This is a genomic window from Arenibacter arenosicollis, assembly GCF_014397245.1.
GTDB lineage: Bacteria > Bacteroidota > Bacteroidia > Flavobacteriales > Flavobacteriaceae > Arenibacter > Arenibacter arenosicollis.
Window position 1 is genome coordinate 57,672 of sequence record NZ_JACLHY010000011.1, and the last position, 57,671, is coordinate 115,342.

52 protein-coding genes (2 of these 52 cut by a window edge) are annotated in these 57,671 nt (G+C 38.5%); 26 read left to right on the plus strand and 26 right to left on the minus strand.

The window, feature by feature from the left end; translation table 11 throughout:
• A protein-coding gene (pyrR, locus tag H4O18_RS12075) for a bifunctional pyr operon transcriptional regulator/uracil phosphoribosyltransferase PyrR (protein WP_187584900.1) crosses the window boundary here: on the minus strand, positions 1 to 184 show its 5' portion. The gene continues 356 nt to the left of window position 1, outside the view; the window shows 184 of its 540 coding nt (coding positions 1–184); the start codon lies at positions 182 to 184; its stop codon lies off the left edge, out of view.
• Between the two features lie 283 nt (positions 185 to 467).
• A complete protein-coding gene (gene rpsA / locus H4O18_RS12080; protein ID WP_187584902.1) occupies positions 468 to 2,309 on the minus strand; it encodes a 30S ribosomal protein S1 in 1,842 nt (613 codons plus the stop codon).
• Between the two features lie 263 nt (positions 2,310 to 2,572).
• On the opposite strand from rpsA, the gene H4O18_RS12085 reads away from it, so the two are divergent.
• Positions 2,573 to 2,950, plus strand: a complete 378-nt coding sequence (locus tag H4O18_RS12085; protein WP_187584904.1) for a LysM peptidoglycan-binding domain-containing protein — start codon at positions 2,573 to 2,575, stop codon at positions 2,948 to 2,950.
• A 98-nt stretch (positions 2,951 to 3,048) separates the two neighbouring features.
• Here H4O18_RS12085 and cmk read toward each other — a convergent pair whose 3' ends face one another.
• Entirely contained in the window at positions 3,049 to 3,741 is a 693-nt protein-coding gene (gene cmk, locus H4O18_RS12090; RefSeq protein WP_187584906.1) for a (d)CMP kinase, read from the minus strand.
• A 212-nt stretch (positions 3,742 to 3,953) separates the two neighbouring features.
• Complete coding sequence (lon, locus tag H4O18_RS12095; RefSeq protein ID WP_187584908.1) at positions 3,954 to 6,371, minus strand: endopeptidase La; 2,418 nt, start codon at positions 6,369 to 6,371, stop codon at positions 3,954 to 3,956.
• Positions 6,372 to 6,621: 250 nt separating this feature from the next.
• Between lon and H4O18_RS12100 the strand changes: the two genes are divergently transcribed.
• Genes H4O18_RS12100 through H4O18_RS12115 form a run of 5 tightly spaced genes read left to right on the plus strand, consistent with a single transcriptional unit; the run spans position 6,622 to position 9,547 of the window.
• On the plus strand, positions 6,622 to 7,185 hold the full coding sequence (locus H4O18_RS12100) for an RNA polymerase sigma factor (protein WP_187584910.1): 564 nt from the start codon (positions 6,622 to 6,624) through the stop codon (positions 7,183 to 7,185).
• Entirely contained in the window at positions 7,175 to 7,735 is a 561-nt protein-coding gene (locus H4O18_RS12105; RefSeq protein ID WP_187584912.1) for a hypothetical protein, read from the plus strand. Before H4O18_RS12100 ends, H4O18_RS12105 begins: the two co-directional genes overlap by 11 nt.
• Positions 7,716 to 8,807, plus strand: a complete 1,092-nt coding sequence (locus tag H4O18_RS12110) for a hypothetical protein (RefSeq protein ID WP_187584914.1) — start codon at positions 7,716 to 7,718, stop codon at positions 8,805 to 8,807. Before H4O18_RS12105 ends, H4O18_RS12110 begins: the two co-directional genes overlap by 20 nt.
• A gap of 15 nt (positions 8,808 to 8,822) precedes the next feature.
• Entirely contained in the window at positions 8,823 to 9,008 is a 186-nt protein-coding gene (locus H4O18_RS22485; RefSeq protein WP_343065460.1) for a hypothetical protein, read from the plus strand.
• Positions 9,009 to 9,031: 23 nt separating this feature from the next.
• Entirely contained in the window at positions 9,032 to 9,547 is a 516-nt protein-coding gene (locus H4O18_RS12115) for a head GIN domain-containing protein (RefSeq protein ID WP_343065461.1), read from the plus strand.
• A 93-nt stretch (positions 9,548 to 9,640) separates the two neighbouring features.
• On the opposite strand, the gene H4O18_RS12120 is transcribed toward H4O18_RS12115, so the two are convergent.
• The 4 genes from H4O18_RS12120 to glgB form a co-directional block, all read right to left on the minus strand.
• Entirely contained in the window at positions 9,641 to 10,969 is a 1,329-nt protein-coding gene (locus H4O18_RS12120; protein WP_187584916.1) for an MFS transporter, read from the minus strand.
• A 75-nt stretch (positions 10,970 to 11,044) separates the two neighbouring features.
• Complete coding sequence (locus H4O18_RS12125) at positions 11,045 to 11,854, minus strand: M48 family metallopeptidase (RefSeq protein ID WP_187584918.1); 810 nt, start codon at positions 11,852 to 11,854, stop codon at positions 11,045 to 11,047.
• A 40-nt stretch (positions 11,855 to 11,894) separates the two neighbouring features.
• A complete protein-coding gene (locus tag H4O18_RS12130) occupies positions 11,895 to 14,294 on the minus strand; it encodes a glycoside hydrolase family 31 protein (RefSeq protein ID WP_187584920.1) in 2,400 nt (799 codons plus the stop codon).
• A gap of 99 nt (positions 14,295 to 14,393) precedes the next feature.
• A complete protein-coding gene (gene glgB, locus H4O18_RS12135; RefSeq protein ID WP_187584922.1) occupies positions 14,394 to 16,289 on the minus strand; it encodes a 1,4-alpha-glucan branching protein GlgB in 1,896 nt (631 codons plus the stop codon).
• A gap of 162 nt (positions 16,290 to 16,451) precedes the next feature.
• On the opposite strand from glgB, the gene H4O18_RS12140 reads away from it, so the two are divergent.
• The 4 genes from H4O18_RS12140 to H4O18_RS12155 all read left to right on the plus strand — a co-directional run bounded on the left by H4O18_RS12140 (position 16,452) and on the right by H4O18_RS12155 (position 19,598).
• On the plus strand, positions 16,452 to 17,015 hold the full coding sequence (locus H4O18_RS12140) for a collagen-like triple helix repeat-containing protein (protein WP_187584924.1): 564 nt from the start codon (positions 16,452 to 16,454) through the stop codon (positions 17,013 to 17,015).
• 151 nt (positions 17,016 to 17,166) lie between these two features.
• Positions 17,167 to 17,661 (plus strand): peptide-methionine (R)-S-oxide reductase MsrB, encoded by a 495-nt coding sequence (gene msrB / locus H4O18_RS12145; RefSeq protein ID WP_187584926.1) that lies wholly within the window; start codon positions 17,167 to 17,169, stop codon positions 17,659 to 17,661.
• 165 nt (positions 17,662 to 17,826) lie between these two features.
• Positions 17,827 to 19,218, plus strand: a complete 1,392-nt coding sequence (gene lpdA / locus H4O18_RS12150) for a dihydrolipoyl dehydrogenase (protein WP_187584928.1) — start codon at positions 17,827 to 17,829, stop codon at positions 19,216 to 19,218.
• Between the two features lie 95 nt (positions 19,219 to 19,313).
• Positions 19,314 to 19,598, plus strand: coding sequence for a DUF3817 domain-containing protein (locus H4O18_RS12155; RefSeq protein ID WP_187584930.1), 285 nt, complete (start codon positions 19,314 to 19,316; stop codon positions 19,596 to 19,598).
• A 152-nt stretch (positions 19,599 to 19,750) separates the two neighbouring features.
• Here H4O18_RS12155 and aroQ read toward each other — a convergent pair whose 3' ends face one another.
• Positions 19,751 to 20,176, minus strand: coding sequence for a type II 3-dehydroquinate dehydratase (aroQ, locus tag H4O18_RS12160; RefSeq protein ID WP_187584932.1), 426 nt, complete (start codon positions 20,174 to 20,176; stop codon positions 19,751 to 19,753).
• A 267-nt stretch (positions 20,177 to 20,443) separates the two neighbouring features.
• On the opposite strand from aroQ, the gene xerD reads away from it, so the two are divergent.
• Complete coding sequence (gene xerD, locus H4O18_RS12165; protein ID WP_187584934.1) at positions 20,444 to 21,346, plus strand: site-specific tyrosine recombinase XerD; 903 nt, start codon at positions 20,444 to 20,446, stop codon at positions 21,344 to 21,346.
• Positions 21,347 to 21,381: 35 nt separating this feature from the next.
• Here the strand turns inward: xerD and H4O18_RS12170 are convergent, their stop codons facing one another.
• A complete protein-coding gene (locus tag H4O18_RS12170; protein ID WP_187584936.1) occupies positions 21,382 to 22,674 on the minus strand; it encodes an NAD(P)/FAD-dependent oxidoreductase in 1,293 nt (430 codons plus the stop codon).
• A 275-nt stretch (positions 22,675 to 22,949) separates the two neighbouring features.
• Here H4O18_RS12170 and H4O18_RS12175 point away from each other — a divergent pair, with 275 nt between their 5' ends.
• Positions 22,950 to 23,444, plus strand: coding sequence for a sigma-70 family RNA polymerase sigma factor (locus tag H4O18_RS12175; protein WP_187584938.1), 495 nt, complete (start codon positions 22,950 to 22,952; stop codon positions 23,442 to 23,444).
• A 5-nt stretch (positions 23,445 to 23,449) separates the two neighbouring features.
• A complete protein-coding gene (locus H4O18_RS12180) occupies positions 23,450 to 24,094 on the plus strand; it encodes a hypothetical protein (RefSeq protein ID WP_187584940.1) in 645 nt (214 codons plus the stop codon).
• On the opposite strand, the gene H4O18_RS12185 is transcribed toward H4O18_RS12180, so the two are convergent.
• A complete protein-coding gene (locus H4O18_RS12185) occupies positions 24,091 to 24,894 on the minus strand; it encodes a lysophospholipid acyltransferase family protein (protein WP_187585064.1) in 804 nt (267 codons plus the stop codon). The genes H4O18_RS12180 and H4O18_RS12185 overlap by 4 nt on opposite strands.
• Before the next feature lie 40 nt (positions 24,895 to 24,934).
• On the minus strand, positions 24,935 to 25,576 hold the full coding sequence (locus H4O18_RS12190) for an NUDIX domain-containing protein (RefSeq protein ID WP_187584941.1): 642 nt from the start codon (positions 25,574 to 25,576) through the stop codon (positions 24,935 to 24,937).
• A 101-nt stretch (positions 25,577 to 25,677) separates the two neighbouring features.
• Between H4O18_RS12190 and H4O18_RS12195 the strand changes: the two genes are divergently transcribed.
• Positions 25,678 to 26,394, plus strand: a complete 717-nt coding sequence (locus H4O18_RS12195; protein ID WP_187584943.1) for a peptidylprolyl isomerase — start codon at positions 25,678 to 25,680, stop codon at positions 26,392 to 26,394.
• 100 nt (positions 26,395 to 26,494) lie between these two features.
• On the opposite strand, the gene H4O18_RS12200 is transcribed toward H4O18_RS12195, so the two are convergent.
• Positions 26,495 to 27,106, minus strand: a complete 612-nt coding sequence (locus H4O18_RS12200; protein WP_187584945.1) for a trimeric intracellular cation channel family protein — start codon at positions 27,104 to 27,106, stop codon at positions 26,495 to 26,497.
• A 3-nt stretch (positions 27,107 to 27,109) separates the two neighbouring features.
• The gene (locus H4O18_RS12205) at positions 27,110 to 27,835 is read right to left on the minus strand and encodes an RDD family protein (RefSeq protein ID WP_187584947.1); all 726 of its coding nucleotides are present in this window, start codon (positions 27,833 to 27,835) and stop codon (positions 27,110 to 27,112) included.
• A 38-nt stretch (positions 27,836 to 27,873) separates the two neighbouring features.
• On the opposite strand from H4O18_RS12205, the gene H4O18_RS12210 reads away from it, so the two are divergent.
• From H4O18_RS12210 to H4O18_RS12235, 6 genes are all read left to right on the plus strand, one after another.
• Positions 27,874 to 28,854, plus strand: coding sequence for a stage II sporulation protein M (locus tag H4O18_RS12210; RefSeq protein ID WP_187584949.1), 981 nt, complete (start codon positions 27,874 to 27,876; stop codon positions 28,852 to 28,854).
• Positions 28,823 to 29,773, plus strand: coding sequence for a hypothetical protein (locus tag H4O18_RS12215; RefSeq protein ID WP_187584951.1), 951 nt, complete (start codon positions 28,823 to 28,825; stop codon positions 29,771 to 29,773). The genes H4O18_RS12210 and H4O18_RS12215 overlap by 32 nt, the downstream gene beginning before the upstream one ends.
• Complete coding sequence (locus H4O18_RS12220; RefSeq protein ID WP_187584953.1) at positions 29,770 to 30,498, plus strand: hypothetical protein; 729 nt, start codon at positions 29,770 to 29,772, stop codon at positions 30,496 to 30,498. Before H4O18_RS12215 ends, H4O18_RS12220 begins: the two co-directional genes overlap by 4 nt.
• Entirely contained in the window at positions 30,491 to 31,702 is a 1,212-nt protein-coding gene (locus tag H4O18_RS12225; RefSeq protein ID WP_187584955.1) for a DUF4350 domain-containing protein, read from the plus strand. Before H4O18_RS12220 ends, H4O18_RS12225 begins: the two co-directional genes overlap by 8 nt.
• A 3-nt stretch (positions 31,703 to 31,705) precedes the next feature.
• Positions 31,706 to 32,710, plus strand: coding sequence for an AAA family ATPase (locus tag H4O18_RS12230; RefSeq protein WP_187584957.1), 1,005 nt, complete (start codon positions 31,706 to 31,708; stop codon positions 32,708 to 32,710).
• Between the two features lie 81 nt (positions 32,711 to 32,791).
• Entirely contained in the window at positions 32,792 to 34,126 is a 1,335-nt protein-coding gene (locus H4O18_RS12235) for a DUF58 domain-containing protein (RefSeq protein ID WP_187584959.1), read from the plus strand.
• A gap of 46 nt (positions 34,127 to 34,172) precedes the next feature.
• Here the strand turns inward: H4O18_RS12235 and H4O18_RS12240 are convergent, their stop codons facing one another.
• Positions 34,173 to 34,556 carry a YfiM family lipoprotein gene (locus H4O18_RS12240; RefSeq protein WP_187584961.1) on the minus strand — a complete coding sequence of 128 codons (384 nt, stop codon included), beginning with the start codon at positions 34,554 to 34,556 and terminating at the stop codon, positions 34,173 to 34,175.
• A 96-nt stretch (positions 34,557 to 34,652) separates the two neighbouring features.
• On the opposite strand from H4O18_RS12240, the gene H4O18_RS12245 reads away from it, so the two are divergent.
• Complete coding sequence (locus H4O18_RS12245) at positions 34,653 to 34,877, plus strand: putative signal transducing protein (RefSeq protein WP_187584964.1); 225 nt, start codon at positions 34,653 to 34,655, stop codon at positions 34,875 to 34,877.
• Positions 34,878 to 35,199: 322 nt separating this feature from the next.
• Positions 35,200 to 36,930, plus strand: coding sequence for a tetratricopeptide repeat protein (locus H4O18_RS12250; protein WP_187584966.1), 1,731 nt, complete (start codon positions 35,200 to 35,202; stop codon positions 36,928 to 36,930).
• A gap of 104 nt (positions 36,931 to 37,034) precedes the next feature.
• Here H4O18_RS12250 and H4O18_RS12255 read toward each other — a convergent pair whose 3' ends face one another.
• The 6 genes from H4O18_RS12255 to H4O18_RS12280 form a co-directional block, all read right to left on the minus strand.
• A complete protein-coding gene (locus tag H4O18_RS12255; protein ID WP_187584968.1) occupies positions 37,035 to 37,976 on the minus strand; it encodes an NAD(P)H-dependent flavin oxidoreductase in 942 nt (313 codons plus the stop codon).
• Positions 37,977 to 38,102: 126 nt separating this feature from the next.
• Positions 38,103 to 39,293: a tRNA 2-thiouridine(34) synthase MnmA gene (gene mnmA / locus H4O18_RS12260; protein ID WP_187584970.1), complete on the minus strand. Its 1,191-nt coding sequence runs from the start codon at positions 39,291 to 39,293 to the stop codon at positions 38,103 to 38,105.
• A 457-nt stretch (positions 39,294 to 39,750) separates the two neighbouring features.
• Complete coding sequence (locus H4O18_RS12265) at positions 39,751 to 40,305, minus strand: DUF6515 family protein (RefSeq protein WP_187584972.1); 555 nt, start codon at positions 40,303 to 40,305, stop codon at positions 39,751 to 39,753.
• Between the two features lie 200 nt (positions 40,306 to 40,505).
• Positions 40,506 to 42,362, minus strand: coding sequence for a membrane protein insertase YidC (gene yidC / locus H4O18_RS12270; RefSeq protein ID WP_187584973.1), 1,857 nt, complete (start codon positions 42,360 to 42,362; stop codon positions 40,506 to 40,508).
• A gap of 120 nt (positions 42,363 to 42,482) precedes the next feature.
• A complete protein-coding gene (gene pyrG / locus H4O18_RS12275) occupies positions 42,483 to 44,108 on the minus strand; it encodes a CTP synthase (RefSeq protein ID WP_187584975.1) in 1,626 nt (541 codons plus the stop codon).
• Positions 44,109 to 44,168: 60 nt separating this feature from the next.
• Positions 44,169 to 44,405, minus strand: coding sequence for a DUF3820 family protein (locus tag H4O18_RS12280; protein ID WP_187585066.1), 237 nt, complete (start codon positions 44,403 to 44,405; stop codon positions 44,169 to 44,171).
• A 308-nt stretch (positions 44,406 to 44,713) separates the two neighbouring features.
• Here H4O18_RS12280 and H4O18_RS12285 point away from each other — a divergent pair, with 308 nt between their 5' ends.
• Positions 44,714 to 45,583, plus strand: coding sequence for a hydroxypyruvate isomerase family protein (locus H4O18_RS12285; RefSeq protein ID WP_187584977.1), 870 nt, complete (start codon positions 44,714 to 44,716; stop codon positions 45,581 to 45,583).
• Positions 45,584 to 45,648: 65 nt separating this feature from the next.
• Here the strand turns inward: H4O18_RS12285 and H4O18_RS12290 are convergent, their stop codons facing one another.
• From H4O18_RS12290 to guaA, 3 genes are all read right to left on the minus strand, one after another.
• On the minus strand, positions 45,649 to 46,179 hold the full coding sequence (locus H4O18_RS12290) for a DUF922 domain-containing protein (protein WP_343065462.1): 531 nt from the start codon (positions 46,177 to 46,179) through the stop codon (positions 45,649 to 45,651).
• Positions 46,180 to 46,575: 396 nt separating this feature from the next.
• The gene (locus tag H4O18_RS12295; RefSeq protein ID WP_343065463.1) at positions 46,576 to 48,741 is read right to left on the minus strand and encodes a PBP1 and LysM peptidoglycan-binding domain-containing protein; all 2,166 of its coding nucleotides are present in this window, start codon (positions 48,739 to 48,741) and stop codon (positions 46,576 to 46,578) included.
• A gap of 140 nt (positions 48,742 to 48,881) precedes the next feature.
• A complete protein-coding gene (gene guaA / locus H4O18_RS12300) occupies positions 48,882 to 50,414 on the minus strand; it encodes a glutamine-hydrolyzing GMP synthase (RefSeq protein WP_187584979.1) in 1,533 nt (510 codons plus the stop codon).
• Positions 50,415 to 50,840: 426 nt separating this feature from the next.
• Between guaA and H4O18_RS12305 the strand changes: the two genes are divergently transcribed.
• Positions 50,841 to 51,386 carry a pyridoxamine 5'-phosphate oxidase family protein gene (locus tag H4O18_RS12305; RefSeq protein WP_187584981.1) on the plus strand — a complete coding sequence of 182 codons (546 nt, stop codon included), beginning with the start codon at positions 50,841 to 50,843 and terminating at the stop codon, positions 51,384 to 51,386.
• A 30-nt stretch (positions 51,387 to 51,416) separates the two neighbouring features.
• Here the strand turns inward: H4O18_RS12305 and H4O18_RS12310 are convergent, their stop codons facing one another.
• Together H4O18_RS12310 and bshC are read right to left on the minus strand one after the other, a co-directional pair.
• Positions 51,417 to 52,787 (minus strand): pyridoxal phosphate-dependent decarboxylase family protein, encoded by a 1,371-nt coding sequence (locus tag H4O18_RS12310; RefSeq protein WP_187585072.1) that lies wholly within the window; start codon positions 52,785 to 52,787, stop codon positions 51,417 to 51,419.
• An 80-nt stretch (positions 52,788 to 52,867) separates the two neighbouring features.
• Complete coding sequence (gene bshC / locus H4O18_RS12315; RefSeq protein ID WP_187584983.1) at positions 52,868 to 54,469, minus strand: bacillithiol biosynthesis cysteine-adding enzyme BshC; 1,602 nt, start codon at positions 54,467 to 54,469, stop codon at positions 52,868 to 52,870.
• 201 nt (positions 54,470 to 54,670) lie between these two features.
• Between bshC and H4O18_RS12320 the strand changes: the two genes are divergently transcribed.
• Together H4O18_RS12320 and H4O18_RS12325 are read left to right on the plus strand one after the other, a co-directional pair.
• On the plus strand, positions 54,671 to 57,127 hold the full coding sequence (locus H4O18_RS12320) for a M14 family zinc carboxypeptidase (protein ID WP_187584985.1): 2,457 nt from the start codon (positions 54,671 to 54,673) through the stop codon (positions 57,125 to 57,127).
• A 54-nt stretch (positions 57,128 to 57,181) separates the two neighbouring features.
• Positions 57,182 to 57,671 carry the start of an aldehyde dehydrogenase gene (locus tag H4O18_RS12325; protein WP_187584987.1) on the plus strand. Its footprint extends 869 nt past the window's final position, so the window shows 490 of its 1,359 coding nt (coding positions 1–490); it begins with the start codon at positions 57,182 to 57,184; its stop codon lies off the right edge, out of view.

A 57,671-nucleotide genomic window follows, 5' to 3' on the forward strand; every position in this document is an offset into this window, starting at 1 on the left:
TTTTCTTTACTCCATAATCTTCTTGAAGAATCTTAGCTAGGCGCGATGCCACAAATATGCCCCTAGGTTGTATACCTATTAGAACCGTATTTTTAAAATCCAGATGATTTTCTAATAATTGACAAGCCAAGCGATGCAGGATAATATTTATTTCTTTGGAAGAAAGTAATACTTTTTGACTCATAGATGATTTGGCCAATGCTTTTGAATTACAAAAGTAGCGATTTCTATTTAATATTGGCGCTATAAAGACAAAAGACCTCTTCAATACCGGACCAAGGAATTTGCACTTCCATACAATCCATTGAGTACCTATGGGTTGTAGCCAAACTTGATACTGTAATTACTGATCCTAAAATGGGATGTGCAAGTAGCGAGGTAGCAGGGATATGTATTTTAATTCAATTAATCCCAAAAAAAAAGCCCTGACAAATGCCAGGGCTTTAATATATCAATAATCCAAAAGCTTACTTTTTCTTCTTATCGTTAGCTTCCATTTTATCTTTCAACGCTTGCAAAGCTTCGTTTGCGTCACCTAAAGTAGGCTTAGCTTCATCTGCAGATGCTGCAGCTTTCTTAACAGCCGCTTTTACATTACGTTGTTCCTCTTCTCTAAAGATAGCAGTGTGACTGGCTACAACTCTTTTGAATTCTTTGTTGAATTCAATGATTTTAAACTCAGCTTCTTCACCTTTTACCAATTTCTTGCCATCTTCTTTTTCCAAATGACGAGATGGTACAAAGGCAACGATATCTTCGTTAAAATCTATAGTGGCTCCTTTATCTACTATTTCAGCTATACTTCCTTTGTGAACTGTGTCCAAAGCAAATTCAGTTTCGTACTTATCCCAAGGATTTTCAGTAGTTTGCTTATGTCCTAAACTTAATTTACGACCGTCAACATCCAATTCCAATACCTCTACTTCCAAAGTATCACCTACGGTTACAAACTCGGATGGATGCTTAATTTTCTTGGTCCAAGAAAGATCGGAGATATAGATCAATCCGTCAATTCCTTCTTCCAATTCAACAAACACACCAAAATTAGTGAAGTTACGTACAATACCTTTATGCTTAGATCCAACAGGATATTTGGTAGTAATATCAGTCCATGGGTCTGGAGTTAATTGCTTAATTCCAAGAGACATTTTACGGTCTTCCCTATCCAAGGTCAATACTACAGCTTCAACCTGATCACCAACTTTTACGAAATCCTGAGCGGAACGTAAATGTGTAGACCAAGACATTTCAGAAACGTGGATCAATCCTTCAACACCTTCTGCAACTTCGATAAATGCACCGTAGTCAGCAATAACAACTACCTTACCTTTAACTTTGTCTCCAATTTTAATGTCTTCGCTAAGAGCATCCCAAGGATGTTTCTCCAATTGCTTAAGACCTAATTGAATTCTAGACTTGTTCTCATCAAAGTCAAGGATAACAACATTCAATTTCTGATCCAATTCCACCACTTCATTTGGATGGTTGATTCTGCTCCAAGAAAGATCGGTAATATGCACCAATCCATCTACACCACCAAGATCAATAAAGACACCGTAAGAAGTAATGTTTTTAACAACACCTTCCAATACCTGTCCTTTTTCCAATTGACCGATGATTTCTTTTTTCTGCTCTTCAATATCAGCCTCGATCAACGCTTTATGGGAAACTACTACGTTTTTGAATTCGTGGTTTATTTTCACCACTTTGAATTCCATAGTTTTGTTTACATACTGGTCGTAATCACGGATTGGCTTAACATCTATTTGTGAACCTGGCAAGAATGCCTCAATTCCAAATACGTCCACAATCATACCACCTTTAGTTCTGCACTTAACAAAACCACTAACAATTTCTTCTTTGTCATGAGCAGCATTTACGCGATCCCAAGCCATGATAGTCCTTGCTTTTCTATGGGATAGTACCAACTGTCCACTTTTATCCTCACGGATATCGATCAACACTTCTACCTTATCACCAACTTTTAGGTCAGGATTGTAACGGAATTCGTTCAGAGAAATAACACCTTCAGATTTAGCGTTTATATCAATAATCGCCTCACGCTCTGTTAGGTAAACTACTGTTCCCTGTACTACTTCTGCGTCTGCAGTATCTACAAAGTTCTCAGCTACTAATTCTTCAAATTCCTTTAATTTGGTGTCATCAACGCGCTCAATTCCTTGCTCATACTTGTCCCAATCAAAATTAGCCAAAAACTCTTTTGGATCTTGTGCTGGGGCCTCTACTTTTGTTTCTTGTGTAGCTGCGGTAGTTTCCTCTACCTCAACTGTTGTTTTTTCTTCAGCCATTTGCTGATTATAAATTTGTATTCCATGGAGTTACAAGAGTTAACAATTACCACAGAAGAAGTTATATTGATTTTCTTTTCGTCCCTTTTTTCTCTTGATGCTTTGCTAAAAAAGGAGTGCAAAAATACAACTAAAAAATGGTTTTACAAACCTAAAAATGAGATGAGTGTCAATTACTTAACTATTTTGCGCAAATTGACGAAAAACATGCCAAGATTCCCTATATTGGATAGTTAAATATTAACCGTTAAATAAATACTATTATGAGTGTTAAAGCAAAGTATCAAGCTGTATTGAACCTTGGTGAGGAACTAAAAATAAAAGGTGGGGATGTAACCGAGGAAGCCGGAATTCTAAAAATAAAAGGGCAGGCTGCAACCCAGTATGAAAAGAACCTTTTGTGGGATAAAATCAAAGAATTGGGTGGAGAAAATCCTTCTGACATCAAAGCCAATATTACCGTTGCCGATGAAAGTGTTTACCACCGGCATACTGTAAAAAGTGGAGAATCTCTAAGCAAGATTGCCAAAAAATACTATGGTGACCCTATGAAGTACAAGAAAATTTTTGAGGCCAACACCAATATCCTAAAAAATCCGGATCTTATTCATCCAGATCAAGTTTTGGTCATACCTAACTAAAGGCTGAATCAATTCATTTTGGGCGGAGTCTGGAGATAGGCCGAATCGGCAATTAACTTCCTTACTGCGCCCAAATGTTAACAGGATTAATAAAAAAACTAGTGTCCCTCAATTTTACGGAGCGCAAAATTGTAAATTCGTTCCAATTGTTCCTTTAGACCCATATCGCTATTATCAAATTCTATGGCGTCCTCTGCTTTTCTCAAAGGCGAAAATTCACGATGTGAATCTATATAATCCCGGGTTTGAACATTCTTAAGCACATCTTCGTATGCCACCTTCTCCCCTCTATCCAAAAGTTCCTTATACCTTCTAGAAGCTCTGGTTTCGGGAGATGCGGTCATAAAAATTTTAAATTCGGCATCCGGAAAGACTACAGTGCCAATATCCCTGCCGTCCATTACAACACCTTTTTTCTTCCCCATATCTTGCTGCATCGCCACCAACTTCACACGCACTTTTTCAATGGTAGCAATCTTACTCACTTGCTGTGAAACAGGCAAGGTCCTAATTTCCTTTTCCACATTTTCCCCATTCAAATACATTTCTGAAAACCCAAGGGATTTATTGTAGACAAACTTAAGATCTAGCCCAGAGAGCGCATTTCCCAATCCTTCCAGATCCTCTGTTTCACCACCAATAAAACCTTGGCGCATGGCAAAAAGAGTTACCGCCCTATACATGGCGCCAGTATCTACATAAACATAATCCAGTGCTTTTGCCAGCTGTTTTGCTATAGTACTCTTTCCTGTTGATGAAAATCCATCAATTGCAATAGTAATCTTTCCCATGGGTCTAAAAATAACAAGAATTGCTTAATTCCTTAGTATGCATAAGGCTAATGTTGACAAGACAACACCTCAAAGTTAACAAATTCAACTTACACCGAATCCCCAACCACCTGTTAAGGCTGGCCTTTACGCAAAAATCCTTATCAAAATAAAAAAGTACCTACCGAGTAAGCCGGTAGGTACTTTTATTAAATTAATTTTACATAAAATACTTAAAGTTGCTTAGGATTTTTAACAGAATCATTTGTGATGGCAATATCTATCACCTCCTGCATATCGGTCACATAATGGAAAGTAAGACCCTTTAAATAGTCTTCCTTAATTTCCAAAATATCCTTCCTATTATCCTCACAAAGAATTATCTCCTTTATTTTTGCACGCTTAGCAGCCAAAATCTTCTCCTTTATTCCCCCTACAGGAAGCACCTTGCCCCTTAAGGTTATTTCTCCTGTCATGGCCAAACTCTTTTTAATCTTTTTCTGCGTAAACAAAGACACCAAAGAGGTTAGCATCGTAATACCTGCACTAGGTCCATCCTTTGGGGTAGCCCCTTCCGGAACGTGTATATGGACATTGTATTTATCGAAAACCTCTGGATCTAAACCATACCTGTCCGAATTGGATTTAATATACTCCATAGCTATAGTCGCAGATTCCTTCATTACCGTACCCAGGTTACCGGTAATAGTTAAATTACCTTTCCCCTTGGACAAAATGGATTCAATAAAAAGAATATCACCACCAACACTGGTCCATGCCAATCCTGTAACCACTCCAGCAACATCATTATTCTCATATTTATCCCTTTCCATACGCGCTGGTCCCAAAACCTTTTCAACGTCATCAAAGGAAACCTTAAGATTGTACTCTTCTTCCATGGCAATGGATTTGGCGGCGTGTCGCACCATTTTGGCAATTTGTTTTTCCAAGGACCTAACGCCAGATTCCCTGGTATAGCCTTCAACAATTTTTTCCAATTGTGGCTTGCCAATTTTTAAATCTTTTGGAGTCAGACCATGTTCCTTCAATTGCTTTGGCAACAAATGCTTTCTCGCAATTTCTACCTTTTCCTCAATGGTATATCCCGTTACATGGATTATTTCCATTCTGTCCCTAAGGGCAGGCTGAATTTCACCCAAACTATTGGCGGTGGCTATGAACATTACCTTGGAAAGGTCGTAGCCCATTTCCAAGAAATTGTCATGAAACTCATAGTTCTGTTCCGGATCCAAAACCTCCAACATAGCCGAAGAAGGATCTCCTTGATGGCTATTGGACAGCTTGTCTATTTCATCCAGAATAAAAACAGGGTTGGATTTGCCCGCCTTTTTTAAACTTTGAACAATTCGGCCAGGCATTGCTCCTATATATGTTTTGCGATGACCACGTATCTCTGCCTCATCCCTTAGACCACCAAGTGAAATCCGCACATATTCCCTTCCCAAAGCTTCCGCAACAGATTTCCCCAAAGAAGTTTTACCAACTCCAGGAGGTCCGTACAAACAAAGGATAGGCGATTTCATATCGTTACGCAGTTTTAAGACCGCTAAATATTCAATGATTCTCCTCTTTACATCTTCCAATCCATAATGATCCCTATCCAATATTTTTTGAGCCCTTTTCAAGTCAAATTTATCCTTGGAATATTCGTTCCAAGGCAATTCTATAAACAAATCCAAATAATTGCGCTGAATGGAATACTCGGCAACTTGGGGGTTCATCCGTTGCAATTTTGCCAATTCCTTTTCAAAATGTTCGCCAACATCCTTGCTCCACTTCTTCTTTTTGGCCTTTGTCCGCATTTCATCAACCTCTTCCTCATAAGAAATACCACCCAATTCTTCCTGGATAGTCTTCATTTGTTGATGAAGATAGTATTCCCTTTGTTGCTGATCCATATCGGTTCTCACCTTGGACTGAATGTCATTTTTCAGTTCCAGCTTCTGAAGTTCAATGTTCATATACCTAAGTGTCGCCAACGCCCTATCCTGCAAACTTCCGATCTCCAAAAGCTCCTGTTTATCCTTTACACTCAAATTAAGATTGGAGGAAACAAAATTGATCAAAAATGAATCGCTCTGAATATTCTTTATCGCAAACGAGGCCTCACTTGGGATATTGGGATTGTCCCTAATAATCTGAAGGGACAGTTCTTTTATCGAATCTATGATCGCCCTGAATTCCTTATTGTTCCGTTCCGGTCTATCTTCTTTTGTCTCCCTAACAGTAGCGGTGATATACGGTTTTTCCGTAAGCACTTCTGCCACTTCAAAACGTTTCTTACCCTGAATGATCACCGTAGTGTTTCCATCGGGCATTTGTAATACCCTCAGAATTCTGGCTACGGTACCAAGGGTGTTTATATCCTTTACCCCAGGATTCTCCGTTTCCTCATCTTTTTGGGAAACAACACCAATTACCTTTGACCCATTATTGGCATCCTTAATTAGTTTAATGGATTTATCCCTTCCGGCCGTAATTGGAATAACCACGCCAGGAAACAATACAGTATTGCGCAACGGCAATATAGGCAAGGTTTCAGGCAATTTTTCATTATTAATTTCCTCCTCATCCTCCGGTGTCATCAGGGGTATTAATTCAGATTCCTCATCAATCCCATGCAATGACATAGTGTCAAATTTTATGTTTTTTGTTTTAGCCATATTCTTATATCGGTCATTCTGTCATTTATAGACAGAAAAATAATTTATATTCAATCCTTTATACACCGCCATTCCTTTAAAAATAAGGCGATTATGGATCTTGCTATTTCCTTTTAATTCTAATTGGGCAATTCTTATGCCAACAAGTCAAATCTTTTTATAAATAAACTGTAACATTCCCTAAATTACTTCATCTATTAAGCAAACCAATTCCTTTTTGAGCCTAGAAAAGAAACATATTGATGAACTAATACCATTGTGTTTAAGTCGTGACCGAAATGCACAAATGGAAATTTACAATCGCTATTACAAGGGAATGTACAATCTTTCTTTTAGGATTGTAAAAGATAGTGCCATTGCCGAGGATGTTATGCAGGAATCACTTTTAAGCGCATTGACCAAACTGGATACCTTTAAAGGAGAAGTATCTTTTGGGGCGTGGTTAAAGCGCATAGTGGTAAACAACAGTATTCATCAATACAGAAAACGATTAAAGCGCCAAGAAATTGATCTTGGCAATGTAATGTACAAGGTCGAAGACAATGATGCATATGTCCCAGATTATGGTATGATTGAACTAAAGGCTCAAAAAGTGATTGAAACCATGAAACTGCTAAAAGACAATTACAGAGTTTCTTTGACCTTACATTTAATTGAAGGATATGATTACGAAGAAATAAGCGAAATAATGAATTTGAGTTATGCCAATTGCAGAACAATGATTTCAAGGGCCAAAGAAAGCCTAAGACAAAAATTATATACGGTATACGATGGAAAATGACCACATTGAAAATCTGTTCAGGGAATTAAAAGGTTCCTTCGATATTGAAGAGCCCATAGATGGACATAGGCAACGGTTTTTATCAAAATTGGAGGCATCATCAGCTGCTGCCACAGGAACAAAAAAGACCGGTATATGGTGGAAATCCCTATCCATAGCCGCCACCTTGCTTTTACTTTGCTCTATTGGTTTTAATTTCTTTAACCCATCCCCGAGTTTGCGGCAAAAGGTTTCGAATATTTCACCAGAAATCACCAACACCGAATACTACTTTGCAAGCTTAATTGAGGAACAAGTGAAAATAATGCAAAGTAAAAGCACCCCTGAAACACAGAAGTTGATCGCCGATACCATGATGCAACTTAGGACACTGGATAGCGATTACAAAAAAATGGAACAGGATTTATTAAATGGCGGAAATAGCAAACTAATATTAAGCGCCATGATTACAAATTTCCAGACTAGAATAGGCCTATTAAATGAAGTATTGGAGCAAATAGAAGAAATAAAGATTTTAAAAAACTACAAAGATGAAAATATTACAGCTTAGATATATAATCGTCATATTATTGATTATTCCTTTTATATCATTTTCCAACAACGATACACCAAGGGGCAAGTATACCAAGGAAAAAATCATTAAAAAGGAGTACAAAGTAAATTTGGACGCACTTTTGAAAATCTCCAATAGCTATGGCAGTTTAAACATAACCTCTTGGAACGAAGACCGGGTTACAATCGAGGTGAATATCAAGACAACGGGGGACAATGAGGATAAGGTACAACGCAAGCTAGATGGAATTACGGTCGATTTTGAGGCCAACAACCATATGGTTTCCGCTACAACCATCTTTAACAAGGACAGAAATAGTTGGGGCTGGAACTGGGGCAATAACAACAATGTAAATATGCAAGTGAACTACACGATCAGAATCCCTATTAAAAACAGTGTTAATCTCAGTAACGATTACGGGAGCATAATTTTGGATAGAATAGACGGGCATGCCAATATCAATTGTGATTATGGCAGGTTGGAAATTGGGGAACTGCATGGCAGAAGTAACCAGTTATCCTTCGACTATACTTCCAAATCTACCATTGGCTATATAAATAGTGGCAAAATCAACGCTGACTATTCCGGATTCACCATTGAAAGGGCAGGAGACCTGGATATCGTTGCAGACTATACAAATGCTACTGTCCAAACAATGAAAAACCTGACCTATGTTTGCGATTATGGCAATTTGGAAATTGGAGAGGCCAAAAATATTCAGGGCAATGGCGACTATGTAAATGTAAGATTAGGACTAATCCATGGTAATGTGGATGTAAAATCGAGCTACGGGTCCGTTAAAATAGACAAGATGGCATCCGACGCCAAAAATCTCCAAATAAGTAGTGATTATACCGGCATTAAGATAGGATACTCCCCTGAATATCATTTCAATTTTGAAATTGAAACCGAATATGCCGGAGTAAGCGGGAAAGATGATTTCGAAATAAACATAAGCAAGGAAAAATCCAACACAAGCTACTACCAAGGTTATCATGGAAGTCAAAATAGTGGTAATCTGATGTCTATAAATAGTGAATACGGAGGAATATCGTTCTTTAGAAAATAAATTAAAACCATAATAATGAAACAGTCAACAACTATCCTAATCGTATTATTTGTCATGGACACATTGACTGCTCAGAAAAATAAAAAAATAAGCGGCAATGGTAATTTGACCACAATACAGAGAACCATATTGGATTACGACCATATTGCAATTTCGGGTTCTTTTGATATTGACCTGGTGGAAGGAAGCGAAGGCAAATAACACTGGTAGGGGAAGAAAACATATTGGATCATATCATTACCGAAGCAAAAAATAATAAATTAGTGATCAAGGTGGAGGAAGGATTCAACCTAAATCCTTCTTTTTGGAAAAAAGACGTTTCCATTACCATTCCCGTAGAGCATATTAACAGTCTAACTTTGTCTGGATCAGGTAATATTGTTGGCAAAAAGACAATAAAAACAGATTATTTTGAAACCTCTATGTCAGATTCGGGAGATATCTCATTAGGTTTGGATGCCACTTCCGCAAAAGCTAGTATGTCTGGATCTGGAGATATGGTCTTAAGTGGAATTACCACCAATTTTGAAGTATTTATTTCTGGATCAGGAGATATCAATGCCTATGACCTAATTGCAGATAATGTAGTTGCATCTGTCTCCGGTTCTGCAAACATTAAGGTTACCGCCAACAAAAAAATAGATGCAAAAGTATCCGGATCTGGTGATATAGATTACCGGGGGAATCCTGAAAAAATAAATAGTAAAGTTTCCGGTTCAGGAGATATCTCCAATCATTAATTTACAACTTTGTATAAGGCATGTTTTTGTTTTAGTGAAACGTCCAAAACCGGAACCTTACCAGAAAATGGGGTAGCCAATTAACATAGAATTTTAATTCTCCGTGACCTTGTTTACCCTGGTCAAAAGAAATGCGCCAACTAAAAAAAACAGCCCCAATAAAATAATGGCATATCGCATACTTCCGGAATACTGCGCTGCAAAACCATATAAAAAAGTACCTATTACTATTCCTATCTTTTCCGCTACATCATAAAAACTAAAGAATGAGGCCGTATCTATTGTTTCGGGAATAAACTTGGAATATGTTGATCGCGAAAGTGCCTGAATCCCACCCATGACGACTCCAACAAAGCCCGCAGCTATATAAAAATCCAATGGTGTAATTAGAAAATAAGCATAAATACATATTAATACCCACAGAATATTCACCACAATAAGTGTTCTAATGTTGCCAAAGGCTTTGGAAGCCCTAGCTGTCAGGGTAGCCCCTAAAATTGCGACAAGCTGAATAAGTAGGATACTGATAATTAACCCTGTTGTACGTTCGGAATCCGAATGCCATTGAATCTCTTCTTCCCCAAAATAGGTCGCAATCAGCATAACGGTCTGCACTGCCATACTATAAACAAAAAATGCACCCAAATATCGCTTCAATTTTTTTTGAGCCCCTAGTTCATGCCAGACCCCTTTTAGCTTCCTAAACCCATTTAGTATTATATGCTTCCTATCCCCTTCTCTTTTAAATCCTTTTGGAAGAAAATAAAAAGTGTACTGTGCAAACCCTATCCACCAAATACCAACCGATAAAAATGAATACCTCATGGCCTTTATTTCGGCAACATCATTTACATCCGTTTCAATACCAAATAAATTGGGTTTCATTACCATCGCCAAATTAAACAACAATAAAATAACACTGCCGGCATATCCCAACGAAAAACCTTTTGCACTGATGCGATCTTGTTGTCCTGGAAAAGCAACATCAGGCAAATAGGAGTTATTAAAGGCAAAACTCACCCAGAAACCGACCAAACCAAAAAAATAGCAGATCAGACTGAAATAAATATTGTCCAAAGAAAACCAATACAGCCCAATACAGGAAAATGCTCCCAAGTAACAGAATAATTTCATAAACAGCCTTTTATTGCCCAAATAATCGGAGATACCGGACAAAATTGGCGTTATGATGGCTATGAACAAAAATGCTGCCGAGGTTACATAACTTATTAAGGGGGCCCTAGCTATTTCTCCCCCAAAGACAACCACCTTCTCTATTTCGGCCACCCGAAATAAGGCTCCATAAAAAATAGGAAATATTGCCGAAGAAATTACAAGACTATAAACTGAATTGGCCCAATCGTAAAATGCCCATGCATTCAACAATTTATTACTGCCCTTTTTCGGAAGAGTTCTAGCCATATATAAAAAAAAGCTGTCCCCTTTAAGAACAGCTTCGCTATTGAAATTACTTTATAATTCTTATTACAAATACCACTATTGAAAAGAGGTAACACCAAATTTAGCTGCTTCCTGTTTTGCCAAAGGTGCCCATTGAGTAAGGTTGGCTATCCTAGTATCGTTAGAAGGGTGGGTACTTAAAAACTCTGGTGGCGCTGCACCTCCACTATTGGCCTTCATTCTTTTCCAAAGTTCCGCAGCCTCATCCGGATTATAACCGGCTATGGCCATAATTTGCAAACCAATTCTATCGGCCTCTGTTTCATGACTGCGGCTAAAAGGAAGCATTACCCCCACTTGGGATCCAATGCCATAAGCCTGGTTAAATATATTCCTTTTTTGTTCATCCTGAATAGCCACATTACCTGCTACAGCTCCCAATTGCTGCAAGGTGCCGGCACTCATGCGCTGTGCGCCATGATCGGCTAGGGCGTGGGCAACTTCATGTCCCATTACGACGGCAACCCCTGTTTCCCCTTGGGCTATAGGAAGTATTCCGGTATAAAAAACTATCTTACCACCTGGCATCGCCCATGCATTTATAGCCTTATCGTCCACTAAATTATATTCCCACTTATAATCTTTTAAATATCCAGGATAACCGTTGGCAGTCAACCATCGTTCCGCTGCCGCTGCAATCCGCTGCCCGGTTCTGGTAATCATTTGTGCCTCTGCGGTACCTGTTAATACTTTGTTTTCGCCGAGGAATTGGTCATATTGGGCAAATGCAGTTGGAAAAATCTGACTGTTGGGATAAAAATTCAAAACCTTTTGTCCTGTAAAGGGATTGGTCTTACAAGCTGTAACCCCTAAAAAGACCATTATTATTAAAACAATTTTTTTCATCGTAGAATTATGTATTTATTCATCGAAAATTACAAAAATTTTAGGCGCCGATAATGTGCAATACAGTAAAATCTTTGCTTAAATGAATATTATTATTTCCGTTTAACTTCACTTCCTTTAAATCAACAATCTCATTATCTACCAGTATTTGCTTAATTTTAAAGGGCAATCCATGAAGGTTCATTTTAAAGGTGTTATACGAAGTAATAAAACTGCCGTCCTTAAACTGTTGGATCACCAATTCTTTTTCCTTACCTTTAAAATTAAAGTTTCTAAGGCTGTATCTACCTTTTTTGTAATCATATCCGTCCTGACCGTCCTCGTAAACGGTTGAAGTTTCCACCCCTTTTTTATAATATACATCCAGAACCAGTTCTTTAATTTCCAGTTCACCAACATATTGCTGAACCGGATATTTAGGAATCATGGCCCCCTCTTTTATGAATATCGGAATTTTATCCAATCCGGCTACCACCCATTTCTCCATGCCACCCACAACAGCTTCATTGGTCCAATAATTATACCAGGTTCCTCTAGGAATGTACATCCTGCGACCTTGTGCATTGGGTTCCTGTACCGGGCATATTAAAATTTGCTCCCCAAAAATAAATTCATCTGTCCTAAAATGGGTCTGATGATCCTCTTGGTCAAAATGCACCAAAGGTTTTAACATAGGCACACCTTCTTTGGAATACCTGTAGAACATGGTATACAAATACGGCAACAATTGATAGCGCAATTCAATAAATTTACGCACTATATTGGTTACTTCGTCATCAAAAGACCAAGGCTCTTGATCCCCGTGATCACCACTGGAATGTACCCTGCAGAAAGGATGAAACACCCCCAACTGTATCCATCTGGCAAACAGCTCTCCGTTAGGTTGTTCGGCAAAACCGCCAATATCCGAACCTATAAACGAATATCCGCTCATACACATCCGTTGGGCCTGAACATTTGCAATCCATAGGTGCTCCCAAGTAGCCACGTTATCGCCGGTCCATGTTGATGAAAATCTTTGGGTTCCAGCAAATGCTGCCCTAGTAATTACAAATGGTCTCTTTGGATAAACGTATTTTTTTATTCCCTCATAGGTAGCACGTACCATCTGCATTCCGTAAACATTGTGGGCTTTCCTGTGCGAACAGGGATGGCCATCATAATCATGACGGGTGTCCAAAGGCGCCGTTTTGGTAGGCACTTCCATTACGGCAGGTTCGTTCATATCGTTCCAAACGGCGTGTACACCAATTTCAGACATCATTTCCTTATATAATTCGGCCCACCATTCCCTAACTTTGGGATTGGTAAAATCGGGAAAATTGCATTCCCCTGGCCATACCTTGCCTTTCATAAAAGCACCATCGGCCCTCTTGCAGAAATAGTCATTCTCTACGCCCTCTTGATAAACCCAATAATCCTTGTCTATCTTAATTCCAGGATCGATCATAACCACCGTCTTGAATCCCTTTTCCTCCAAATCGGAGATCATTTTTTTGGGATTGGGAAAACGGGATTTGTCCCAGGTAAAACATTTAAATCCGTCCATATAATCTATGTCCAAATAAATTGCATCACAAGGGATTCTCAACTTTCTAAAATTCTTGGCCAGTGCCCTGACATTGCTTTCGGGGTAATAGCTCCATTTGGATTGATGGTAGCCCATGGCCCACATAGGAGGCAGTTCTGGCGTTCCCGTTAAATTTGTATATGACTTTACCACTTGGCTCATTTGGGGGCCATAGATAAAATAATAGTTCATTTCTCCCCCATCTGCCCAAAAGCTGGTTACGTTTCTGCGCTCATGTGCAAAATCGAAATTGGTTTTAAAAGTATTGTCAAAGAAAATACCGTAGGACTTATTATTATGCAAACCTATAAAAAATGGAATGGCCTTATACAAAGGGTCTTGATCTTTACCATAAGCATACTGGTCCGTAACCCAATTACTTACACGCTTACCTTTGAGGTTGGAATGCGTGGCCTTATCGCCCAAGCCATAGAAACTTTCGGCATTTTGAGTGATCTTACTCATTTTTACAGAGTTTCCCCCAAACTCATAATTCTCCTCCCAATGAAAACCAAGCTCATCCTCATTAATGATATTGCCCTCCAAGTCCGATATCTGTATCCTTAGTGTCTTTTTATCGACCAATACCCTAAGTTTCGCCGTATGTACCAGATACTCTGTTGTATTCTCCTCTACCTTAAGGTGATTAAACCCTATACTTACATCTTCACTAATAGAATAGGAGAAATCCGGTTCAAAAATATTTTCGGTAGCATATCTAAATCTAAATATACTATCACGCAAAATAGTCATCTCTAAAATAACCCCATTTGAAGTAGTAAAATACAATTTATCCGTATCCCTGCGGTACTCGACAATAGTATTGGGGTATAAATTCCCTTTGTATTCAAGCTCAGTATTGGTGATCATGGTTTGTCATTTTTGCGAATACAAAAAAAGAACATTCACCCGAATTAACGAAATGATATGCGTCGCATTTATAATCAATTGCGCTATAAGACCTCATAATCATTTAAAAACAACTACTCCGAGAGGTGGAATAGTGATTTCCACGGACTTATCATATCCATGCCACGGGGTTTTACTTATTTTTAGCGTACCATTTTTCATTCCAGTACCACCATATTTTGTATCATCACTATTGAAAATTTCCTTTAATTGTCCTGTTTTAGAAATTCCCATTCTATATTTTTCCCTTGGAACAGGAGTAAAATTACAGGCTATGAAGATATTTTCCTTGGGATTGAGTCCTTTTCTTATATAGGTCAAGACCGAATTGGCATGATCCCCGTAATCTATCCATTGAAAACCTTCAGGGCTAAATTGTTTCTCATAAAGGGCAGGATACTCTTGATAAAGTTTGTTCAAGTCCTTTATCAAATTTTGGATTCCAATGTGAAAATCATATTGTAATAAGTGCCAGTCCAAACTTTTTTGAAAATTCCATTCGGAAGACTGACCGAATTCGCCTCCCATAAAAATTAAGTTAGTGCCCGGATGAGTATACATATACCCAAAAAGCAATCTTAAGTTGGCAAAACGTTGCCATTCATCGCCCGGCATTCTGTACAACAGGGACTGTTTGCCATAAACAACTTCATCATGTGAAAATGGCAGCATAAAATTCTCCGTGAATGCATAGGTAGCACTAAATGTTAGATCATTTTGATGGTGTTTCCTATAAACAGGCTCCTTTTTAAAATATTCCAACGTATCGTGCATCCATCCCATCATCCACTTCATTCCGAAGCCAAGTCCTCCCATGCTGACAGGTTTGGACACCATTGAGAAGGAGGTAGATTCTTCTGCAATCATCTGTATTCCTTCAAAATTGGAATAAACGGTTTCATTTAGTTCCCTAATAAAAGAAATAGCTTCTAAATTCTCATTATTCCCATATATATTGGGCTCCCACTGACCTTCATCCCTTGAATAGTCCAAATATAGCATGGACGCAACGGCATCTACCCTTAGGGCATCTGCATGGAATTGATCTAACCAGAACATGGCATTACTGATCAAAAAGGCCCTTACCTCATTTCTACCGTAATTAAATATCAGACTTTTCCAATCCGGATGATACCCCCTTCTACTATCCGGGTGTTCATAAAGGTGGGAACCGTCAAAGAATCCCAAACCATGTGCATCCTCCGGAAAATGGGAAGGCACCCAATCCAAGATAACCCCAATTCCGTTTTGGTGCAATGTATCCACCAATAATTTAAACCCTTCAGGTTTCCCGAATCTAGATGTAGGGGCAAAATAACCTGTTAATTGATATCCCCATGAGGGATCATAAGGATACTCCATAATCGGCATAAACTCGACATGGGTAAAATTCATCTCCTTAACATATTCCACTAAATCCTTGGCCAATTCCGAATAGGTCAGATAATCATTATTGGATTTTCGCTTCCATGAGGCCAAATGCACTTCATACACCGCGTATGGTTTATCCAAGGCATTTTTGTCCTTTCTGGTTTTCATCCATGTTTCATCTTTCCATTCGTGCTTGGCATCCCAAACAATTGACGCTGTCATAGGAGGGTGTTCACAACTTCTGGCAAAAGGGTCTGCTTTTTCTGTTACTACCCCATGATTGGTGGAATGAACAATATATTTATATAAAGTCCCCTGACCCAATTCGGGCACAAATCCTTCCCAAATACCACTTCCGTCCCAACGAACATTGAGTTGATGATCCGCTTCGTACCAATTATTAAAGTCGCCCACCACTGAAACAGACCTCGCCGACGGGGCCCACACGGCAAAATAAGTACCTTTGACTCCGTTGACTTCTATGAGATGAGATCCCAACTTTTCATATAATTTGAAATGTTTACCCGCCTTAAAAAGATCAATATCAAAATCTGTAAATAAACTATGGGATACTACTTTGGTCATGATTATGTTATTTAGTGCAATATTATCTTTGATACAGGAACGCTAAGTTTTAACTAAAACCTAACTTTGCAAGTATAGATATAAAAATTGGAACGCTTTTTGAAACTACTATAAAAATACAATAACAATTATACAATTCGTAAAAACTCTAAAATAAATATTATGAAAAAAGTTACCTTATTACTCGGCGCATTTATAGCTTTATTTTTTATTTCCTGCGAAGGACCGGCAGGACCCCCAGGCTTTGATGGTTTTGACGGACAGGACGGACAGGACGGGCTGGATGGTGTTAACATTTTGGGAACGGTTATAGACATAGAGGGCGATTTTAACCCAATCGACTATGAAATAACATATGAATTTCCCCAGACAGTCGAGGTTTTTGAAACTGATGTTGTTTTGGTGTATATTTTATGGGAACAGCTGGATGGAGGCAGTGAACCACCTATTGATGTCTGGCGTCTGTTACCACAAACCGTATTATTAAATCAAGGGATTTTACAATATAACTACGACCACTCCTTTTTAGACGTACGCATTTTCTTGGATGCCGATTTTGATCTAGGTACACTTACTGCTGCAGATACGCAAGACCAGGTATTTAGAATAGCCATTTTACCGGCAGAAAAATTGGCCGGTTCTAAATTGGACAAATCAAATATCAATGCGGTTATGAGAACTATGGGCGTTGAAGAGAAAGATGTACAGCGCTTTAAGTTAAATTAATGGTAGCATTATAATTTTATTAGCCCTTATTTCCTAACGGAATTAAGGGCTATTTTTATATATTGAAACCTCAACTTTAAAATTCCCGTACATAAGTACTGCAAGGAAACTTCAACATTTCCGTCTAAATCATTAAAAAATGAAAAGCTATATGAAAAAAATAATATTTGCACTATGTGTCGTATTCATTGGTTGCAAGGGTACTTCCCAGGAAAAGGAAGTATCCAAAATAGATTCCAAAAAAAAGGAGCAGTTTAAAGTCACCAAAACAGAAGCAGAGTGGCGTAAGCAATTAACGGACATGCAGTTTTATGTGCTGCGCAAGGCAGGTACCGAAAACCCTGGGTCAAGCGAATTACTGCACAACAAACAAAAAGGTGTCTATACCTGTGCAGCCTGTGGAACGGAGCTTTTTAAAAGCGAACACAAGTTCGATTCCGGAACGGGATGGCCTAGTTTTGACAGGGAAATAAAAGGAAATGTGGGCTTTGATGTGGATTACAATTTGGGCTATGCCAGAAAAGAAGAACACTGTGCAACCTGCGGCGGCCACTTAGGTCACGTTTTTAACGATGGCCCTAAAAAAACCACTGGCGAGAGACACTGCATAAACGGGACAGCCTTAAACTTTGTACCAGAAAAATAAGGCCAGTCTAAAAGTTATAAAAAATTACATCTTGTATTAGGCTGGCCAATTCGTTCCTTTAGGCCAGCCTTATTTATTCCAATTAATTTAAAATGGCATCCGTGTGAATTCAGTATGGTTTTGTAACTTTGCGACTTCATAATTTATTTATCAAAAAAAATATAAATGAGCAATTTCGATATTATTGTATTAGGTAGTGGTCCTGGAGGTTATGTAGCCGCAATCAGAGCCTCTCAATTGGGATTTAAGACTGCCATTATAGAAAAAGAAAATCTTGGTGGCGTTTGTTTAAATTGGGGATGTATCCCTACCAAAGCATTATTGAAATCCGCTCAGGTTTTCGAATATTTGCTTCATGCAGCCGATTACGGACTTAAGGCGGAAGGTGTTGACAAGGACTTTAACGCCGTGGTTAAAAGAAGTAGGAATGTAGCGGAAGGCATGAGCAAGGGCGTTCAATTTTTGATGAAAAAAAATAAAATTGAAGTCATTAAGGGTTACGGAACCTTAAAACCTGGCAAAAAGGTAAGTGTAAAGTCTGATGACGGTAAGGAAACCGAGTATTCGGCCAATAACATCATTATTGCCACTGGTGCCCGTAGCCGTCAATTGCCAAGCCTTCCACAGGATGGCAAAAAAATTATAGGCTACCGCGAGGCCATGTCCTTGGATAAACAACCAAAGAAAATGATCGTAGTAGGCAGTGGTGCCATAGGAATAGAATTTGCCTATTTCTATAATGCAATGGGTACGGACGTTACCGTAGTGGAGTTTTTACCTAATGTTGTACCAGTAGAAGACGAGGAGATTTCAAAACAATTGGAACGCAGTCTTAAAAAGACAGGCATCAAGATTATGACCTCCTCAGAGGTAACAAAGGTAGACACTTCAGGAACTGGGGTGAAAGCTACTGTTAAAACTAGCAAAGGGGAAAAAATTCTTGAGGCCGATATAGTATTATCTGCCGTAGGTATAAAAACCAATATCGAAAATATTGGCTTGGAAAATGTTGGAATTGCAACGGATAGGGATAAAATCTTGGTAAACGATTATTACCAAACCAATATTCCAGGATACTTTGCCATAGGTGATGTTACACCGGGACAAGCCCTAGCGCATGTTGCCTCAGCAGAAGGAATACTTTGTGTGGAAAAAATAGCCGACATGCACGTTGAGCCGTTGGATTATGGCAACATCCCTGGATGTACTTACTGTTCTCCAGAAATTGCATCGGTTGGACTGACCGAAAAGCAGGCCATTGAAAAAGGTTACGAAATAAAAGTTGGTAAATTCCCATTTTCGGCAAGTGGAAAAGCCAGTGCTTCGGGCAACAAGGACGGATTTGTAAAAGTAATATTCGACGCCGAATACGGAGAATGGCTGGGATGTCATATGATCGGTGCAGGAGTAACGGACATGATTGCCGAAGCGGTAGTAGCCCGTAAATTGGAAACCACCGGACATGAGATATTAAAAGCGGTACACCCCCACCCTACCATGAGCGAAGCGGTAATGGAAGCTGTTGCACATGCTTACGGGGAAGTAATACATATATAGCTAAAGGTCTATATTCCTTAACAAATTTAGACCCGTCAGGCTTTACCTGACGGGTCTAAAAAAATATTCCGATCACAAAAATCACCGAAAAAGATATGTTGAAAATTTTTAGTTTAACCGCAATTCTCGAAGGTATTTCCTATTTATTACTTTTTGGAATTGGGATGCCCCTAAAATATATGGCCCAAATACCAGAACCCAATATTTACATTGGTTATGCACATGGATTTCTATTCATGGCCTATGTGGTACTGGCCATACTGGTATGTATTGAAAAAAAATGGGACTTAAAGATGTTTGCTATCCTTTTTATTGCCTCTCTTGTTCCATTTGGTACTTTTTATGTAGACAAGAAGTATCTAAAGCCACAGATGGCGTAAAAAGTGAACAGGCTTTAGTAAACAGTCCTCAGTGTGCAATGAATAGTACTAAGAGCGAAGTGGTTACGTTCTAGTCTTTAATAACCCCAGCGATTAAAGAATCGCTGCTTTCAACTTTTATGGCTATTATTATCTTCACCCAATCAGCAAGCTTAGCCTTTATTTAAAAAGCTTTGAATGGCCAAGTCGTAACTTTTTAGCCCAAAACCTAATATAACGCCTTTGGCTACCGGAGAAATATAGGAGGTGTGCCTAAATTCCTCACGCCCAAAAGTATTGCTAATATGTACCTCTACAACTGGAGTGGTTATTCCTTTTATAGCATCGCCAATACCAATGGAAGTATGGGTATAGGCACCGGCATTCAAAACAATGCCCTGATATCCTTCAAAACCACAATCGTGTAATTTATTAATGATTTCCCCTTCTATATTGGACTGATAATATTCCAATTGCAGGTCTTTAAACTTGAATTGCAAAGTAGCAAAATACTCCTCAAAAGTTGTTTTTCCATAAACCTCTGGCTCGCGTTTTCCCAAAAGGTTAAGGTTTGGTCCGTTGACAATGATAATCTTCATGGGTTAAATGTAAGAAATTGTAATTCATAAAAAAAGATGGCCAAATAATACTTTTTGTTACTTCTTTCCAAGGGACAATCCATCATATGCCAAGCCACCCCTGAAATGACACTTTAATTAGATTCAATTTAATATTTAGCATCAAACATATTTGCTCAACATAATACGCCATGAACCATATATTATAAAAGCCGATTATCCCATAAAAGTTGGAGTTAAGGCATATGAACACTATTTCAACCCAAAAAAGTACTCTATATTTAACCCATGAATTGGAAACAGGCCCTTCATGATTTTCAGCATTATCTAAATTTGGAACGAGGTTTATCCAAAAATTCCGTTAGTAACTACGTTTTGGACGTTGAAAAATTAATATTGTTTCTAGAAAACCATCAACTTGCAGAAACTCCGTTACAAATAGACAAAGGCACCATACAGCAATTCATATATGAACTGGCCAAACACGTAAATCCAAGGTCACAATCAAGAATAATATCCGGATTAAAAAGCTTTTTCAACTATCTGGTCTTCGAGGATTATCGAAAGGACAACCCTATGGAGTTAATAGAATCACCAAAGATTGGCCGCAAACTCCCCGATACCCTTTCCGAGGAAGAAATCAATGATTTAATTGGCGCTATTGACCTTTCCAAACCCGAAGGGGAACGTAACCGAGCCATTTTAGAAACACTTTATGGATGTGGACTAAGGGTTTCCGAACTTATTGGCCTAAAGCTTTCAGATCTATATTTTGAGGAAGACTTTATTAAGGTAACCGGAAAAGGAGACAAACAACGTTTTGTTCCCATCAGTGAAATAAACAAGAAATACATAAATATCTACAGAAAGGAGATACGCGTACATATGACGATCAAAAAAGGTTTTGAAGACATTCTGTTTTTGAACCGTAGAGGGAGACAGTTAACACGCGCCATGATATTTACCATTATAAAACAACTTGCCCTGGATATAGGACTTCATAAAAGCATAAGTCCACATACTTTTAGGCATTCTTTTGCCACCCACTTATTACAAAATGGGGCAGATCTGCGTGCCATTCAACAAATGTTGGGCCATGAAAGCATTACCACTACCGAGGTATATATGCATGTGGACCGTACACATCTGGCCGAAGTAATGAACAAATACCATCCCAGAAAAAAGGATTAGCCATACTTAATTATTGATTTTGATCATTGCACTCCCTAATCCTTAAATGCACTGTAATTTCTATTGAAGGGCCTAATAATTAATCGTGCTTCCCTATCGAACCGGATATAGTTGTACACCCAATTCACAAAAACGACCATTCTGTTTCTAAACCCAATCAGAAAGAAAAGGTGAACGAACATCCAAACAAACCAAGCAAAAACCCCCTGAAATCTAATATTATTCATGTCCACTACTGCCTTATTCCTGCCAATAGTGGCCATACTTCCCTTATCCTTGTATACAAATGGCTTTAAGGGCTTGTCTTCCAATAAGCGCACCAAATTTTCGCCCAAGTTCCTTCCCTGTTGCATGGCTGGCTGAGCCATCATCGGATGTCCTTTTGGAGTCTCCGTGCTTTGCATACAGGCCACATCTCCAACAGCGAATATATTGTCATAGCCAATAACTTGGCTATATTGATTCACTGATAACCTACTTCCACCCAACAACAGATCTTTAGCATTCAAACCTTTTATCACAACACCTTTAACACCCGCTGCCCAAACCAATGTTGCCGTTTCAAAAGTAGCTTCTGTATCTGTGGTCACTGTTTTGCCATCATAACCGGTTACCCTGGTATTTTTCCATATTTGCACCCCAAGACTTTCCAAAAAGTCCTCTGCCTTTTGAGATGCTTTTTCACTCATTTCCTTAAGGATTCTTTCACCGGACTGTATAAGATGTATCTGCACCCTTCGGGTATCCAAATCAGGATAATCCTTAGGCAGGATTCCTTTCTTAATTTCCGCCAAGGCGCCCGCCAATTCAACCCCTGTTGGTCCTGCCCCAACAATAACAAAATTCATGAGGGCATCTCTTTCATGATATTTATCGGTAAGTAATGCCTGCTCAAAATTTTCCAAAATTAAACTTCGAAGATTTAGGGATTCCGGTATGGTTTTCATGGCCATACTGTTTATTTCAATCTCCCTATTCCCATAGTAATTTGTTTCGGAGCCCGTGGCTATTACCAAGTAATCATATTCCAAGGTGCCTATATTGGACACAATGATGTTCTCCTCAGTTTTTATTTCCTCCACATTGGCCAGCCTAAAGAAAAAATTGGTATAGCCTTTTAAAACCTTACGTATTGGGTAAGCAATGGAATCTGGCTCCAATCCCCCTGTGGATACTTGATACAGTAGCGGTTGAAAATTATGATAATTATGTTTATCCAAAAGTACTACCTGTACCTCTTTATTTTTTAATTTCTTGGCAATGGAAATACCTGCAAAACCACCACCTATTATAACAATTCTTGGAAAACTTGTCTTAGGAATATTCATACTCGTAAATATGGGTAAAATTAAACATTCGCCAACTAATCAAGAAGAAGAATATTCGTTTTCAGTATATTTAGGCACCCAAAACATCTATTCATATGCATCTTTATTAATTTTAAGAATGAAATATTCGCCAACTATCTTGCCTAAATGAGTTGTTTCTTGATATAAGTCGTTCCAAAAATTAAAATTCCTTATCAAAACATATAAATTCTGCCTATCTGTTGTAACAAAACTTAATTTATAGCTACTAATCATCAACTAACTACTAGAACCGAGTGACCAAAGATTTGGAACATCAATTCGTAACGGAATTAGAGTGCAATCAGAATATTGTACATAAGGTTTGCACGCTGTACACCAATGACAGGGATTCACATAAAGATTTATTTCAGGAAATAACTATTCAATTATGGAAGGCCTATCCCAAGTTTAGGGGCGAATCCAAATTTAGTACTTGGATGTACAGGGTTGCTCTTAATACAGCGATAACGCTTTATAGAAAATCTAAAAAAAGTGTACCTACGCAAGATTATGAGTCGGTCATTTTTAAAATAACGGCAGATGAATATGACCCCTCCGAGGAGCAACAGCTTAAATTGATGTACAATGCAGTAAAGCAATTGGGGGATATAGACAAAGCGTTGGTCTTTCTTTATTTGGAGGACAAAGACTATGCCGAAATATCAGAAACTTTAGGTATTACCGAAGTAAATGCAAGAGTAAAAATGAATCGAATTAAAAATAAGCTAAGAACCATATTAAATCCCTAGATATAATGGATGAATTGGAATTATTAAAAAGGGATTGGCAAAAAAAGGACAAACAATTGCCTCAAATCTCCTTTGATGAAATTTATAAAATGATATGGAAGAAATCCTCTTCTATTGTTAAATGGATTTTCTTCATAAGTGTCATTGAATTTGCTTTGCCCCATTTATTATACTTTCTCCCCTCTATGTCGAAGAGTTTGGCTATATGGAAAGATTTGGGCCTGGGAAATTTCTTGCTGTTTTCCAACGTCGTTCAATATTCCGTGGTATTGTTTTTTATCTTTCAATTTTATAAAAGATATAAGGAAATTTCTTCATTGGACAACGCTAAACAACTGTTGTCCAATATCCTAAAAACCAGAAAGACCGTTAAATACTATGTTATCTTTTGTTTGTCCTTAATATTCGCGTCCTTTATGGTCATGGCCGTAGGAATATATTTGAACGAAGACCCAATGACCGCTATGGGTTATAGCTATAGGCCGGAGAATATTTCTCCTGAAAAATTAAAAACCACTTTGATAGCAACTGTAGTTGTTCTAGGGGTAGTTGTTACCCTAGTGATGGGATGTATTTATTTTTTACTTTATGGAATCCTCCTAAAGAAACTGAACAAGAACTACAAAGAACTTAAGGATATGGACATTTAGACCCTAAATTTCCTTTTTTTGTTTTCCTCTTCGTAAGCCATTAATTCACTTTTTGGAATAACCTTTAGAAAAGAAGGGTGTTGCTCAATGGCATATTCCAATTTTTCTATAATGGAGTCGAATGATTCATTGTCATAGTCAATTTCCAATGGCTCTTTAATTACCATAGATTGAAGGATTCCTTTCTTCTTTATGCGTAAACCCTTTTTATCAAATGAACGGCGAAAACCATCTATAACCACAGGAACAACTATAGGTTTGTATTTTTTAATAATATGTGATGTTCCTTTTCTCAAAGGTTTCCACGGTGTTGTAGTACCTTGTGGAAAGGTAATTACCCAACCGTCATTAAGGGCAGTTCCAATATTGGATATGTCGCTAAATTTGACCTTCCGGTTAACATCCTTACCTTCGGACCGCCAGGTTCGTTCTACGCTAATAGAACCGGCATAGGCCAATATCTTGGTCAACAGACTCTTTTTCATAGTTTCCGCTGCAGCTACATAATACATATTCAACTTCGGCTGCCATATGTACCCCAAATTTTTTATTGAATCTTCACGGCCGCTTAAACTGGCGTTGAAAACATGGAACATTGCCACAACATCGGCAAAATAGGTCTGATGATTACTAACGAAAAGTACATTTTGCGGTGGCAGTTTTCGAATAATATCGGACCCCTCAATTTCAATAGTATTAAATCCCCGATATCTTTTGTGGGTAATAACGGCCAATAGACGTATAAGCCACTTCTTTAATAACAAATTATGTCCAAACGGATTCTTCTTAAACAAGCCCATATTTTTTTTGGTTAACATTCAAAATTACAAAATAAGTGCCTTATAACACTTGTCTAAACAATTCCTTAATTTCGCTCAACATCATTGCCGTTGCTCCCCAAACCGTATAACCATTTAGTTTAAAGGCAGGTACCTCTACATTCTGGGCATATGAGGTATTCAAAATTTGATGAAATATTTTCTTATCATCCATAAAATCCTGTAAAGGAACCTCAACTATGGCAGCCACTTCACTGGCTTGCATTAAAAATGGCACCTCCTTTTTATATAGGCCCAGGTATGGAGTGACTTCAAAATTGCTAGGCGGAATATAGATTTCACTCAAGGACCGGATCACCTTTATTTGCTCCCTAACAACACCCACTTCCTCCTGGGCTTCCCGCAAAGCAGTTTCCAATAGATTAAGATCCTTCTTTTCTACCTTACCACCCGGTAACGCTATTTGGTTGCTATGAATACCCTTATAAGTATTTCTTAAGATAAGCAGAAGATTGGTCTGGTAGGTCGAATTTGGGTAAAAAAGTGCCATTACTGCGGCACGCTTGGGGTTTTTCTTTATGATTTTACCCGCCTCCAACTCTTTAAGCCTGAACAAGGGAGCCATTTTATAATGCGAAGCTGTCCCTGGAAGTTCTAGATTTTCTATTTTTGATATTCTATTGGAAAATTCGTCAAAATTCACAAATCCTATTTTTTGTATTTTTCAGCAAATTAATTAAAAACAACCGTCCCTAAATAGGATAGTTATCATTTAACACACTATTAAAAAATAATACAAAGTACATGGCACTTAAAGAGATTTCACTTTTTGGAATATTGTTTTTGTTTCTTTTAGGGAGTTGCAAAGATCAACCGACCCCAAAAGAAAAGACAATACCCCAAAACAATGTAAAAAAAGATAGTATAATTCCAGAGGAGCCACCACTTGCAAAAGAGGAGGAAGAAGAGGCTTTTGAACTCAATGAGGATAATGCCATTGAATTTTTCTTTAATTACAGTAAAAACCTAAAGGAGGACAAGGTAAAACTTACCACTAGTTTGGGAAACATTACCATTCAGTTGTTCGACAACGTCCCCTACCATAAGGCCAACTTTATCTACCTTAGCAAAATGGGGTATTTTAACAACACCTATTTTCACAGAGTGGTGAAAAATTTTATAATCCAAGGAGGAAATGCCGACAATGTAGAAACCGCGGAAAAAAGATCAAAAATAGGGCGTTATTTATTGCCCCCAGATACAAGGAAAGGCCACAAACACCATAGAGGAATCGTTTCCATGCCCAGTAGTGAAATAAACAACCCACATAAGTTGGCATCACCTTACGAATTCTTTATTGTGGTTACCAAGCCTGGCTCCTATCACCTTGATGGCGGATATACGGCTTTTGGAAAGGTCATTGAAGGTATGGATGTGGTGGACAAAATAAACAGCCAACCCGTGGACAACGGGGATTGGCCTTCACAAAACATTTATATATTAAAAGCAGAAGCTTTTTAGCAAACGATAAATAATTTGGAGCAGATTGATAGGAAAGGTTTCCACTGCATGTACTTGCATATTTACCCAATTTCGTTCTAGCCTTAAATCATAAATATCATCACTTAACAGAGCGATAAATATTGGGAAGGGAAATCTTAAATCTAACAGCAAGTAATCTAATCCCAATGACGATCAATATGGTAGCTACAAAAGCATAAGCATCGTCATAGGGCAATTTGCGTAGCAGGAAGTAGCTAACACCTCCCATTATACAGGCCGTAGCATAAATTTCCTTTCTAAATATCACCGGTATTTCATTGCACAATATATCGCGTATTACTCCTCCAAAACAGGCGGTAATAGTCCCTAAGGCAATGCACATAACAGGAAGTAAACCTGCGTTAAGTCCATGTGAAATTCCAACCATGGTATACAATCCTATCCCAATAGTATCGAAAAGAAACAGGGATTTACGCACATATTTTAGCTGATCCCTAAAAACGATCGAAAAAACAACGGTACCGGCAATTACATAGACATAGATAGATTCCTGCATCCACAAAACCGGCGTATTCCCTATAAGTAAATCCCTTAAGGTACCACCTCCAATAGCTGTGACAAAGGCAATGATAAACACCCCAAATAAATCCAACTTCTTATCCATGGCCACCATAACCCCGGAAATAGCAAAAGCAACGATTCCTAAAATATCAATTACAAAATAAAACATGGGCTATGATTTCTGGGTGAAAAAATTATAATCTTTTAAAACGGTATCTATATATTGAACGTCATAAAGATCGGAATTTGAATTTAAAAGACTCTCCACTTTATCGCGCAAGGCCTTCATCGTCTTAAAATCTTGACTTCTCCTGGCAATATTATAGGTTTCCTTAATAAGGCGAACATCTTTATCTGTCAATAAGGTAACATTCACAAACTTGGGAACGTAGGTTTCCTCAACCTCTTCCAAAATGGTATGTGAAATTTTCACTTTATTTTTTGTGCTTATGACCACAGTACCTGCAGCCGCATCACCTAAACGTTGTTTTTTATCCGTGAACAAAATGGTCAATAATCCCACAGAACCAAGGAATAGCCAAATATCCACAAAACGAAGCATCCACCTTACCAATAAATTGGACCAATGTACCGGAGAACCATCCAATCTTACTACCCTTATTTTTAAAAGCATTTTCCCTACCGTTTGTCCATTGAACAGACTGTGCATTATTAAACTATAAAACATTGCCGGCAAAAAAATTAGGCTCACCAATCCTATTTGAGTCCAACTGTCATCAAACACATATCCTATGGCCCTTCCTATTAACTGCACAAGCACCGCATAGAGATATAATATAAATCCATCGATCAAAAAGGCCACGATTCTCTCTCCAATACCAACAATTTTATAATCCAGGTTAACATTTTGCGTTGTATTGATTTGAAGTTTGGACATATTAGTACTATTTTTATTTCTTAAAGGATTATCCCAGTATGCGTGAGGCAGCTTTTGTGAAGCAAAATAAAGAAAAATGGATAGCATTTGAAAAGGCTATCAACTATAATGCCCACATTAACCCGGACGAACTTGCAAATGGCTATATTCAACTGACCAACGACTTGGCCTACGCACAAACCTATTACGCGGAAAGCAAGACTTTATTGTATTTGAATTCCCTAGCCTCACAGGCCCATCAAAAAATATACAAAAACAAAAAAGAAAGTCGGAATAGGATATTTGATTTCTGGAAAACCGAATTTCCACTTTTTTTTAGACAATATCACAAGACACTTGGAATTGCGTTCCTAATCTTTATTGTTGCCACCGCCATTGGAAGTATTTCCGTTATTAACGATGATACATTTGTGAGATTAATTTTAGGGGATGCCTATGTTAATGAGACTCTCAACAATATTGCCAATGGTGACCCAACGGCCATTTACAAAGGCGGCAGTGAAATAGGTTCTTTTTTAGGGATTACCATCAATAATATTAAAGTAGCCTTTATGGCATTTTCCTTTGGTGTAATCACCAGTATTGGTACGGCATATATTCTATTTAGCAATGGCGTAATGCTGGGAGCGTTCATTACTTTTTTTTATACCCAGGAAGTTTTTTATCAGGCCAACAAACAGATTTGGTTGCACGGGACCATAGAAATATCGGTAATCATCATCGCAGGATGTGCCGGATTGATCATGGGCAATAGTATCCTATTCCCCAAAACATATTCCAGACGCGTATCCTTTATGAAAGGTGCCAAAGACGGATTAAAAGTAGTGGTCAGCACCATACCTTTTTTTATAATTGCCGGATTTATTGAAGGATTTATAACCCGCTATTCCAATATGCCCCCATGGTTGGCGTTTTTAGTTATAGGCAGCTCCCTACTATTAATTCTATTTTATTATATTTTTTATCCCATATTATTAAACCACGCTCATGCAAACCAGAGACCAGGAAAAATTTATTGAACTAAGGGTAGATAGGGACTTTGGTGATATCATCAATACCTACTTCGACTTTTTTAAACAGAACCTAAAAAAATTTACCAATGTCTTTCTAAGCTACAATGGTATTTTTCTGATAGGGTTATTGATTGTAAGTTACTTGCTGGTATCAGGAGTAATAGGTCTTATCACCAACAACCAAAATTCGGTCTTGGAAACCGTGGGATCTAGCAGTGATGCCTATATAATGTATTTTATAGTTGGTGGAATTTTGTTCTTTTTTATTTTCTTAATGGTGGCGGTGTTAAATTATAGCCTAAGCACCTCCTATATGATAAAATATGAAGAACATAAAGGCCAAAAATTTAATAAAACCGACGTTTGGGCAGAGGTCAAAAGCAATTTGGGTAGTATAATTGCTTTTATTTTAATACTGATATTGCTCTTTTTGGGCCTTATGATCGCCGCCGTTGTCCTGACCTTTATCCCATTGGTAGGAATGCTTGCACAATACGTAATACAATATTTTGTCATGGCTTGGGTGGGAGTATCTTTTTTTGTTATGTTAAAGGAAAAAAGAGGCGTTACAGAGGCTCTAGGGGAAGGTTGGAATTTGGTAACCAAAAACTTTTGGAAATCGGTTGGGGTAAATTTTATCCTGGGATTTTTAATTGGGCTTTTGTTCATGGTAATTATTATGATACCCGGAATTCTTATCGGAATCTACACATTTCACGTGGTTCAAAATGATGTTGACCTAGGTGCCTCAATAGTACCGACCATCATTTATACCTTGGGAACCTGCCTATTACTTATTATAGGGGTATATTCACAATGTTTGTCCCAATTCGTAAATGGTCTTTTATACTTTTCCCTGCACGAAAAAACGTATAATTTAAATTCGAGAAGCAAAATAGACCAAATAGGACTTGAGGACCAGTGATAAAAATAAATTTTACTATTTGCAGCTTTTTTGTACTATTCTCCGGGTCCGCCCAAGGGGAAAAAGATTCCATTACCTTAAATGAAGATAGGGGCGGCAACTTAGTAATCCGCTCTTTGGACGAAAATCTGGCACAGAAATATCAGGGCAAAGAATTTAACTACTCCATTAAGGACGGGGAATCCCAAAATTTATTGGCACGTTTTCTCAACTGGTTAATGAACGGATTAAAGGATGTTTTTGGCATAGACCTCCCCCCGGGAATCACTCAAATTTTGGAGTACCTCATATACTACCTTATGGGTGCATTGGCCATATACCTGCTTGTAAGATTTTTAACCGGGGAAAGTGCCTCTGCCATATTTAGAAAAAAAGCTACTTCTTTCACAAATATAAACCTGGCCGAGGAACATATAGAAAGTCTGGATTTGGATGTATTGGTAAACGATGCCATAAAGCAAAGAAATTACCGATTGGCCATTCGCTATCAATACTTAAAGGTTTTAAAAACACTATCACAGCAGCAGATCATTGAATGGCATTATGAAAAAACAAATCAGGATTATGAAAAAGAAATAAAAGTTCCGGCAATAAAGCTGCTCTTCAAAGATGTATCCTATCTCTACGACCATATTTGGTACGGGGAACAGGAGATAGACGAGCATAAATACATGGCTGCCCAGATGAAATTTACCAACCTAAATAATATAGGGAGCAATGGATAGGCGTTCTAAAATTATCTTGGGCCTATTTCTTGCGGTACTTATAGGTACCGTGGTAACCGAAATTGTACGCCCCAAACCCCTGAACTGGAGACCATCCTATACGTCATCGGACAAGATACCTTTTGGTTGTTATGTTTTGTACGAAGAACTTCCAAATCTGTTCCCTGAACAGGAAATATATTCATCCAACGAAAGTTTGTACAATATCTTGGTAGATCGTGATACCACAAAAACTTCCAACTACTTGCTGATAAATGATTTCTTGGACCTGGATAAACAGGAAACCCATCAATTACTGCAGTATGTAAGTGGTGGCAACGACACCTTTATTGCAGCTTCAGGTTTTGGCTCCATCTTATCGGACACCCTAAACATAAAGGTCGAAACCCAATATTCGGTAAAGGAGGATACAGTACAAATTCGTCTTACCAACAATTCCTTTTCAAAAAGAAACTATACCCTTTCAAGGGGTGTTTACAATACGCACTTCTCATCGGTTGATTCCTTGAACACTACTATTTTGGGCTACATTTCATTCGACACAGAAAAAGGGCTTATTAATTCGGGGTCCACGGAAAATACCGAAAGCCCCAATTTTGTGAGAATAAAATTTGGAAAGGGAAATTTTTACCTGAATACCACACCACAGACATTTACAAATTATTATATGTTAAAGGATAACGCCGGCTATGTTGCCAATACCTTTTCCTATTTAAAAGACAAGGATGTATATTGGGATAATTATAAGAAATCCGGGCGTATCGTCATAGACTCGCCAATGCGTTTTGTACTTAACCAAGAATCCTTAAAATGGGCCTATTATCTTAGTATGATTGGTTTATTGATTTTTATAATATTTAAGGCGAAGCGGGAACAACGTATTATTCCCGTCATTAAACCCTTGGAGAATTCATCGATCGAATTTGCCAAAACCGTTGGGGGTCTATACTACGAACATAGGGATTTTACCGATTTAAGCTCTAAAAAAATCAACTTTTTCCTGGAGCATATCAGAAGTCATTACCACCTCAACACAGAATCTATAAACGAAAAAACAGCTAGAGATCTATCGGCAAAAACGGGCAAACCACTTTCGGAAACCCAAGAAATTTTAGATCTAATAATACAACTTAAAAGTAAAACACATCACAGTGAACAGGATGTAATTCATCTGAATAAAAAATTGAATCAATTTAATAAATAAGGCATGGAAGAAATTCAGAAAGGGGACGATAACAACCCGTTGGAATTTAAAAGTAGAATAGACCTTGGTCAGTTGCAAACCTCGGTAACACAGATAAAGTCGGAATTAGGGAGAGTGATCATTGGTCAACAGGACATGATTGAATTGCTAATTATATCTATCCTTGCCAACGGACATTCCCTAATCGAAGGAGTCCCGGGGGTAGCCAAAACGGTTACCGCAAAACTCTTGGCAAAAACCATGGATGTAGGCTTTAGCAGAATCCAATTTACCCCGGACCTAATGCCGAGCGACATTTTGGGCACCTCCATTTTTAATGTAAAGACCTCTGAATTTGAATTTAAAAAAGGCCCTCTATTTTCCAATATTATTTTGATCGATGAAATAAATCGAGCCCCTGCAAAGACTCAGGCGGCCCTTTTCGAGGCCATGGCAGAACGACAGATTACCATGGATGGTCTCACCTATGAAATGGAACCTCCCTTTTTGGTGTTCGCTACCCAAAACCCCATAGAACAAGAAGGTACATACCGACTTCCCGAAGCTCAATTGGATAGATTCCTATTTAAAATTAAGGTGAATTATCCTTCTTTGGAGGAAGAAATCCAGATATTGGAAAGTAAACATCGTCAGAAAAACAAAAACATTGAAAGCTTAATAACGTCTGTACTCACAGCAAAGCAAATAGCAAACTACCAGGACACCATTAAGGAAATCATTATAGAGGACAATTTGATGAAGTACATTGCTGGCATTGTTAACAACACGCGCAGCAATGCCAATCTATACCTTGGAGCCTCTCCAAGGGCCTCTATAGCCATAATGGACGCTTCCAAAGCGTTGGCCGCCCTTAACGGCCGCGATTTTATAACCCCTGACGATATTAAAAAAGTAGCGGTACCTATATTAGTGCACAGGGTATTATTGACCCCGGAAAGGGAAATGGAAGGCTTTACCCCGGACAAAGTGATAAAACAAATTTTGGAGACCATTGAAATCCCAAGATAATTGGTTGATAATTAATTTAATCCTGTGCGAACGCGATGATAGGTTTTTCCATTATAAAGTAATGGATAGCATAAAAAATACATGAAAAAAATCTTTAAAAATATTTATCTCCAAAGGCGATTTTTTATCGTTTTATCAAGCTTGGTACTCAGCTTTTTAATCTCCTATATGGTTCCTGATATTTTGGGGGCAATAAAATTGTTATTCTATATTTTTTCTTTGATTTTTTTGGTTGATATTATTTTGGTTCTTGCCTCCAAAGGTGGAATAAGTGCTGAACGCATAGTTCCAGAAAAACTCTCTAATGGGGACGAGAACGAAATTGAAATAAACCTAAGTAATTCATACTTGTTCCCGGTAGGTTTGAAGATTTTGGATGAAATTCCCCATCAATTTCAGAAACGCGATTTTGGTATTGAAACTACTCTAGGTAAAGGAAAGGAAAAGGCATTCCAATATTACCTTAGACCTACGGAAAGGGGTGTGTATTCTTTTGGAAATTTAAATGTCTTTGCCCATTCTCCAATTGGCCTAATCTCCAAAAAATACACTTTTGGCAATGCACGGGAGGTCCCAGTATACCCTTCCTTTTTACAATTGCGGAAATATGACTTAATGGCCTTTACCAATAGATTGTTCGAATATGGTCTTAAGAAAATTCGCCGTATTGGCCATACTATGGAGTTTGAGCAAATTAAGGATTATGTACAAGGAGATGATATTAGGAACATTAATTGGAAAGCTACTGCCAAAAAGGGCCAGCTAATGGTAAATCAATATCAGGATGAAAAATCACAGCCCATATACTCTGTAATCGATAAAGGAAGAGTGATGAAAATGCCTTTTAATGGCCTTAGCTTATTGGATTATGCCATTAACGCTACTCTGGTCATATCTCACATTGCACTTAAAAAGCAGGATAAGGCCGGGATGTTCGCCTTCAGCAAGAAGATGGAAAACCGGGTGGTCGCCGAAAGGCGAAGCTCCCAAATGAACCTAATACTGGAGACGCTCTACAATCTGGAAACCAATTTTGAAGAAAGTGATTACAGCCGATTGTATGCAGATATTAAGCGTAATATTAACCACAGAAGTCTAATATTACTCTATAGTAATTTTGAGACCTTGGACGCCCTACAACGGCAACTCCCCTATCTACAGGCTATTGCCAAACAACATTTATTAGTGGTCATTTTCTTTGAAAACACCGAGTTGACCAAGTTTGTGGATGAAAAAGCGGAGACAATCCAGCAAATATTTGAAAAAACCATCGCGGAGAAATTTGCTTATGAGAAGAAACTTATCGTCAACGAATTAAGAAAATATGGCATACAGACTATCCTAACGAAACCCGAAAATCTTACTATTAACACAATCAACAAATACTTGGAAATAAAAGCTCGTGGATTAATTTAGAGCTTTAGAATGGCCATATTGGACAGGATACTAGGATTATCCATGTTCACTTTTCAACACTTACAGCTCTCCCTTTGGACAGTCTAATCAACATCTCCCTTTTCCTTCTTTTTTTCTTTTCCGAAAAAATATCTATGGTAATCCCAACAGATACTCCCCCCAAAACTGTGGCCGTTAAGTCCCTATTATCCCAACCATTATAAATATGTTCATCATAGGCCTCTTTTGCCAAGCCTGCCAATAAACTGGATGCGAAGGCTCCTGCTATCCTCCAATAGCGATTACCATTGGAGATACGATCAGCTATATCGGCACCAATGGCACCACTTATTGCACCAGCTGCAAAATGCTTAACCTTATCCTCCTGTAGTTGTGCGCTAATTGGTAAAGTAGAAAAAGAAATGATAATACCTATAATTATTCCTTTCATGGGCCACAAAGATACTAAGGCCTTTATAAATACTTTTGGTAATTGTACCAAAAAATAAATTATGTAAATTGTACACAACTCATAACATTGAAGAATATGGATTCCAATTACGCCAAGATATTTTCCGGCAATTTTATTTTGTCCCAGACGATTATAAATCAATTAAGAGAAATAGGTATAGAACCGATTATAAAAGACGAATCGGAATCAGGAAGATTGGCAGGTTTTGGTTCTCCCATGCAGGGAGATCAAGAGATATTCGTTAATGCAGAAGAGTTGGCAAAAGCACAAAGTATTGTCCAAAAAGTTATTGGCGCGTAAAATCCGGGCCATTGCATTGTACTCTAACAATTCCGAGTACAATTGTAACTAAAAGTTTGCCCAGTCATGATCTAAACTCATTAGTCAGAACATCAACATAAATTAACTTGATTCTGGCATATCTCCCTAGAATTCACTATTTTTAGATAAAGAAATATTAGTTTTTCTTTCCCCCTCCGTTAGCGTTTATTAATTCTCCCCTTGTAATTTAGAACTTTACTTTTAAGAACCTAGTCAATCTATATTCAGATATAGTTTGACCTTACTTGCTAGTTTTATAATCCAATTGGGAATTAACACATCAATACAAATTTTCAACGTCATGAAAACAAAATTAAGTCTCTTGATAATAGCCTTAGTACTATTACCACTTGTTTACTATTGGACACCAGAACCTACACCACAAGTACTGGAAGTAACGCAGGAAGCCAGTTTTTACTCCATGAAATGTACCGTTGCCAAATACCTCTTGAGCAATGTAGACACTACACAGCAAATTGCACCGCTGTTTGAGAACCTAGGTAATTTACATTTCGGCATAAGCACCAAAAACCAAAAGGCTCAAGCTTATTTTGATCAAGGCATAAAACTTACCTATGCTTTTAACCATGCCGAAGCCCATCGTTCGTTTATGGAAGCATCACGGCTTGACCCAAAGGCTGCAATGACCTATTGGGGCCAGGCATATACCTTAGGTCCCAACATAAATGACCCTATGCCCGATGACGAGCGCAGGACAAAATCTTATGAAGCCCTCACAAAAGCCAAGAACTTAGCCCAAAATGGTACTCCAAAAGAAAAGGCTTTAATAGATGCTTTGACCCATAGATATAGTAGTGACTTAACAAAGGATATTCCGGAATTAAATATGACCTACATGAATGCCATGGAAAAAGTAGTGAAGAAATTTTCCGACGATGCCAATATTCAAACCTTATACGCGGCTTCCGTTATGAATACCATGCCCTGGAATTATTGGGACAACGATGGCAACCCAGCTCCCAATACACTAAAGGGAAAAGCTGCCCTGGAGCGTGCCATGGCCCTGAATCCTGACCATCCAGGGGCACATCATTATTATATACACATGGTGGAACTTCCTAAACCGGACCTCGCCATTCCCAGTGCTGATAAACTAGGGTCCTTAATGCCAGCAGCAGGCCATATTGTACATATGCCCTCACATATTTATATAAGGGTAGGTAGGTATGAGGATGCCGTAAAGGTAAATCAGGCCGCAATTTTGGCAGATGAGGATTATATTTCGCAATGTTATTCACAGGGCATGTACCCACTTGGATACTACCCTCATAATTTGCACTTTCTATGGTCTGCCTCCACCCTTTTGGGCAATAGCGATCTGGCCATTGACGCCGCCAAAAAAACCGCAGAAAAAGTCCCTATTGGCGAGATGACAACATTGCCATTCCTACAAGATTTTGCATCAACGCCACTTTTGGCCTATACACGGTTTGGAAAATGGAATGAAATTTTGACGATACCCTATCCAGGGGATGATTACAAACATCTTAAACTTATTTGGCACTATTCAAGGGGCATTGCCTTTATTAGAAAAAATAATATTAAAGAAGCTAAAGAAGAATTAGAGGCCCTTTCCGCTATGAAGAACGACCCGCAATTAGAAACTGTAGTTGCCAACTATACCAATCCATCTTCAAATATTGCTCAGATTGCCCATGCGGTAATTTCGGGTGAGATTGCTGCTGCTGAAGGCGATTTACCAAATGCCATGGAGCATCTTTCAAAAGCCATTTACCTGGAAGACCATTTAATTTACAGCGAACCTACTGCCTGGCATATACCTGTGAGGCAGACGTTGGGGGCCATCTTGGTAAAAGCTGAAAAATTTTCGGAAGCCGAAAAATTATATAAGGAGGATCTGGAAGTTCTCCGCCAGAACGGTTGGTCCTTAATTGGTCTACACGAAAGCCTAATTGGGCAAGGTAAATTGGAAGAAGCTAAAAAGATCAAACAAGAATTTGATACCGCTTGGAAACATGCCGATATAAAGATAACAACATCTATTTTATGATTTTGAAAGGCCAATTTCCAAATTTGAGGGACACTTTAAACCTAATTTTCCCCAATTGCGTTATGAAACCTAGGTGTGATAAAATACTTTAAACAATATTCATTTTACAATTGCTTCACCTCGGCCTTCGCAATTGTAAATTCCTTTATTAAATCGGCTACAATTTGGGCTGCGGGTTTAATATCATGGATAATAGCTGCAACTTGACCTATTTCCAGTTCCCCTTCGTCCAAATCACCCTCGAACATACCTCTTTTTGCTCGTGCTCTGCCCAACAGCACTTTTAGCTCTTCCACGGAAGCACAGGCAGCATAGGCTTGTTGTATATCACTATAAAACTTATTTTTTATTAATCTTACCGGGGCCAATTCCTTTAAGGTCAACTGGGTTGCCCCGTCACCGGCCTCTACCACTTTTTGCTTAAACAGGTGGTGGGACGAGGCTTCATCGCTGGCTACAAATCGACTACCTACCTGAACCCCATCGGCACCCAAAACCATAACGGCCAACATGGCCCTGCCCGTGGCAATTCCACCAGCAGCAATTAAAGGAATACTTATTTTTTCTTTTACAGCAGGAATTAATGTCAGTGTAGTGGTCTCATCCCTTCCATTATGTCCACCTGCCTCAAAACCTTCCGCAACAATAGCATCTACTCCAGCCTCCTCAGCCTTTTGGGCAAATTTAACACTACTCACCACATGTACCACAGTAATTCCCTTGTCTTTTAAAAAGGAGGTCCAAGTTTTTGGATTGCCAGCCGATGTAAATACAATCTTTACACCTAGGTCTACAATGATATCCATTAGCCTATCAATATCCGGATAAAGCATAGGTATGTTTACGGCGAAGGGCTTATTGGTGGCCAACTTACATTTCTCTATATGTTCGCGCAGGACCTCGGGGTACATGGATCCCGCTCCTATTATACCCAGTCCTCCAGCATTGGAAACAGCCGAAGCCAAACGCCATCCACTGGCCCAAACCATTCCAGCCTGAATTAATGGGTATTTAATTCCAAAAAGCTCGGTAATTCTATTTTGCATAAATACCTTATCTATTTCCGGACGGTTTAAATTTCAATGGCAGTCCAGAAATATTTGTTTGTTGGTTAATATTAGATATCAAATTTTACCTAATTGATGCATCAGCTTTATACAAGCCCACAGTTGTTAGGAGATTACTCCGGAGCCTATCAATTCTTCCCCAATATACCAGGCCACAAACTGACCTTCCGTAATGGCCGATTGCTTTTCTTCAAAATCGACATACAAACCGGCATCTACTCTATATAAGGTTGCTTTCTGCAAAGGTTGTCTATATCTTATCCTAGCCATAACTTCCATGCTCTGGTCCACCTCCAAGGCCAAATCGGTACGCACCCAATGCAATTCATCATTGTTGACAAATAGGGTCCTACGATAAAGTCCAGGGTGGCTTTTGCCTTGACCGGTGTAGATTACATTTTGATCAACATCTGTCTCTATTACAAATAATGGTTCTTTAGTACCACCTACATCCAAACCTTTGCGTTGTCCCTTGGTAAAATAATGGGCACCTTGGTGCTCCCCAACTACCTTCCCGTCGGTTAGGTCATAATGAGGCTTTTCTGCAAAAAACGCTAATTCCTCTAACTTGGAATTAAACTCGGGAACATTATCAGCGTACTGCTCCAATACGGCAGGCACCTCAACAATAACACCCTTTTTGGGTCTCAGTTTTTGTTGTAAAAATTCGGGCAAGCGAACTTTCCCAATAAAACAAAGACCTTGGGAGTCTTTTTTATCCGCAGTGATCAAATTATTTGCTGCAGCTATTTTACGCACCTCAGGCTTCAATAATTCCCCAATAGGGAATAAGGTTTTAGAAAGCTGGTCCTGTGACAGTTGACATAAAAAATAGGACTGGTCCTTATTTCCATCGGCTCCCGCTAGCAATTGATAGGTTTCCGACCCATCTTCATTCTTAATAACGCCTTTTCTGCAATAATGACCTGTGGCCACGTAGTCCGCTCCCAGCTGCATGGCTATTTTCATAAACACATCAAACTTAATTTCGCGATTACAAAGCACATCTGGATTAGGAGTCCTACCTTTTTCATATTCCCTGAACATATAGTCAACGATACGCTCCTTATATTGGGCACTTAGGTCCACTGTCTGAAAAGGTATTCCTAACTTCTCGGCAACAATTAGTGCGTCATTGCTATCCTCCAGCCATGGGCATTCCTTGGAAATGGTCACGGAATCGTCATGCCAGTTTTTCATAAATAGGCCTATAACCTCATATCCCTGTTCCTTTAAGAGATATGCTGTAACACTGGAATCCACACCACCGGAAAGTCCGACTACCACCTTTCTCATACGTTTAAATCTTCTTTTATGTATTGTACCCCTTGGTCGTCTTCCACCAATAATGACTTACAATTAGTATGCAAAAATACAAAATTGGGATTTGGTTGCTTTAAAAATCTGGCTCAATAACAACTAAGGGAAGACCCCAATAATAGTAACCAATTTTAATCGTCCTATTTTTGGACAAGACTAAAAAAATTTGGATCTAATTATTTAAGGATTTTTAATAGACAAACGGAAAGTCGTCAACCTTAAAATAGGAATAAAATTATGTATACAAATCCCTAAACAACAAAAGGAGCCACTTTAGCATACTAAAAAGGCTCCTTTACAACTATTAGTTTTATACAGTCTGAAAAATATCAATATTTGAGGACCCAAAACTTACCAAACTAAACCAAATCAATGCTAAAAACCCCGACTAATTGGCCGGGGTTTTTTGTTTTACAAATTACCCCCCAATACTTCAATCTTCCTCTTCAAGGACATCAATTATTTCATAACCATCTTGAACAGGTTTATACACAGCATCATTGAGTTCATACGCTGGGACTCCTTCAAAATCAATTTCGTAGGCATCCTTGGGTAGCTCGTTAACTACAGCTCCTTTTGGGGGCGCAACTATTTCATATTCATCACCCATTTGTTGATAGAATACTCCATCTGCGTACCTATAGGCACTACCCCTTACTACAATTCGGATTGCAGTCCTTGGTAATATGCGGACTCTAAACCCACGTGGAGGAAAACTTCTTACATAAACACCTTTCCTAGCTATATAGAACATTCCCCCAACTGGATAATAGGCCACCTTTCTGTGCATGACAGCCACAGTACCATTTGGCAAACGCCTAAGCGTTCTGCGTACAACCCTTCTATTATGCCTTCTTACCTTTCTTTTAACCTTCCGTACTTTTTCAACTTTGGTTCTTTTGGACACGCTTGTCTGAGCCTCCAAATTGGGGTTGGACAAAAAGAACATTATCAATGCCAATCCTATAACAAATTTTAAATTTTTCATATTAGCGGTATTAATGATTATTCATACCTAAGACTTTGGTTGAAAAAAAAGGTTTAAACACCGCTTATTCCCACAGTAGAAATTGATTTTAGAAGCAATGTGATTATTGTTGGAACACTAATGAAGATCAAGGATATCCACAAAAAAAAAGTGCTTGAAAAAATTCAAGCACTTTAATTATCCAGAAGGTAAATTTTGACTTATTTCTTACCTATTTTTTTTTGTTCCTCTGCCTGTTCCATCATCTCCCTCATCTTCTTTTGAAACTTGTTTTCTTTCTTAGGCTTCTTCTTATTTTCTTGAATCTGGGCATGGATTTTGTCTTCGTCCAAGATAAAATTCTTAATAGCCAACATAATAAAAATGGTAATCAAGTTAGATACAAAATAGTATAAACTAAGTCCACTGGCATAGTTATTAAAGAAAACCAACATCATTAAAGGAGACAGGTACATAATAAATTTCATATTCGGCATTCCTGGCTGCGTCTGCATATTTTGACCAGTTGTCATCATCATATAGAAGAAGATGGCAACCGAGGCCAATATGGGAAACAAACTAACATGATCCCCGTAAAATGGAATAGTAAATGGCAATTGAGCTATAGCATCATAGGAAGAAAGGTCATCTGCCCATAAGAAAGGTTTTTGTCTCAATGCAAAAGAAGTTGGAAAAAACATAAACAGGGCATAGAAAATTGGCATCTGCAGCAATGCAGGTACACAACCACTCATGGGACTTACCCCAGCCTTGTTGTACAATTTCATAGTTTCCTGTTGCTTTTTCATAGCATTGTCCTTAAACTTCTCATTAAGCTCAGTAATTTCAGGTTTCAGCACCTTCATTTTGGCTTGTGACAAATAGGACTTATAAGTTGCAGGAGACATAATTAGCCTCACTAAAATGGTCATGACTACAATAGCAATACCGTAAGGTAAAAAAGAACTCAAGAAGGTATAAACTGGGGTGAAAATATACCTGTTTATCCATCCAAAAATTCCCCATCCAAAAGGAATGGAATCTTCCAGCCCCAATTCTTTGTATTGTGCCAATACCTTTACATCTGTTGGACCGTAATACCAATTAAAATTATAGGCCAACTCCCCACCTTCCAATTTTAAAGGCACTTCTGAAGCAAATTCCTTGGTAAATTGTTGGGTATGGCTTTCCTCCTCCACCAAGTTAATGGAGTTGAGTTTGGCAGTTTCGAATTTATTGGCATAGGTAAGAATAGAACTAAAGAAATGCTGCCTGAAGGATATCCATTTCACATCCACTTCCGTTTCCTCATCTTCACTACCCTCAGAAAGCTTACTTATTTTGTCATCATCATGATTGTAAGTAACCCTTGTATATCTATTTTCGTATTGGATACTTTTGGAATGTCGAATTGTCTTCATTTTCCAATCCAAATCAATGGGCTTGGAACTATTCAGCACCCCATTTAAACCTTGGGAACGCACGGTAAAACCAATAAGATATTCGTCCGGTTTCATTTCGTATCTATACTCCAAGAATTTATCGGAAGCCACTTTGGCCTTCATGGAAAGCACCTGATTTTCTCCAGATTTGGAAAGTGTAGGTTCAAAATATAAATCGTTGGTATTCAGAACCCGGTTGTCCGAAGTACTAAAATTAAGGGCGAAATTTGCATTACCATCCTTAATTAAATAAACTGGAATGGAATCATAGGTAACATACCCCTTCATTCTCGCCTCTATGATCTGACCTCCTTTGTTGCTTATTTCCAAATAAACAACATCATTTTCCAAAACCGTAGTCCCTTCGGAAGGAGCTGTATAGCCAAAAGCACCAATAGCGCTTTTATAACTTGCCACAGCCGTTGAATCTTGGAGATCGATTGACTTGGGTTGGGGAATTTCTTCCTTAACCGAGTTGGTCTTTTGCGATTCAGCAGCCTCTACCTGCTCTTGTTGTGCCTTCTTCGCTTCCAGCTCTTCCGGCGTTGGCTGATTCTGCCAAAACATAAAAATAAGAATACCAAAAATCAGCACAAAACCGATCATGGTATTAATATCCAATTTCTTTTCCTCCATCTAAAGTTAAATTTTAAAATATTTTCGGCAGGGATTCAATCAATATCAACGTTCCCAACAGATTAAAACAGCTTGCAAATATATGCCCAATTAGGCTATTTATGCCAAACTGGCACTAGTTTATTGCTTTCCTTCCTTCTGGTGCTTTAAAGCCGCTTTTACAAACCCCACAAATAATGGATGTGGATTGTCTACCGTACTCTTATATTCAGGATGATATTGCACCCCAATAAACCAAGGATGTGAAGGAATCTCTACGATTTCAACCAACCCTGTTTCCTTATTCACTCCAGAAGCCACAAGTCCAGCTTCCTCCAATTGTTTTTTATAATTGTTGTTGAACTCATAACGGTGACGGTGGCGCTCGGAAATTTCGGACACCCCATGATAGATTTTTTGCACCAAACTACCCTTTTCCAAATGACAGTCCCAGGCACCCAATCGCATAGTTCCCCCCTTATTTATGATATTTTTCTGTTCCTCCATAATACTGATGACAGGATCAGGGGTATTTTCGTCCATCTCAGTGGAACTGGCATTTTTTAGACCAAGTACATTTCTGGAATATTCTATTACAGCCATTTGCATTCCCAAACATATACCTAAAAATGGAATTCCATTTTCACGGGCAAATTGGACCGCTTTAATCTTTCCTTCTATTCCTCTTTCACCAAATCCGGGTGCTACCAGTATCCCGTCCAAACCTTGCATCTTCTTTTCCATATTCTTGGCCGTAAGATGTTCGGAATGAATAGATTTCACTTTTACTTTCACATGATTTACAGAACCTGCATGGATAAAAGATTCCAAAATGGATTTATAGGAATCCTGCAATTCCACGTACTTCCCTATAAGTCCTACAGTTACTTCATTTTTAGGATTCTTGTGCCATTGTAAAAATTGATTCCATTTAGTAAGATCGGGAACCACATCATCCGGTAGGGCCAATTTTTTAAGCGTTACGGTATCTAAACCTTCTTCTTGCATTAAAATTGGCACATCGTAAATGGTGGATGCATCTATGGATTGTATAACTGCTTCCCTCTTGACATTGCAAAAAAGTGCGAGTTTATCTTTTAAATCATCTGGAATTTCGTGTTCGGTCCTACAGACCAAAATATCGGCTTTTATTCCACTTTCCATTAAGGTCTTTACGGAATGTTGGGTAGGTTTTGTTTTTAACTCCCCTGCAGCTGAAAGATAGGGCACCAAGGTTAAATGAATTACAATTCCATTATTATCCCCCAACTCCCAAAGCAACTGGCGCACAGCTTCTATATATGGAAGAGATTCAATATCACCCACCGTACCACCAATTTCTGTAATTACAATATCGTAATCCCCGCTTTTACCCAATAATTGGATACGTTCCTTAATTTCATTGGTAATATGGGGTACTACTTGAACCGTTTTCCCCAAAAACTCACCTCTTCTTTCCTTTTCTATTACGCTTTGGTAAATTCTTCCAGTAGTAACGTTATTAGCCTGTGAAGTCCTCACATTTAAGAAGCGCTCGTAATGTCCCAAATCCAAATCGGTCTCAGCACCATCATCGGTAACATAACATTCACCGTGTTCATAGGGATTTAAAGTTCCCGGATCAACATTGATATAAGGGTCTAATTTTTGGATAGTAGTTCTATAACCTCGAGCCTGTAATAATTTGGCAAGAGAGGCTGCTATAATCCCTTTTCCTAGGGATGAAGTAACCCCGCCGGTTACAAAAATATATTTAGTCTGTGACATGAAGCGTTAGGTTGAATTCTTAACGCCAGCAAAAATACGAATTGCTATAACAATTAACGGCTAATATTGGGGAAAATCTTTTTGAATTTTTCTAATCAGCCCCTCCAATCCGTTAATTTTAATTTCCAGCATTGCTCTTAACAAATTTCCAAGCTTTCCCTCGGGAAATCCACTTTGTTGAAACCACACCAAGTATGGCTCGGGAAGCTCTACCAAATACCTTCCCTTAAACTTCCCAAATGGCATTCTATAATGAGCCAATTCTATTAATTGCCTTTTATCCGGAACTACATTCATATTCAAGAATCTATCCAAATATACCACCTTCAGAATGGCTTCCAAAATGTTTGACCAAAATCTTCCCTTCAATTTAAACCAAGTGCGTTTAGAACATTCTATTTCTAAATTCCGTACTTTTAATACAAATCACTTATCTTTATACACGTATTATTTACGTTTAAAACATAAAGATTTAGAATATGGCTTAGATGACAATTCGGACAACAGAATTGTTATAACCTAGTCATCAACAAATTAACAATAGCCAGTTAAAAATATTTCTGGAAAACCAAAAAGACCTTCAATAGAAAATAAAACATATATAGATGAAAAGAAGAACATTCATAGGAACTTCAGCAGCCGCATCTGTTGGCTTGCTGGCTTGCAAAAATGGAAATGCAATGGAATTAAATAAAGAAAAAGAAACCAAACTAAAAAACAACATTAACCATAGCGTCTGCTATTGGTGTTATGGCAGCATCCCCCTAGAAGATTTTCTTAAGTCGTTAAATGACTTGGGGGTAAAAAGTGTAGACCTTATTGGTCCCAAAGATTGGCCTTTACTAAAAAAATATAATATTAATTCCTCTATGTGCAATGGGGCCGAAATTAGCCTTACGGAAGGCTGGAACGACCCCAAATATCATGAAACTTTGATCAAAAATTATACAGAAATGATTCCTAAGGTTGCCAAAGCAGGGTACACCAATCTTATCTGCTTTAGTGGTAACCGCAGGGGAATGGATGATGCTGTTGGCCTACAAAACTGTGTAGACGGATTAAAACAGATTATGCCACTGGCCGAAAAACACGGAGTAGTGATACAAATGGAGTTATTGAATTCCAAGGTGAACCACGATGATTATATGTGCGATCACACGGAATGGGGTGTGGAATTATGCAAAAAGTTGGGGTCCAACAATTTTAAACTACTATATGATATCTACCATATGCAGATTATGGAGGGTGATATCATTAGAAATATCGAAGATTACAACGAATTTTTTGGACATTACCACACTGGAGGAAACCCAGGAAGAAATGAAATTAACGAAACTCAGGAACTGTATTACCCAGCCATCATGAAGGCTATTTTGTCCACTGGTTTTAAAGGGCATGTTGCACAGGAATTCATACCCACTTGGGAGGATAAAATAGCAGCTCTAAAAGAAGGGGTTACTATTTGTGACGTATAGTAGAATTTAAATACAAGTACTTAAAATTTATCAATCCAAAAGGAGACTTTGTAAAAGGTCTCCTTTTAATTATTTAAAGCTTTCCTGATTTTTTTATTCCAAATTAATTGCTGAACCGTATCCCTGGAAAAATTGGTTTCCGAATCGTATTTATTCTGAAAATCGTTTAATTCCCTGAGAATATTTCTATATATCTCCTTCACCTCAGCTTTTGCGTTTTTAGTGAATTTGGTCTTGGCCAACTGTTGCCTCATTTTACGGGCATAAACTTCGGTGATATCAAAATGTAATTGTTCGTGACCCAAAACAATAGAGTTGGCCAATTTATGTTTATACCAGGATTTGTATGGATAAAAATGGCAGCTTACCTTAAAATCAAGCTTCATTTTATCCGCGGTTCCTTGAGCAGAAAAACTGTATGTTATTCCACTTGCCGTAATCGCGGCTGCCTTGGAAATATTGGATGGCTTACCCTTGAAATCGGCCCAGGTCAATTTTTTCCCAGGGTGCCATTCAATAACCTCATCCTCTTGACCCAAACCCGAATTGAATATCAGGCATATCACAAGTAGCGTTATCGCTTTTAAAGTTCCCACTAGAAAGAAATATTTGTTGAGATATCAGTGTGCATTTTACAATGCATCCGGCAGGTATGCGCCGTGCGATCCAAAATTTTTCTAAGTTTATCCAAGATATTATTGAAGGTATTAAATTTAACATGGATATCAGGCATCCTCCTAGGTTCGGCTTTCGTAAATTTAGTCACTTCCTCCGTAGAATTCTCTAATTCCAATTCCAGACTTATGTACATTATTTCTATAACAGAGTACAAATAGCAGGCCAAACAGGTAAAAACAGTATCCGATGGCTAATATGCCTACCCCGGTCCAAGGTTATCCAATGGCACATTGGTAATAAAAGAATACCCCATCCAATGTGCCCACAGTTTGTTTTATGTTAACCGGTAGAGGTTACTTTCGAGGCCATCAGCATTAATCCTTAAGCTCCACCATCCTCATATTTTCGTAACCCAATATATAGGAGGCTCTATTATAATATCCGGAAGAAATGTCCTTGTTATAATTAAACTTGTTACCAGTATATTCCGTTTCTCCTATAAGTTTGGAGGCAATAACCAAATCGTTTTTATAAGCGAGTTTTAGAAGCATATCCATTGTAAGATCGAAGCCGCGAACCGCATATGCATCGGGATCGGAACCATACTTATTTCTATATGCCTTTAAGAAACCATTATCTTCGGCCTCTCTCGACGGGGAAGGATATGTAAATCTCAAATTAGAAAGGTGGGAATAGGAAACTACTTCACTATCAAAAGCCTTGTTCTTGTCCGTTGTAAAAAGCCGTATACTAATTTCCTTGTTTATTAAAGAATTGAGTAACGATCCCACGTGATACACCACATTGGCCTGATCGGTTTCCAGAAACACCCAGTTTTCGTTCTCCAATGACAATATCTTTGAAATTTTATCAATGTCCACAGTCCGATCCTCCTTCAAGGCCACAATTTTAGCCCCTGGAAATTTCATCATTAAAGCGGATTCCGTAGATTTATTCTTTTGATCAGCAATTATAACAATATTCTCTTTGGTCCGTAAGCCTTCAACATAGGTCATCATATGGTCCACCATGACTTTTTCAGAAGGAAGGGTAAAAAACACATTGTTTAAACTTAAATCACTTTTTTCGGTCAAGGGAGCAACAACCGGAACTCCGTATTCAGCAGCCTGCATGGCCACCTCTTTTAAAGATTGTGGCTCCAAGGGACCAAAAATAGCAGAGACCCCTATCAAATTTTCCCTTTGTAATATTCCCTTCGTACGATTCAAGTCCAATTGGGTATCGTAGGTTTTCACATCAACCGAGATTCCTAATTTGGCTATTGAATCCAAGGCCACCATGGCTCCTGAATATAGACCCAAACTATATTTTACATCTTTTCTATTTTCTATAGCATTTTTTGTGGCAACATTGTCATTTAAATCCAACCTATCCAACCTAAAGGGCAAAAGAAATAATAGTTTAGGCCGGTTTAACTTATTGATACTGTCCTTTAAATTAATCTTATCCAAGATCAGTGCATTTTTTACGTCAAAATTACCTGTCTGGGCTTTGGGTAATTTCAAGACCATTCCTGCCTTTAGTCCGTCCTTTAATTCTGGATTAAGGTCCAACAATTCTTTATAGGTTACTCCAAATTTACGGGTTAGTGAAAACTCGGTCTGCTTAGGTTTGACCTCATAAAAATTGTAATTCTCAATATTCACTTCTCCGGTCTCTACCTTTTGCACAGGTATCCTCAACACCATTCCTTCCTTTAGCCCACCTCTTTCCTTTATTTCAGGGTTCAAGGCTATAATTTCGCTGGAGGTTAATCCAAACTTTTTTTCCAAACTATAAAAAGTCTGTTTTGGCGGAACGGTATATGAATTGTATAACTGGGTTTCTTGATCTTTAATGCTACTGCCCAATAATTTTGGCAACAACAACTCCTGACCAGAGGACAAGTAGTCTGTTATTTTCGATAATTTTGGATTTAGAACCAATAAACTATCTATGGTAATCCCGTACTTATTGGCAATACTCCACCGTGTTTCCTTGGGTTGCACGGTATAAATTTCATAATTATCCTCAATAAATGCTTTTTCGGCAGGATCCACTCTTTTATATTTAGGAATCTTAAGAATCATACCCTTTTTCAATTGAACAGAGTACAACTCCTTATTGTAGCGCTTAATATCATCCTCCGAAATATCATACCGTTTGGAGATTCCGAACAGCGTTTCTTTTCTTTTGGTTCGGTGCGAGATATAGCCAATAGGCTGCCGCTGATGAGGACCGGCTTCATTTCCTTTTAATGCTTGCAACAAGGCGGTTACCTCGGTTACACTATCTTTTTTTACAACAGTACCGTTTGCTGTAGGAATTACCAAAATGGTATTGGCCCTTAATGGCTGACCTTTTTTTATCTCCTTATTGTAATTTAAAATCCCCTGCTCGGAAACCTTGTATCGTTTAGAGATACTTTCTAAAGTTTCACCAGCTTTAACGGAATGGGTAGTGAATTTTTGTGCTATTGCATTGAAGCTCAACAACAATAAAAAAACCGTTGTAATAATTACTTTACTATATATTTTCACAAGTATAGATTTTAATTGTTCTATTTATAATAAGTCAAGTACAAAATTGAGAACGAACACAAACACAACAATGTTATACTAAAAATTAAATATTAATGCCAAACTTGGAAATTTAGAATTACGTTATACTTAATACTTAATTATTCCCATTCAATCGTTGCTGGTGGTTTGGAGCTAATATCGTATACCACCCTATTTACACCTCTAACCTTATTTATGATGTCGTTGGAGGTTTTCTGCAAAAATTCATAGGGCAAATTCACCCAATCCGCTGTCATCCCGTCCGTACTTTCAACTGCCCTTAAAGCTACACATTTTTCATAAGTCCTTTCATCCCCCATAACACCAACACTGTTAACAGGCAAGAGCATTGCTCCCGCTTGCCATACTTTGTCATAAAGCCCCCATTCCTTTAATCCGTTGATAAAAATGGCATCTACCTCTTGCAGAATAGCCACTTTCTCACGAGTAATGTCCCCTAAAATACGAATTGCCAACCCTGGTCCTGGAAAGGGATGCCTGCCCAATAATTCCTTATCGATTCCCAAACTGGCGCCTACCCGCCTAACTTCATCCTTAAACAACATTCGCAATGGCTCTACAACCTTCAATTTCATATAATCCGGTAATCCACCTACATTATGATGACTTTTTATGGTTGCAGACGGGCCTCCTGTAGCCGACACTGATTCAATAACGTCTGGGTATATTGTTCCCTGAGCAAGCCATTTTGCATCTTCCACCAAGTGCGATTCATCATCAAAGACTTCTATAAAAACCCTTCCTATGGCCTTTCTTTTCTTTTCTGGATCACTTTCTCCTTCCAAGTTATCCAAAAAACGTGCCGAAGCGTCTACACCCTTAACATTTAACCCCATTCCTTCATATTGGTCCAAAACAGATTGGAACTCATTTTTACGAAGAAGGCCGTTATTTACGAATATACAGTGTAAATGCTTCCCGATTGCTTTGTGCAGCAAAACTGCCGCCACTGTGGAATCTACACCGCCGGATAATCCAAGAATTACCTTTTCATCACCAATTTTAGCCTTTAATTCGGCAACAGTAGTTTCCACAAACGAATCGGGAGTCCAAGTCTGAGCCACCCCGGCTATATGTACCAAAAAGTTTTCCAACAACTTTTTCCCATCAGTAGTATGATAAACTTCAGGGTGAAATTGAATGGCATAGGTCTCTTCATCTTTTAACTTATAGGCCGCATTCTCCACATCATGCGTACTTGCCAATTTAATGGCTCCAGCAGGTAAATCCTTTATAGTATCACTGTGGCTCATCCAAACCTGGCTGCCTTCCGAAATTCCTTCGAAAAAAGATTCACTGTGATCAATAAAGGACAATTTAGCCCTCCCGTATTCACGGGTATTGGAAGGCGCTACATTGCCACCGTTAAAGTGGGCCAAATATTGTGCACCATAGCAAACGGCCAATAGTGGCATTTTGCCTTTAATCTGGGACAAATCTGGATGTGGGGCATCATCTCCCCTTACCGAAAACGGTGAACCCGAAAGGATCACAGCCTTGTATTCCGATAAATCCTCAGGCAAATGGTTGTACGGTTTAATTTCGCAGAAAATATTAAGTTCCCTGACCCTTCTAGCGATGAGCTGCGTATATTGGGAACCAAAATCTAATATTAGGACGTTATTTTGCATGGGCAAAAATAGTAATTTGAAATTTTTGTAAAAGGATCTTTGAGGTATATTAATTACAAAACTTATAAACAGAGTGAATTCACCTATCCATATTTAACTAATAGCCCCTAAAATAAGGGGATTCTTTCAGAAAGGTTTCAAATTAAAATTTTTCCGGGTCAGGTACTTCAAATTGGACTTGATGTATTTCAAAATCTAGCTAGACCCCTATACTTGTATCCATTTAGGACAAAAATTAAGCCCGGTAACCAACCGGGCTTTCTAATCAAAACCAACCTAAACCAATTAACTAATTATAACTACTCACAATTTCATTCGAAATTAATTTCAAATTCATAGCAATTTATATCTATAACAACTGAGAAAAGAAATACCCTACTCCAACTTTTATTTTTATCTTTAATAAAACAATAAAAAACGATATTCATGGCCACCGTTTATTTACAGGAAATAAGGGAAGAGCTGCAAAAGGGACCCACAGAAAAAGACCATCCCTTTAGATTTTTTACGTTCTCAACTGTGGGATTAGATCAAGTTGCGCGTTTGCGCACGGTGGTCCTAAGAGATGTTTCCAAGGACCTAAAACTAACTTTCTACACTGATAGACGTTCTAAAAAAATAACCCATATCAAAGAAAACAAAAGAGTGAGCCTGCTCCTTTACCACCCAACCAAATTGTTGCAATTAAAGATTGAAGGCACGGCAACCTACAAAGATGATGAGGCCACCAAAGAGAAATATTGGAGTAAACTGGATACGTACGCCAAAAAGCAATACACAACAAGCAGATCTCCTGGCAGTAATTTAATTAATCCCCAGAATTTGGAATATTTAAGTGAAGAAAATCATTTCTGTATAGTAGAGATTACGCCGTATAAAATTGAATACCTAAAATTAAGTCAACCAAATCATATTAGGGTCCGTTTTTCCAAAGTTGGTATTCAGTGGGAAAGTGAGTATTTGGTCCCCTAATATTCCAACAGGCAACTTTTTTTTGTTCCTTTAAGCCATGGAATCCAATATCATGGCAATATCCTTCTCCGTGGTATCCGGATTAATAAAACAAAAGCGCGCCACAGTTTCGTAAACACCTTTTTGTTTATACTTGGTTGGAGTTACCAAGGCGAATCCTTCCCTGTGATTTTTATAGGTCCAATGGGTGTAATCTTGGGGAGACCATCCCTTTCTCCTGAACAACACGCATGAAAGACTAGGTTCCCTTACCAATTCCACCAAGGAATGCTTACGTATAAGGTTCCCCGCCAAATTGGCCAACTCTATACCTTGATCAACTGCCCACGAATACTTATCCGTACCGTGCATGGCCAATGAAAACCAAAGTGGCAACCCCCTTACTCGGCGAGTCAGTTGTATTTGATAGTCAGAAGGGTTAAAACCATGGGCACCTTCATCCTTAAAAATTTCCAAATAAGAACCTTCTTGTGAATGGGCTTCCTTGGCCAATTCCGGGTTTTTATAAATTATAGCTCCACAGTCATAGGGTGAAAAAAGCCATTTGTGTGGATCAATGGTAATACTATCCGCTTGCTCTATTCCTTGGAACAACGGCCTTGCTATTGTGGAGGCTAAGGCGCCACCACCATAGGCGGCATCTACATGAAACCAAAGGTTTTCCGTATTGCACACATTGGCAATACCTGACAAATCATCAATGATACCAGCATTCGTAGTACCTCCGGTACCAACAACTGCAAACAACCTATCCCTTTGTTGGCTATCAAGGGAATCAATTTTTTCACTTAGGGCCTCAGCGGTCATTTGTTCCTCAGTTTCCACCAAAAGCACATCACAGTCAATAACCTTGGCCATGGATTTAACGGATGAATGGGCCCCGGAGGAAGTTATGATCAATCCTTTTTTATTGGTATTACTAGGATATTTGCGCCAATTTTCCCTAGCGGTAACCATAGCGGATAAGTTGGCGGCCGTACCCCCGCTTGTAAATACCCCAAAAGAACCTGACGGCAATCCGGTTAAGGAAACCAACCATTTCATGGCCTCGTTCTCGCAAAATATTCCACCTGCACCTTCCATCCAATAAGCACCATGAATACTTGATGCCGAAGTGACCAGATCAAACATTACCGCGGCACGCGTAGGCGAAGCGGGTACAAATGCCAAATGTCTGGGATGATCTATAGGTACCGTAGCTTTTATAAGCACCTCTTTAAACAGTTGAAACGCCTTTTCCCCTCCTATACCATTAGGAGTAACAGTTTCTCCCACTAAGGCCCTTAATTCTTCTTCTTTCTTGGGTTTGCCCAATTCCGGGGCTGGATGGGTTATGCGACCAATGGCGTATTTCATGACATCCAATGTCATTTCCACCATTTCAAAATCTACTTTGTGCATGGACATAGTCTGTTTTTAACAAATATAACCTTTTGGATTGTTACAATCTTTCAAGAAACCGCAATAAAAAAGTATCGATTTCAATCCATTTTTACAATGGAAAAATCTCCGGATAACGGCCTAAGTGCCTTCATTAATCTTGGAATCAATCGTTCTCCATACTCCAAATAAAGTTCAGAGAAATTAAGATTGCGCTCTTGTAGTGATTTATTCGGGAAAAGTTGATTCTGTATTTCGGTCATGCGCATCACTTGATCCTCCAACTTTCGTTTTTGCGCTTTTAACAACCTTTTCTCTAAATGATCCAAACCTTGCAATTGCTTAACCTCCTGCGCTTTTACTGCGCCTAAAAAAGAAGCGTCCGTTTGGGATGCCAGTTCGTACAACCCTTTAAACTGCTCCTCCAAATGTTTCTTTTGGGGGGTAAAATCGATATCAATATTGGAAATCTCCCTTATCTTTTTATTGATAAGACTATTTTGTTTTAGAAATATATCCGTGAGGGAAATATTCATGCGATGTAATTTCTCCATCTGTTTCCCGGTAATTACCAATGCCGAATTACGAAGTAATAATATAGGGAAAGGCACTTTCATTTCTTCAAACATATCTTTCAGCTCCAACCAATAAGCCAATTCCCCACCTCCACCTATATAACAGAGGTTGGGCAAAATAACTTCTTGGTATAAAGGCCTAGTAATTACGTTGGGAGAAAAACGTTCGGGGTATTTTTCCAGTTCGGCCAGTATTTCTTCCTGACTGAATTGGATTTTAGTATCGTTTATATAATATTTTCCATCACGTTCCAATAGCCTCTCACGGACACCCTCCACCAGATAAAAATAATTAATCTCCCTTGGGTTAACCTGAATACCATAATTTTCTGGCAGGGCCTGAAGCTGATCTATGGTCGCGATTACCTTTTTATACGAAGCATTTTCCAATAAATCCCGTTTTACATAGGGTAGCAATAAGCGCTTCAATTCTGCATTATTCCCATCCAAAATAACAAGACCGTGTTCCCCAAAAAGCTCGTTGGCCAAAAAACGAGTGGCATCCGTAAGGTTATCATGCTCCAAATACGCCTTGGCAAACCATTCTTTTAGCCTATTGGCATTGATGCTATTGCCCATTTCATTTGAAAATGCCTCCAAGATAGCTTCCAACCCATCTGTTTCAAGCGGTCCAACAGCACCTGAGGCCATTTTATTCCATTGTAATTTTTTCCCTCTAAAATTGAAGTAGTTTATTTCATCAAAATCGTGATCTTCGGTCGCCATCCAATAAATAGGCACAAAATTATTTTCAGGATTGGACAGCTTCAATTCCTTGGTAAGATTAATTGTGGAAATGATCTTATATAAAAAATACAGGGGGCCAGTAAACAAATTTAATTGATGTCCCGTAACAACGGTAAAAGTAGAAGCCTCTTTTAAGAGCGAAATATTTACTTTGGTATCTTCCGAAATACCAACATTCTTATATTGATCTTTCAGCACCGAATACAATACTTTCCTATGGGTCTCTGGAAAATTTTGTTTGGCCTTAATCTGCTCCTTAAATTGATCTATACGTGGTGGTCTATCATAAAATGGCAGTAGAGTTTCCTTGCCTTCCAAATAATCACATATTAAATCAGAAAAATAACCAGTTTTTTTAAAGGGTATGCCTTCGACTTCCATAGAAATATTGGTAATAGCTGGTAAAGATAAAATTATCCCTTTTTTCAGTTCCTAAAAATACGTTAAGAAGTTTAAATATCAATTTTAAAATAACTTTTTGAACTTTGTTTTGGCTAATCTGAAAATCGCGAGTCCTATTGGAATAGAACTAATATCACTAATATTCCTTAGATTTGATTTGAAGCAAATTAATGGATTTCTATGAAAAAACTTTTACTAACCTTTATTCTCCTTACTACCACCTTTGGCATTTCCCAAACTTTACTATCCCCATCAGAATTTTTAGGTTACGGGTTGGGATCGGAATTTACTCGGCACCATCAAGTAGTGGAATATTATAAATATCTGGCCCATAGCGCTTCGGACCGAGTTAAATTGATAGAGTATGGAAAAACCAACGAACGTAGACCATTGATCGTGGCCTATGTTTCTACAGCCGAAAATATAGGTAACCTGGAGTCTATTAGGAAGGAACATATTAAGAATACTACAGGTGAGGGGTCGCCTACCAAGGCCATTGTATGGTTAAGCTATAATGTTCATGGAAATGAAAGTGTAAGCACCGAAGCCTCCATGCAGACCATATATGAACTATTGACCAGCAAAGCGTCCTACCTAAAAAATACCGTGGTGATTATAGACCCATGTATTAATCCAGATGGGCGGGATCGTTATGTAAACTGGTACAATCAATTTAAGAATACTCCCAATAATATTGACCCCAATAGCAAGGAACACCATGAAGGTTGGTTGAACGGGCGGTCTAACCATTACATGTTCGACCTAAATCGTGATTGGGCATGGCTCACACAAATTGAAAGTCGACAACGCATAAAGGTTTTTAACCAATGGCTGCCACATGTACATGTGGATTTTCATGAACAGGGAGTAAACAATCCTTATTATTTTGCCCCGGCCGCAGAACCCTTTCATGAAGTTGTAACCGATTTTCAGCGCGATTTTCAAGTTACCATAGGCAAGAACCACGCTAAATACTTCGATGCCAATGGCTGGTTTTATTTCACAAAAGAAGTCTTTGATCTTTTATACCCTAGCTATGGCGACACCTTCCCCACATACAATGGTGGCATAGGAATGACCTATGAGCAGGGTGGCAGTGGACATGCCGGATTGGGAGTCAAAACCATTATAGGGGACACGCTTACCCTCCAAGACCGTATAGCACATCACCTCACCACAGGCTTGTCTACAGTGGAAGTAGCCTCCCAAAATTCAGAAAGATTAAACAGGGAATTCAAGAAATTCTATAAGGAAAAGAATTTCAAATACAAGAGTTATGTGATGAACGGGGACCCAGATAAAATTGAAGCCATTACCTCATTGCTTAAATCCCATGAGATTAAATACGGCTGGGCGAAGGACGGATTGGTAAAAGGTCACCTGTATAGCTCCGGGAAATTGGGGACTCTAAAAACTACCCCTGCAAGTTTAGTGGTATCTACCAATCAAGCCAAAGGCACCTTGGCACAGGTGCTCATGGAACCCAATACAAAACTCAGTGATTCGCTCACCTACGATATTACGGCCTGGTCATTACCCTACGCCTATGGATTGGAGTCTATTGCTTCCCAAACATTGGTGGATTCCAACACACCTGGTGATGGGATATCCCAACCCACTCCGGAAACCAAAATCACGGAGGATAATTATGCCTATGTAAGCGATTGGACCAGCATGAAAGATGCCCGATTTTTAACAGCATTAATGAAGGAAAATATAAGGGTTCGGTTTGCCAAAAATCCTTTTCGTGTGGAAGGGAAGAAATTTGAGCGAGGCAGTTTGATCATTACCAAAGGAGATAACAAGAACCATAAGGGTTTTGCGGAAACCTTAAGCAGGGTGGCCTACAACAACAAAACCTTATTAACACCGGCCAATACCGGATTTGTGGAAAAAGGAAATGATTTTGGTTCCAGTTACGTACCAATGATTACCGACACCAAAATAGCCATGTTGTCCGGGGAACCGACAAGCACCCTTCAATTTGGGGAAATTTGGCACTTTTTTGAACAACAGCTACAATATCCGCTGACCATTTTGGATACTGAATATTACGATGAAGTGGACATAAACGAATATGATGTCCTTATTCTCCCCAACGGATGGTATTCCAAGTTCTTTAATGAAAGTAGACTTGAAGAACTAAAGGAATTTGTGAGCAATGGAGGAAAATTAATCGCCTTGGAAGGGGCTATAAAAAGTATAATAGGGGAACATGGTTTTAAAATAAAGGAAAAGGAAGTTAAAAAAGATAGTACTGAAACCATACTGCCTTATGAGGAGGCAGAGCGGGAAGACATCAAGAACTCGATTACCGGTGCTATTTTTAAAACCAAGGTAGATTCAACACATCCATTGGCCTACGGTTACGGCGACGAATACTTTACACTTAAGTTAAGTGATGACGCTTTTGAAAATCTGGATACAGGCACTGTCGCTTATTTAGAAAAAAACATTATTCCCATTTCTGGTTTCGCAGGAAGCGAAGCCAAGAAAAAGATTGCAAATACACTTGTATTCGGGGTGGAGGACCTAGGCAAGGGACAGGTAGTTTATATGGTAGACAATCCTTTATTCCGTGGATTTTGGGAGAACGGAAAACTCTTTTTCGTCAATGCCCTATTCATGGTAAAATAATCTGGACAATGCTAAAGCGCACCAAACAATCAACACTTAAATTAGGCCAGAAATATGGAGGAAATAGTTGAAGCACAAAAACAATTCTTTAATAGCAATACCACCAAGGATATAGCTTTCAGGATTGGGCAATTGCAAAAATTGGAATCCATATTAAGAGCTAATGAAGAACTCCTGCACCAGGCCATATACAAGGATTTTAAAAAGTCCGCCTTTGAAAATTACACTACTGAAATCAGCTTGCTATATCACGACATAAAAGAGGCCATAAAAAGGGTAAAAAAATGGTCGGCACAAAAAAGGGTCAGGACCAATTTGGCCAATTTACCTGGTAAATCCTATATAATTCCGGAACCATTAGGTGTAAGTCTAATCATAGGGGCATGGAATTACCCCTACCAACTTTCCCTTGCTCCGGCTATTGCCGCCATTGCCGCAGGGAATACCGTGATAATAAAACCAAGTGAATTGCCCATTAACACCAGCAAGGCAATGGCCAAATTGATCAACGAAAATTTTGACCCCAATTTTTTTAAGGTGATCG

Excerpts from the sequence above, each read along its gene's own strand:
- msrB (WP_187584926.1), top strand. The coding sequence starts at position 17,167 with ATGAAAAAAATAATATTTGCACTATGTGTCGTATTCATTGGTTGCAAG.
- glgB (WP_187584922.1), bottom strand. The coding sequence starts at position 16,289 with ATGACCAAAGTAGTATCCCATAGTTTATTTACAGATTTTGATATTGAT.
- aroQ (WP_187584932.1), bottom strand. The coding sequence starts at position 20,176 with ATGAAGATTATCATTGTCAACGGACCAAACCTTAACCTTTTGGGAAAA.
- H4O18_RS12180 (WP_187584940.1), top strand. The coding sequence starts at position 23,450 with ATGGATGAATTGGAATTATTAAAAAGGGATTGGCAAAAAAAGGACAAA.
- H4O18_RS12205 (WP_187584947.1), bottom strand. The coding sequence starts at position 27,835 with ATGTCCAAACTTCAAATCAATACAACGCAAAATGTTAACCTGGATTAT.
- xerD (WP_187584934.1), top strand. The coding sequence starts at position 20,444 with ATGAATTGGAAACAGGCCCTTCATGATTTTCAGCATTATCTAAATTTG.
- H4O18_RS12250 (WP_187584966.1), top strand. The coding sequence starts at position 35,200 with ATGAAAACAAAATTAAGTCTCTTGATAATAGCCTTAGTACTATTACCA.
- H4O18_RS12130 (WP_187584920.1), bottom strand. The coding sequence starts at position 14,294 with ATGATCACCAATACTGAGCTTGAATACAAAGGGAATTTATACCCCAAT.
- H4O18_RS12310 (WP_187585072.1), bottom strand. The coding sequence starts at position 52,787 with ATGCACAAAGTAGATTTTGAAATGGTGGAAATGACATTGGATGTCATG.
- lon (WP_187584908.1), bottom strand. The coding sequence starts at position 6,371 with ATGTCATTGCATGGGATTGATGAGGAATCTGAATTAATACCCCTGATG.
- H4O18_RS12240 (WP_187584961.1), bottom strand. The coding sequence starts at position 34,556 with ATGAAAGGAATAATTATAGGTATTATCATTTCTTTTTCTACTTTACCA.
- pyrG (WP_187584975.1), bottom strand. The coding sequence starts at position 44,108 with ATGTCACAGACTAAATATATTTTTGTAACCGGCGGGGTTACTTCATCC.
- yidC (WP_187584973.1), bottom strand. The coding sequence starts at position 42,362 with ATGGAGGAAAAGAAATTGGATATTAATACCATGATCGGTTTTGTGCTG.
- mnmA (WP_187584970.1), bottom strand. The coding sequence starts at position 39,293 with ATGAGAAAGGTGGTAGTCGGACTTTCCGGTGGTGTGGATTCCAGTGTT.
- H4O18_RS12155 (WP_187584930.1), top strand. The coding sequence starts at position 19,314 with ATGTTGAAAATTTTTAGTTTAACCGCAATTCTCGAAGGTATTTCCTAT.
- guaA (WP_187584979.1), bottom strand. The coding sequence starts at position 50,414 with ATGCAAAATAACGTCCTAATATTAGATTTTGGTTCCCAATATACGCAG.
- H4O18_RS12305 (WP_187584981.1), top strand. The coding sequence starts at position 50,841 with ATGGCCACCGTTTATTTACAGGAAATAAGGGAAGAGCTGCAAAAGGGA.
- bshC (WP_187584983.1), bottom strand. The coding sequence starts at position 54,469 with ATGGAAGTCGAAGGCATACCCTTTAAAAAAACTGGTTATTTTTCTGAT.
- H4O18_RS12230 (WP_187584957.1), top strand. The coding sequence starts at position 31,706 with ATGGAAGAAATTCAGAAAGGGGACGATAACAACCCGTTGGAATTTAAA.
- H4O18_RS12195 (WP_187584943.1), top strand. The coding sequence starts at position 25,678 with ATGGCACTTAAAGAGATTTCACTTTTTGGAATATTGTTTTTGTTTCTT.
- H4O18_RS12170 (WP_187584936.1), bottom strand. The coding sequence starts at position 22,674 with ATGAATATTCCTAAGACAAGTTTTCCAAGAATTGTTATAATAGGTGGT.
- lpdA (WP_187584928.1), top strand. The coding sequence starts at position 17,827 with ATGAGCAATTTCGATATTATTGTATTAGGTAGTGGTCCTGGAGGTTAT.
- H4O18_RS12200 (WP_187584945.1), bottom strand. The coding sequence starts at position 27,106 with ATGTTTTATTTTGTAATTGATATTTTAGGAATCGTTGCTTTTGCTATT.
- H4O18_RS12285 (WP_187584977.1), top strand. The coding sequence starts at position 44,714 with ATGAAAAGAAGAACATTCATAGGAACTTCAGCAGCCGCATCTGTTGGC.
- H4O18_RS12320 (WP_187584985.1), top strand. The coding sequence starts at position 54,671 with ATGAAAAAACTTTTACTAACCTTTATTCTCCTTACTACCACCTTTGGC.
- H4O18_RS12245 (WP_187584964.1), top strand. The coding sequence starts at position 34,653 with ATGGATTCCAATTACGCCAAGATATTTTCCGGCAATTTTATTTTGTCC.
- H4O18_RS12085 (WP_187584904.1), top strand. The coding sequence starts at position 2,573 with ATGAGTGTTAAAGCAAAGTATCAAGCTGTATTGAACCTTGGTGAGGAA.
- H4O18_RS12235 (WP_187584959.1), top strand. The coding sequence starts at position 32,792 with ATGAAAAAAATCTTTAAAAATATTTATCTCCAAAGGCGATTTTTTATC.
- H4O18_RS12265 (WP_187584972.1), bottom strand. The coding sequence starts at position 40,305 with ATGAAAAATTTAAAATTTGTTATAGGATTGGCATTGATAATGTTCTTT.
- rpsA (WP_187584902.1), bottom strand. The coding sequence starts at position 2,309 with ATGGCTGAAGAAAAAACAACAGTTGAGGTAGAGGAAACTACCGCAGCT.
- H4O18_RS22485 (WP_343065460.1), top strand. The coding sequence starts at position 8,823 with ATGAAACAGTCAACAACTATCCTAATCGTATTATTTGTCATGGACACA.
- H4O18_RS12110 (WP_187584914.1), top strand. The coding sequence starts at position 7,716 with ATGAAAATATTACAGCTTAGATATATAATCGTCATATTATTGATTATT.
- H4O18_RS12210 (WP_187584949.1), top strand. The coding sequence starts at position 27,874 with ATGCGTGAGGCAGCTTTTGTGAAGCAAAATAAAGAAAAATGGATAGCA.
- H4O18_RS12225 (WP_187584955.1), top strand. The coding sequence starts at position 30,491 with ATGGATAGGCGTTCTAAAATTATCTTGGGCCTATTTCTTGCGGTACTT.
- H4O18_RS12215 (WP_187584951.1), top strand. The coding sequence starts at position 28,823 with ATGCAAACCAGAGACCAGGAAAAATTTATTGAACTAAGGGTAGATAGG.
- H4O18_RS12120 (WP_187584916.1), bottom strand. The coding sequence starts at position 10,969 with ATGGCTAGAACTCTTCCGAAAAAGGGCAGTAATAAATTGTTGAATGCA.
- H4O18_RS12125 (WP_187584918.1), bottom strand. The coding sequence starts at position 11,854 with ATGAAAAAAATTGTTTTAATAATAATGGTCTTTTTAGGGGTTACAGCT.
- H4O18_RS12185 (WP_187585064.1), bottom strand. The coding sequence starts at position 24,894 with ATGGGCTTGTTTAAGAAGAATCCGTTTGGACATAATTTGTTATTAAAG.
- H4O18_RS12140 (WP_187584924.1), top strand. The coding sequence starts at position 16,452 with ATGAAAAAAGTTACCTTATTACTCGGCGCATTTATAGCTTTATTTTTT.
- H4O18_RS12280 (WP_187585066.1), bottom strand. The coding sequence starts at position 44,405 with ATGAATGTAGTTCCGGATAAAAGGCAATTAATAGAATTGGCTCATTAT.
- H4O18_RS12105 (WP_187584912.1), top strand. The coding sequence starts at position 7,175 with ATGGAAAATGACCACATTGAAAATCTGTTCAGGGAATTAAAAGGTTCC.
- H4O18_RS12255 (WP_187584968.1), bottom strand. The coding sequence starts at position 37,976 with ATGCAAAATAGAATTACCGAGCTTTTTGGAATTAAATACCCATTAATT.
- cmk (WP_187584906.1), bottom strand. The coding sequence starts at position 3,741 with ATGGGAAAGATTACTATTGCAATTGATGGATTTTCATCAACAGGAAAG.